This window comes from Enterobacter sp. R-25 (genome assembly GCF_049913205.1).
GTDB lineage: Bacteria > Pseudomonadota > Gammaproteobacteria > Enterobacterales > Enterobacteriaceae > Enterobacter > Enterobacter ludwigii.
This window is the reverse complement of the sequence record NZ_CP183982.1, coordinates 401,407-458,035: the sequence shown is the minus strand read 5'-3', so window position 1 is coordinate 458,035 and position 56,629 is coordinate 401,407. Positions and strand designations below refer to the sequence as shown.

Annotated in this window: 54 protein-coding genes (2 of these 54 running past the window's edge); 24 read left to right on the top strand and 30 right to left on the bottom strand. The window is 55.3% G+C overall.

Going from position 1 to position 56,629, the window contains the following annotated elements; genetic code table 11:
- Window positions 1-31, top strand: partial view of a helix-turn-helix domain-containing protein gene (locus ACN9MQ_RS02180; protein ID WP_025205788.1) — the final stretch only. 326 nt of this gene lie to the left of the window's left edge; only the last 31 of its 357 coding nucleotides appear in the window; the start codon falls outside the window, past its left edge; the stop codon is at window positions 29-31.
- Here the strand turns inward: ACN9MQ_RS02180 and ACN9MQ_RS02175 are convergent.
- From ACN9MQ_RS02175 to ytfQ, 5 genes are all read right to left on the bottom strand, one after another.
- A complete protein-coding gene (locus ACN9MQ_RS02175; RefSeq protein ID WP_426021251.1) occupies window positions 3-1,574 on the bottom strand; it encodes a methyl-accepting chemotaxis protein in 1,572 nt (523 codons plus the stop codon). The genes ACN9MQ_RS02180 and ACN9MQ_RS02175 overlap by 29 nt on opposite strands.
- Before the next feature lie 93 nt (window positions 1,575-1,667).
- Window positions 1,668-2,669 carry a galactofuranose ABC transporter, permease protein YjfF gene (yjfF, locus tag ACN9MQ_RS02170; RefSeq protein ID WP_426021252.1) on the bottom strand — a complete coding sequence of 334 codons (1,002 nt, stop codon included), beginning with the start codon at window positions 2,667-2,669 and terminating at the stop codon, window positions 1,668-1,670.
- A complete protein-coding gene (gene ytfT, locus ACN9MQ_RS02165; RefSeq protein WP_025205793.1) occupies window positions 2,656-3,681 on the bottom strand; it encodes a galactofuranose ABC transporter, ATP-binding protein YtfT in 1,026 nt (341 codons plus the stop codon). Before ytfT ends, yjfF begins: the two co-directional genes overlap by 14 nt.
- Before the next feature lie 10 nt (window positions 3,682-3,691).
- Window positions 3,692-5,194 (bottom strand): galactofuranose ABC transporter, ATP-binding protein YtfR, encoded by a 1,503-nt coding sequence (ytfR, locus tag ACN9MQ_RS02160; protein WP_020882911.1) that lies wholly within the window; start codon window positions 5,192-5,194, stop codon window positions 3,692-3,694.
- Between the two features lie 124 nt (window positions 5,195-5,318).
- Window positions 5,319-6,275: a galactofuranose ABC transporter substrate-binding protein YtfQ gene (gene ytfQ, locus ACN9MQ_RS02155; protein ID WP_020882912.1), complete on the bottom strand. Its 957-nt coding sequence runs from the start codon at window positions 6,273-6,275 to the stop codon at window positions 5,319-5,321.
- Between the two features lie 309 nt (window positions 6,276-6,584).
- On the opposite strand from ytfQ, the gene ppa reads away from it, so the two are divergent.
- Both ppa and ACN9MQ_RS02145 read left to right on the top strand, forming a co-directional pair.
- A complete protein-coding gene (ppa, locus tag ACN9MQ_RS02150; RefSeq protein WP_020882913.1) occupies window positions 6,585-7,115 on the top strand; it encodes an inorganic diphosphatase in 531 nt (176 codons plus the stop codon).
- A gap of 511 nt (window positions 7,116-7,626) precedes the next feature.
- Window positions 7,627-7,920, top strand: coding sequence for a hypothetical protein (locus ACN9MQ_RS02145; RefSeq protein ID WP_322416120.1), 294 nt, complete (start codon window positions 7,627-7,629; stop codon window positions 7,918-7,920).
- A gap of 42 nt (window positions 7,921-7,962) precedes the next feature.
- On the opposite strand, the gene ACN9MQ_RS02140 is transcribed toward ACN9MQ_RS02145, so the two are convergent.
- From ACN9MQ_RS02140 to tamA, 3 genes are read right to left on the bottom strand one after another with little or no spacing between them, the layout of a single operon-like run.
- The gene (locus ACN9MQ_RS02140) at window positions 7,963-8,307 is read right to left on the bottom strand and encodes a gamma-glutamylcyclotransferase family protein (protein ID WP_014168360.1); all 345 of its coding nucleotides are present in this window, start codon (window positions 8,305-8,307) and stop codon (window positions 7,963-7,965) included.
- A gap of 2 nt (window positions 8,308-8,309) precedes the next feature.
- Entirely contained in the window at window positions 8,310-12,086 is a 3,777-nt protein-coding gene (tamB, locus tag ACN9MQ_RS02135; protein WP_410379572.1) for an autotransporter assembly complex protein TamB, read from the bottom strand.
- The gene (tamA, locus tag ACN9MQ_RS02130; RefSeq protein ID WP_020882918.1) at window positions 12,083-13,816 is read right to left on the bottom strand and encodes an autotransporter assembly complex protein TamA; all 1,734 of its coding nucleotides are present in this window, start codon (window positions 13,814-13,816) and stop codon (window positions 12,083-12,085) included. The genes tamB and tamA overlap by 4 nt, the downstream gene beginning before the upstream one ends.
- A 225-nt stretch (window positions 13,817-14,041) precedes the next feature.
- Here tamA and msrA point away from each other — a divergent pair, with 225 nt between their 5' ends.
- Window positions 14,042-14,683, top strand: coding sequence for a peptide-methionine (S)-S-oxide reductase MsrA (gene msrA / locus ACN9MQ_RS02125; RefSeq protein ID WP_020882919.1), 642 nt, complete (start codon window positions 14,042-14,044; stop codon window positions 14,681-14,683).
- Here the strand turns inward: msrA and ACN9MQ_RS02120 are convergent, their stop codons facing one another.
- Entirely contained in the window at window positions 14,684-15,742 is a 1,059-nt protein-coding gene (locus tag ACN9MQ_RS02120; RefSeq protein ID WP_044859779.1) for a LacI family DNA-binding transcriptional regulator, read from the bottom strand.
- Window positions 15,743-15,935: 193 nt separating this feature from the next.
- Between ACN9MQ_RS02120 and ACN9MQ_RS02115 the strand changes: the two genes are divergently transcribed.
- The 6 genes from ACN9MQ_RS02115 to ACN9MQ_RS02090 all read left to right on the top strand — a co-directional run bounded on the left by ACN9MQ_RS02115 (window position 15,936) and on the right by ACN9MQ_RS02090 (window position 23,545).
- On the top strand, window positions 15,936-17,087 hold the full coding sequence (locus ACN9MQ_RS02115; RefSeq protein WP_079231477.1) for a Gfo/Idh/MocA family protein: 1,152 nt from the start codon (window positions 15,936-15,938) through the stop codon (window positions 17,085-17,087).
- A gap of 16 nt (window positions 17,088-17,103) precedes the next feature.
- Entirely contained in the window at window positions 17,104-18,282 is a 1,179-nt protein-coding gene (locus ACN9MQ_RS02110; protein WP_196356058.1) for a Gfo/Idh/MocA family protein, read from the top strand.
- A gap of 2 nt (window positions 18,283-18,284) precedes the next feature.
- Window positions 18,285-19,352 carry a Gfo/Idh/MocA family protein gene (locus ACN9MQ_RS02105; RefSeq protein ID WP_426021254.1) on the top strand — a complete coding sequence of 356 codons (1,068 nt, stop codon included), beginning with the start codon at window positions 18,285-18,287 and terminating at the stop codon, window positions 19,350-19,352.
- Window positions 19,353-19,364: 12 nt separating this feature from the next.
- Window positions 19,365-20,399, top strand: coding sequence for a Gfo/Idh/MocA family protein (locus ACN9MQ_RS02100; protein WP_244047609.1), 1,035 nt, complete (start codon window positions 19,365-19,367; stop codon window positions 20,397-20,399).
- Between the two features lie 67 nt (window positions 20,400-20,466).
- Window positions 20,467-22,014, top strand: coding sequence for an MFS transporter (locus ACN9MQ_RS02095; protein WP_014168350.1), 1,548 nt, complete (start codon window positions 20,467-20,469; stop codon window positions 22,012-22,014).
- Window positions 22,015-22,207: 193 nt separating this feature from the next.
- Window positions 22,208-23,545: a hemolysin family protein gene (locus ACN9MQ_RS02090; protein ID WP_014168349.1), complete on the top strand. Its 1,338-nt coding sequence runs from the start codon at window positions 22,208-22,210 to the stop codon at window positions 23,543-23,545.
- Between the two features lie 78 nt (window positions 23,546-23,623).
- Here ACN9MQ_RS02090 and ACN9MQ_RS02085 read toward each other — a convergent pair whose 3' ends face one another.
- A complete protein-coding gene (locus tag ACN9MQ_RS02085) occupies window positions 23,624-23,830 on the bottom strand; it encodes a DUF1107 domain-containing protein (protein ID WP_003856054.1) in 207 nt (68 codons plus the stop codon).
- 324 nt (window positions 23,831-24,154) lie between these two features.
- Here ACN9MQ_RS02085 and ACN9MQ_RS02080 point away from each other — a divergent pair, with 324 nt between their 5' ends.
- A complete protein-coding gene (locus ACN9MQ_RS02080) occupies window positions 24,155-24,712 on the top strand; it encodes a YtfJ family protein (protein WP_014168347.1) in 558 nt (185 codons plus the stop codon).
- On the opposite strand, the gene cysQ is transcribed toward ACN9MQ_RS02080, so the two are convergent.
- A complete protein-coding gene (gene cysQ / locus ACN9MQ_RS02075; protein ID WP_014168346.1) occupies window positions 24,706-25,446 on the bottom strand; it encodes a 3'(2'),5'-bisphosphate nucleotidase CysQ in 741 nt (246 codons plus the stop codon). The two genes, ACN9MQ_RS02080 and cysQ, sit on opposite strands and share 7 nt — an antisense overlap.
- A 190-nt stretch (window positions 25,447-25,636) precedes the next feature.
- Here cysQ and ACN9MQ_RS02070 point away from each other — a divergent pair, with 190 nt between their 5' ends.
- On the top strand, window positions 25,637-27,580 hold the full coding sequence (locus ACN9MQ_RS02070) for a bifunctional 2',3'-cyclic-nucleotide 2'-phosphodiesterase/3'-nucleotidase (protein ID WP_426021255.1): 1,944 nt from the start codon (window positions 25,637-25,639) through the stop codon (window positions 27,578-27,580).
- Window positions 27,581-27,624: 44 nt separating this feature from the next.
- Here the strand turns inward: ACN9MQ_RS02070 and ACN9MQ_RS02065 are convergent, their stop codons facing one another.
- Window positions 27,625-28,011, bottom strand: a complete 387-nt coding sequence (locus tag ACN9MQ_RS02065; RefSeq protein WP_014168344.1) for a winged helix-turn-helix transcriptional regulator — start codon at window positions 28,009-28,011, stop codon at window positions 27,625-27,627.
- Window positions 28,012-28,095: 84 nt separating this feature from the next.
- Between ACN9MQ_RS02065 and ACN9MQ_RS02060 the strand changes: the two genes are divergently transcribed.
- The 3 genes from ACN9MQ_RS02060 to ACN9MQ_RS02050 all read left to right on the top strand — a co-directional run bounded on the left by ACN9MQ_RS02060 (window position 28,096) and on the right by ACN9MQ_RS02050 (window position 30,891).
- Window positions 28,096-28,944, top strand: a complete 849-nt coding sequence (locus tag ACN9MQ_RS02060; RefSeq protein ID WP_426021256.1) for an SDR family oxidoreductase — start codon at window positions 28,096-28,098, stop codon at window positions 28,942-28,944.
- Window positions 28,945-29,025: 81 nt separating this feature from the next.
- Complete coding sequence (locus ACN9MQ_RS02055) at window positions 29,026-29,850, top strand: AraC family transcriptional regulator (protein ID WP_151712122.1); 825 nt, start codon at window positions 29,026-29,028, stop codon at window positions 29,848-29,850.
- 75 nt (window positions 29,851-29,925) lie between these two features.
- Window positions 29,926-30,891 carry a DMT family transporter gene (locus tag ACN9MQ_RS02050; protein WP_311382157.1) on the top strand — a complete coding sequence of 322 codons (966 nt, stop codon included), beginning with the start codon at window positions 29,926-29,928 and terminating at the stop codon, window positions 30,889-30,891.
- Here ACN9MQ_RS02050 and ACN9MQ_RS02045 read toward each other — a convergent pair.
- Window positions 30,888-32,537, bottom strand: coding sequence for a methyl-accepting chemotaxis protein (locus tag ACN9MQ_RS02045; protein ID WP_193163458.1), 1,650 nt, complete (start codon window positions 32,535-32,537; stop codon window positions 30,888-30,890). The genes ACN9MQ_RS02050 and ACN9MQ_RS02045 overlap by 4 nt on opposite strands.
- A gap of 245 nt (window positions 32,538-32,782) precedes the next feature.
- Between ACN9MQ_RS02045 and ytfE the strand changes: the two genes are divergently transcribed.
- Window positions 32,783-33,445 (top strand): iron-sulfur cluster repair protein YtfE, encoded by a 663-nt coding sequence (gene ytfE, locus ACN9MQ_RS02040; RefSeq protein WP_163304289.1) that lies wholly within the window; start codon window positions 32,783-32,785, stop codon window positions 33,443-33,445.
- Window positions 33,446-33,510: 65 nt separating this feature from the next.
- Here ytfE and cycA read toward each other — a convergent pair whose 3' ends face one another.
- Both cycA and fklB read right to left on the bottom strand, forming a co-directional pair.
- A complete protein-coding gene (cycA, locus tag ACN9MQ_RS02035) occupies window positions 33,511-34,920 on the bottom strand; it encodes a D-serine/D-alanine/glycine transporter (RefSeq protein ID WP_014168338.1) in 1,410 nt (469 codons plus the stop codon).
- A gap of 313 nt (window positions 34,921-35,233) precedes the next feature.
- Window positions 35,234-35,854, bottom strand: coding sequence for an FKBP-type peptidyl-prolyl cis-trans isomerase (gene fklB, locus ACN9MQ_RS02030; protein ID WP_025205816.1), 621 nt, complete (start codon window positions 35,852-35,854; stop codon window positions 35,234-35,236).
- A gap of 233 nt (window positions 35,855-36,087) precedes the next feature.
- Between fklB and ACN9MQ_RS02025 the strand changes: the two genes are divergently transcribed.
- On the top strand, window positions 36,088-36,732 hold the full coding sequence (locus ACN9MQ_RS02025; protein WP_032679427.1) for an OapA family protein: 645 nt from the start codon (window positions 36,088-36,090) through the stop codon (window positions 36,730-36,732).
- Between the two features lie 45 nt (window positions 36,733-36,777).
- Here ACN9MQ_RS02025 and ACN9MQ_RS02020 read toward each other — a convergent pair whose 3' ends face one another.
- From ACN9MQ_RS02020 to rpsF, 5 genes are all read right to left on the bottom strand, one after another.
- Complete coding sequence (locus tag ACN9MQ_RS02020) at window positions 36,778-37,707, bottom strand: DMT family transporter (RefSeq protein WP_025205818.1); 930 nt, start codon at window positions 37,705-37,707, stop codon at window positions 36,778-36,780.
- Window positions 37,708-37,857: 150 nt separating this feature from the next.
- Window positions 37,858-38,307: a 50S ribosomal protein L9 gene (rplI, locus tag ACN9MQ_RS02015; protein ID WP_014168334.1), complete on the bottom strand. Its 450-nt coding sequence runs from the start codon at window positions 38,305-38,307 to the stop codon at window positions 37,858-37,860.
- Window positions 38,308-38,348: 41 nt separating this feature from the next.
- On the bottom strand, window positions 38,349-38,576 hold the full coding sequence (rpsR, locus tag ACN9MQ_RS02010) for a 30S ribosomal protein S18 (RefSeq protein WP_000135199.1): 228 nt from the start codon (window positions 38,574-38,576) through the stop codon (window positions 38,349-38,351).
- Window positions 38,577-38,580: 4 nt separating this feature from the next.
- A complete protein-coding gene (gene priB / locus ACN9MQ_RS02005; RefSeq protein WP_014068638.1) occupies window positions 38,581-38,895 on the bottom strand; it encodes a primosomal replication protein N in 315 nt (104 codons plus the stop codon).
- Window positions 38,896-38,901: 6 nt separating this feature from the next.
- Window positions 38,902-39,297: a 30S ribosomal protein S6 gene (gene rpsF / locus ACN9MQ_RS02000; RefSeq protein WP_014068637.1), complete on the bottom strand. Its 396-nt coding sequence runs from the start codon at window positions 39,295-39,297 to the stop codon at window positions 38,902-38,904.
- Between the two features lie 341 nt (window positions 39,298-39,638).
- Here rpsF and yjfY point away from each other — a divergent pair, with 341 nt between their 5' ends.
- Window positions 39,639-39,914, top strand: coding sequence for a DUF1471 family protein YjfY (gene yjfY, locus ACN9MQ_RS01995; protein ID WP_025206244.1), 276 nt, complete (start codon window positions 39,639-39,641; stop codon window positions 39,912-39,914).
- Window positions 39,915-40,055: 141 nt separating this feature from the next.
- Here yjfY and ACN9MQ_RS01990 read toward each other — a convergent pair whose 3' ends face one another.
- The 6 genes from ACN9MQ_RS01990 to ulaA are packed head-to-tail and all read right to left on the bottom strand — an operon-like array spanning window position 40,056 to window position 44,464.
- Window positions 40,056-40,742, bottom strand: a complete 687-nt coding sequence (locus ACN9MQ_RS01990; RefSeq protein WP_032679424.1) for an L-ribulose-5-phosphate 4-epimerase — start codon at window positions 40,740-40,742, stop codon at window positions 40,056-40,058.
- Window positions 40,735-41,595 (bottom strand): L-ribulose-5-phosphate 3-epimerase, encoded by an 861-nt coding sequence (locus ACN9MQ_RS01985; protein ID WP_025206246.1) that lies wholly within the window; start codon window positions 41,593-41,595, stop codon window positions 40,735-40,737. The genes ACN9MQ_RS01990 and ACN9MQ_RS01985 overlap by 8 nt, the downstream gene beginning before the upstream one ends.
- A gap of 9 nt (window positions 41,596-41,604) precedes the next feature.
- Window positions 41,605-42,255 carry a 3-keto-L-gulonate-6-phosphate decarboxylase UlaD gene (gene ulaD, locus ACN9MQ_RS01980; RefSeq protein ID WP_008502901.1) on the bottom strand — a complete coding sequence of 217 codons (651 nt, stop codon included), beginning with the start codon at window positions 42,253-42,255 and terminating at the stop codon, window positions 41,605-41,607.
- A 13-nt stretch (window positions 42,256-42,268) separates the two neighbouring features.
- The gene (gene ulaC / locus ACN9MQ_RS01975) at window positions 42,269-42,736 is read right to left on the bottom strand and encodes a PTS ascorbate transporter subunit IIA (protein ID WP_113656973.1); all 468 of its coding nucleotides are present in this window, start codon (window positions 42,734-42,736) and stop codon (window positions 42,269-42,271) included.
- Between the two features lie 9 nt (window positions 42,737-42,745).
- Entirely contained in the window at window positions 42,746-43,051 is a 306-nt protein-coding gene (gene ulaB / locus ACN9MQ_RS01970) for a PTS ascorbate transporter subunit IIB (protein ID WP_014168329.1), read from the bottom strand.
- Window positions 43,052-43,063: 12 nt separating this feature from the next.
- Window positions 43,064-44,464 carry a PTS ascorbate transporter subunit IIC gene (gene ulaA, locus ACN9MQ_RS01965; RefSeq protein WP_020882935.1) on the bottom strand — a complete coding sequence of 467 codons (1,401 nt, stop codon included), beginning with the start codon at window positions 44,462-44,464 and terminating at the stop codon, window positions 43,064-43,066.
- A 358-nt stretch (window positions 44,465-44,822) separates the two neighbouring features.
- Between ulaA and ulaG the strand changes: the two genes are divergently transcribed.
- Together ulaG and ulaR are read left to right on the top strand one after the other, a co-directional pair.
- On the top strand, window positions 44,823-45,887 hold the full coding sequence (gene ulaG / locus ACN9MQ_RS01960; RefSeq protein WP_020882936.1) for an L-ascorbate 6-phosphate lactonase: 1,065 nt from the start codon (window positions 44,823-44,825) through the stop codon (window positions 45,885-45,887).
- 111 nt (window positions 45,888-45,998) lie between these two features.
- A complete protein-coding gene (ulaR, locus tag ACN9MQ_RS01955) occupies window positions 45,999-46,754 on the top strand; it encodes an HTH-type transcriptional regulator UlaR (RefSeq protein ID WP_014168326.1) in 756 nt (251 codons plus the stop codon).
- Here ulaR and yjfP read toward each other — a convergent pair.
- The gene (gene yjfP / locus ACN9MQ_RS01950; protein WP_025206248.1) at window positions 46,751-47,473 is read right to left on the bottom strand and encodes an esterase; all 723 of its coding nucleotides are present in this window, start codon (window positions 47,471-47,473) and stop codon (window positions 46,751-46,753) included. The genes ulaR and yjfP overlap by 4 nt on opposite strands.
- A 137-nt stretch (window positions 47,474-47,610) precedes the next feature.
- Here yjfP and bsmA point away from each other — a divergent pair, with 137 nt between their 5' ends.
- From bsmA to ACN9MQ_RS01935, 3 genes are all read left to right on the top strand, one after another.
- Window positions 47,611-47,940 (top strand): biofilm peroxide resistance protein BsmA, encoded by a 330-nt coding sequence (bsmA, locus tag ACN9MQ_RS01945; RefSeq protein WP_025206249.1) that lies wholly within the window; start codon window positions 47,611-47,613, stop codon window positions 47,938-47,940.
- Window positions 47,941-48,088: 148 nt separating this feature from the next.
- A complete protein-coding gene (gene yjfN, locus ACN9MQ_RS01940; protein WP_025206250.1) occupies window positions 48,089-48,364 on the top strand; it encodes a DUF1471 family protease activator YjfN in 276 nt (91 codons plus the stop codon).
- Between the two features lie 172 nt (window positions 48,365-48,536).
- The gene (locus tag ACN9MQ_RS01935; protein WP_047355591.1) at window positions 48,537-50,468 is read left to right on the top strand and encodes a methyl-accepting chemotaxis protein; all 1,932 of its coding nucleotides are present in this window, start codon (window positions 48,537-48,539) and stop codon (window positions 50,466-50,468) included.
- Here ACN9MQ_RS01935 and ACN9MQ_RS01930 read toward each other — a convergent pair.
- Window positions 50,465-52,087, bottom strand: a complete 1,623-nt coding sequence (locus tag ACN9MQ_RS01930; protein ID WP_047355590.1) for an isovaleryl-CoA dehydrogenase — start codon at window positions 52,085-52,087, stop codon at window positions 50,465-50,467. The two genes, ACN9MQ_RS01935 and ACN9MQ_RS01930, sit on opposite strands and share 4 nt — an antisense overlap.
- Window positions 52,088-52,281: 194 nt before the next feature.
- Here ACN9MQ_RS01930 and ACN9MQ_RS01925 point away from each other — a divergent pair, with 194 nt between their 5' ends.
- Window positions 52,282-53,556, top strand: a complete 1,275-nt coding sequence (locus tag ACN9MQ_RS01925; RefSeq protein ID WP_032681875.1) for an MFS transporter — start codon at window positions 52,282-52,284, stop codon at window positions 53,554-53,556.
- A 67-nt stretch (window positions 53,557-53,623) separates the two neighbouring features.
- On the opposite strand, the gene rlmB is transcribed toward ACN9MQ_RS01925, so the two are convergent.
- A complete protein-coding gene (gene rlmB, locus ACN9MQ_RS01920; RefSeq protein ID WP_014168319.1) occupies window positions 53,624-54,358 on the bottom strand; it encodes a 23S rRNA (guanosine(2251)-2'-O)-methyltransferase RlmB in 735 nt (244 codons plus the stop codon).
- A gap of 69 nt (window positions 54,359-54,427) precedes the next feature.
- Window positions 54,428-56,629, bottom strand: the 3' portion of a protein-coding gene (gene rnr, locus ACN9MQ_RS01915) for a ribonuclease R (protein ID WP_041162388.1). It continues 240 nt past the right edge of the window; only the last 2,202 of its 2,442 coding nucleotides appear in the window; its start codon lies off the right edge, out of view — the gene reads right to left on this strand; the stop codon is at window positions 54,428-54,430.

Here is a 56,629-nt window from a genome sequence, read left to right as displayed (position 1 = left end):
TATTATGCCGCTGTCTGAGCCGTCAGTTTAAATGATGCCATGGCGTCCATCAGCTGACGCGATTGCTCTTCCAGCGAGCGCGTCGCGGCAGAAGATTGCTGGACCAGCGCCGCATTCTGCTGCGCGGTTTCGTCCATCTGATTCACGGCAATATTCACCTGCTCAATGCCGCGACTCTGCTCCTGGGACGCGGTCGCAATCTCGCGCATCAGTTTGGTCATGCGCAGTACTTCTGTTGCGATCTCATCCATCGTTTCGCCAGCCTGCTGCGCCAGCTCGCTGCCTTCGTTTACGTGGGTCTGAGAATCACTGATAAGCGAACGGATCTCTTTTGCTGCGTCAGCGCTGCGGCTGGCGAGGTTTCGCACTTCACCGGCGACAACGGCAAACCCGCGCCCCTGCTCACCCGCGCGCGCCGCTTCCACCGAGGCGTTCAGCGCCAGAATATTGGTCTGGAAGGCAATGCCATCAATGACGCTCAGAATATCGGCGATGCGTGCCGAACTGCCGGCGATATCACGCATTTTTTCAATGACGTAGCAGACCATTTCGCTGCCGTGATCGGCGGTGTCAGACACGGATTTCGCCAACTGGTGCGCCTGCTCGGCGTTGTCTGCATTGAGTTTCACCGTGGCGGTGATCTCTTCCATGCTGGCGGCCGTCTGCTCAAGCGATGTCGCGGTGGATTCCGTGCGCTGGGCAAGATCCATGTTCCCCGCCGTCAGTTCGCGGCTGCCGGTATCAATTTGCGAGCTGGCATCACGTACCCGTAAAACCGAGTTCATCAGAAACTGCCGCATCCCCTCAATGGCCGCGTTCAGGCGGTTAAACTCCTGGCTCGCCGGGTCATTCAGCGTATGGGTTAAATCGCCCGCCGCCACGTTCTCCAGCTGAGCAATGGACGCCGAAAGCGGTTTGAGCAGCATGTGACGCAGTACCAGCCACGCCAGCACAATAATGCCAGCCGTCAGCAGCGCGGCCACCACGATCAGGATCAGTACCCGGTTTTTGCTCGACTGCACGGCCTTCACTTCCGCTTTCCCGCGCGCTTCGCTCCATTTCTGAAAGACCTGCATATCATTATCAAACTGCGCCGCCACCGGGATCAGCGTGTTCTCCAGCAGATCGTAATAGCTGTCTGCGCTCTGATCGTTCAGGGCTTTCAGCATCGGGTCGATCCCCTGCTGGTTATAGGTCGCCAGGCTCGCGGCCACCTTATCCAGCAGTTTTTGTCCCTGCTCATCCGCCACCCCGCCGTCGATCACGCCTTTCAGCGTTTTACGGGCCTGGGCAATCTCCTGATTGATGTTTTTCACCGATTTGGCCGCATCATCCAGCATGCCGATTTCCATCATCCGGACCGCCTGACCCGCTTCATTACGCGCGCGCAGGATCAGGGTATAGCCAGAATTAAGCTGCACCATCTGCTCACCCTGAAGGTGGTTGATGCGCTGGAGTGATGAAGAACTCTGTGTGAGGGCATAAATGCCAATGCCGCTGACAATCAGCAGCAGAAGGGTCATAACGGCCAGTAAAGAGAGCAAGCCGGTACGAATCGATAGCGTTTTAAGCATGATATTATTTCCGGTAGCGAGATATTTCTGGGCATAAAAAAAGAGTATCGGCCGCTACCGGAAAATGTTTAGACTTTAAGCAAATTCAGCGTGTTATGGCTCTGTTACTGAAATGTTTACACGGGTAACAGGCGAGCTTTGTCGGTTCTCCCAGAGCACCGTCAGGCCGCGCTGCAGGGCGATAAAAATAAACAACAGAATGCCAATGGCGATCTTGGTCCACCATGAACTGAGCGTGCCGTCAAAGTTGATATAGGTCTGGATCAGTCCCTGGATCGCCACGCCGAACAGCGTCCCCAGCACCGTGCCAACGCCGCCGCTGAGCAACGTGCCGCCAATCACCACCGAGGCGATGGCATCAAGTTCCACCCCGACGCCTGCCAGGGCATAACCCGCCTGGGTATAAATCGAGAAGACGATCCCCGCCAGCGTCGCCAGTCCGGTCGAGAGCATATAGATGCGGATTGTGGTGCTGCGGGTGGAGATCCCCATCAGGTTTGCCGAGGTGGCACTGCCGCCAATGGCATAGACCTGATTACCAAACCGGGTACGGTGGGCAAGGAAGATCCCCACCACCACCACGCCCAGCATCAGCAACCCCATCGCGCTCAGACGACCGCCGCCGGGGATTTTCCACGCCAGGCTGGAGAGCGTGTCGTAGACAGGATGGTTAATCGGAATCGATTCTTCCGAGACCAGGTAGCTTACGCCGCGCAGGAAGAACATGCCGGCGAGGGTGATAATAAAAGCCGGAATTTTCAGCGCGTCGATCAAAAGCCCCATAAATGCGCCAAACGCGCAGCCCATCACCAGCACCAGCGGGAAAGCCAGCAGCGGCGAGATCCCCCAGAAACCGATCGCTTTTGCGAGGAATACGCCCGTGAAAGCGATCACCGACCCAACCGAGAGATCGATCCCGCCGGAGAGGATCACAAAGGTCATGCCAACGGCGATAATGCCTAAAAAGGCGTTATCCGTCAGAATGTTGCAAATCACCCGGGTAGAGGCAAAGCCCGGGAATTGCGTCAGGCAGTAGAGATAACCCAGCACAAACACGCCCAGGGTGATCATTAACGGTAAATTACGTTTTATCATGGCCACGGATCCCTTTAATGATGCTGACAAAGCGCGGCGACTGGACGATCAGCACGCAGAGCACGACCACCGCTTTCACCACCTGGTTGAGTTCCGGCTGAAAACCGGAGAGCAGGATCCCGGTATTCATACCCTGAATAATCAGCGCGCCGATCACCGAGAGCAACAGATTAAACCGCCCGCCCATCAGCGATCCGCCACCGATAACCACCGCCAGGATCGCATCTAGCTCCAGCCATAACCCGGCGTTGTTGGCATCCGCACCACGGATGTCCGCCGCGACGATCACCCCGGCAATGGCGGCGCAAATGCCGCTCAGCACATAGGTCAGCATAACCATCAGCCGTGTATTAACCCCGGCGTTTCGCGCCGCACGGATGTTAATTCCGACCGCTTCAATGAACATGCCCAGCGCCGTTTTACGGGTAAAGAGCCAGAACACCACTAATGTGACCAGCGCAATAACGATCGGCGTCGGAAAGAAGAACAACTTACCGCTGCCAAGCCATGCCAGACCGGGGGAGTTGAAGGTCACAATCTGACCCGAGGTGATAAGCTGTGCCACACCGCGTCCAGCCACCATCAGGATGAGAGTGGCGACAAACGGCTGAATTTTCAGGACCGCCACCAGAATGCCGTTCCACAGTCCGGCCAGCACCCCGGTACCTAATGCAGCCAGCAGCACCACCGGCAGGCTGTGCCCGGCGACGGTCATGGACGCTGCCGTGGCGCCGGCGATGGCCATCACCGCACCGACGGAGAGGTCAATCCCGCCGGTGGCGATCACCAGCGTCATACCAATGGCCAGAAGCGCCACCGGGGCGGCGCGGTTTAAAATGTCTATCGGACTGCCAAACAGCCGGCCATCCTGCACGATAATCTGAAAGAAATGCGGGGCGACCAGGCTATCGATCAGCAGCACCAGCAGCAACGCGATAATTTGCGGCGTGCCGGTAGGCCAGGTGAAGCGGCGCCTGGTTGCACCGGTTTGCGGAAGCGAACGGGGCATCACGATTAACTCCTTACGCCGCGATGGCATTCATGATTGCCGGAACGGACAGTTTATCCAGCGGGATCTCTGCCACCTGCTTACGATCGCGCATGATGATGACGCGATCGGCATACCCCACCAGCTCTTCCAGCTCGGATGAAATAACCAGCAGCGCCAGACCGTCTGCACACAGCGTTTCGATAAGCCGGATAATTTCGGCGTGCGCCCCAACGTCGATACCGCGCGTCGGTTCATCGAGGATCAGGAACTGGGGTTTAGTCAGCAGCCAGCGTGACAGCAATACCTTCTGCTGGTTGCCACCGGAGAGAAATTCAATGGGCTGTTCAGCGCTCGGCGTACGTATACCGAGCTGACGGATAAATCGCTCGGCAATGGCGTTTTGCTCTTTCCGCGGGATGGGGCGTAGCCATCCGCGCTGCGCCTGCAGAGCCAGAATGATATTTTCCCGCACCGAGGCGGCGGCAATTATGCCATCGGTTTTCCTGTCTTCCGGGCAGAAGCCCACGCCCAGGCAGGAGGCCTGATGCGGCGATCGCAGGGTCTGCGGTTTACCTTTGATCAGCGCGCTGCCGCTGTCCGCAGGTTTGATCCCGAAGATCACCTCGGCGGTTTCGGTGCGCCCGGAACCCAGCAGGCCCGCCAGCCCGACAATTTCACCGGGCCGCACGTCCAGATTAAAGGGCGAGATCACCCCTTTTTTGCCAAAATCGCTGAAGGCCGCGACCGGTTTATCGCTGAGCAACGTGCGGCCTGCGCGCTGAAGCGCGTTGGTTTCCAGCTCGCGGCCCAGCATCATTTTGACCAGTTCTATCTGCGGCAGCTCGCGGGTTTCGCGGCAGCCGACAAAGCTGCCGTTGCGCAGCACCGTGATGCGATCGCTGACCTCATACACCTGATCGAGGAAGTGGGTGACGAAGATCAGGCTTACCCCCTGATCGCGCAGCTGGCGCATCAGGGTAAAGAGCATTTCGACTTCCTGGGTATCCAGGCTCGCGGTGGGCTCATCGAGGATCAGCACTTTCGCGGAGAGATCGATCGCCCGGCAAATCGCGACAATTTGCTGCATCGCGACGGAAAAACGGTTCAGCGGTTCGCGAACGTCCAGGGAGAAGCCATAGGATTCCATCAGCCTGGTGGCCCGCGCTTCCATCTCTTTGCGTCGCAGCAGGCCGAAGCGTCTTGGCTCACGGCCGATAAACAGGTTATCCGCCACCGACATATTCGGCAGCAGGTTCACTTCCTGGTAAACCGTCCCAATCCCCAGCTGTTGTGCATGGGCGGTGTTTTTTGGCGAAATGGCGTTGCCTTCTAGCCAGATTGTGCCGCGATCGGCATGGTAAACGCCGGTAAGTGCCTTAATCAGCGTCGATTTTCCCGCACCGTTCTCTCCCAGCAGCGCCATAATCTCACCGCGTCGCAGGCTAAAATCAACGTTATCCAGCGCTTTTACACCGGGGAAAAACTTGCTTAAGCCCTCTGTGCGGAGGATTTCCTGGTGTTGTGTGTCGGTCATGTTTCCCCCTCACCCTCGCCCTCTCCCGGTTGGGGAGAGGGAAATGTTCATGCCAGTCTACCCGCCCTTGTACACCCTCTCCCCTCTGGGGAGAGGAGGGGGGTAAGGGGCGAGGGAAAAGGCCTTAGTAGCCCATATTTTTCTTCTTCTCTAACTCTTCTTTCGCGGTGTCAGGCAGGTAGAGCGTTGATTTGGTGATCGTCACTTTTTCAGGCAGGGTGCCGTCTTTCTTGAATTTCTCCAGCGCATCGAATGCCGGGCCAGCCATGTTTGGCGTCAGCTCCACGCTGGCGTTCGCTTCGCCGTCCATCATCGCTTTATAGATATCCGGCACGCCATCGATAGAGCCAGTGAGGATATCTTTGCCCGGCTTCAGCCCCGCTTCTTTGATGGCCTGGATAGCCCCGATCACCATGTCATCGTTGTGGGCGTAAACCATGCAGATGTTCTTGCCGTTGTTTTCAGCCTTGATAAAGCTCTCCATAACCTCTTTACCTTTACTGCGGGTAAAGTCGCCGGACTGAGAGCGGATAATCTTAATGTTTGGCGCTTTGGCGATGGCCTCCGCGAAGCCTTTCTTACGATCGATGGCCACGCTCGCCCCGACGGTCCCCTGCAACTCAACGACGTTACACGGCTTGCCATCCACCTGTTTCACCAGCCAGTCACCAATTAATTGGCCCTCGAGAACGTTGTTGGCGGTGACGGTGGTCATATAGAGAGATTTGTCTTTTACATCAATGGAACGATCGAGCAAAACAACCGGGATCTCAGCGTCTTTCGCTTCCTTCAGGACCGGCTCCCATCCAGTGGCCACGACCGGCGCAATAAAGATGGCATCAACGCCCTGGGCGATAAATGACCGCACGGCTTTGATCTGGTTTTCCTGTTTTTGCTGCGCATCGGCGATTTTCAGGGTGATACCGCGTTTCTGGGCCTCGCTTTTCGCAACGTTGGTTTCTGCCGCTCGCCAGCCGGATTCAGAGCCGACCTGGGAAAAACCTACGGTTAAAGGGGCGGCCATCGCCATAGACGACATGGCTGCCGAAACTGCTGTGACAAGAAGTAAGCGCTTCCACATATGAACGTCCTCGTAGGGGTGTTTATTGTTGGTTAAAAGATGTTCTGCGAAATGACTATAGCCAATGAAATATGTAACGAATTGCGTTACATCACACTTCAGAAAAGTGAATAAAACGTTAATCACAAGTTTGTAATCGCTTTCATTTCACCATTAAAAAAGCGGCTGAGTTTATGGATTTTCCTGTCATGGAATCGGTCTGAAAAGTGGGGAGAACGTGGAGAGAAGACGAAAACAGGCGGAGACATTCAGCGCCAGTTGGCTATAATACCTGCCACTTGTTTACCATCCATTTTAAAGGACACAGACATGAGCTTACTCAACGTCCCTGCGGGTAAAGAACTGCCAGAAGACATCTACGTAGTTATCGAAATCCCGGCTAACGCAGATCCTATCAAATACGAAGTGGACAAAGAGAGCGGTGCACTGTTTGTAGACCGTTTCATGTCTACCGCCATGTTCTACCCATGCAACTACGGTTACATCAACCACACCCTGTCTCTGGACGGTGACCCGGTTGACGTACTGGTTCCAACGCCATACCCACTGCAGCCAGGCGCAGTCATTCGCTGCCGTCCTGTTGGCGTGCTGAAAATGACCGACGAATCTGGTGAAGATGCGAAACTGGTTGCTGTTCCGCACACCAAACTGAGCAAAGAGTACGATCACATCAAAGATGTGAACGACCTGCCAGAACTGCTGAAAGCACAGATCACTCACTTCTTCGAGCACTACAAAGACCTCGAAAAAGGCAAGTGGGTTAAAGTTGACGGCTGGGAAAACGCAGAAGCAGCGAAAGCGGAAATCATCTCCTCTTTCGAACGCGCTGCGAAGAAGTAATTCTTACCGCTGAATAATAAGGCCCCGCGAGTCGGGGCTTTTTTGTGCCTTGCGTCTGACGCGACACTGGCACGCTAAATACGGCATAGCGGCTACCATTTCAAGGAACCAGCAGAATATATGAGCTTGTGACCCCAGGTTTTGTCCCCGGCAGAGCCGACCTGTTTGAAGAGCTTGCAGGGTATTATGAGAGTGATGGCCTGATATTTACCGATAGAGGTCTTTGATATTATCTAACGCTATTAATAGCCTGCTTTTGCCCTACTCGCTGCGTTAAAACAATTACCGACGAATATGCCCGTTTCGTGTCTGCTTCAGGGCTTTATGAAGACAGGTGTGTCTACCCTTTTTGTTGCAATGCACAGCGGGTAGAGTAAACGGCATACCCTGAGCTCAGGTGCTACTAATATCACCCATAGCTATTTTTTAATCGAGTTGCTGGCCAGCACACTCCTGACCATCGCGATTGTGGGCGTTTTACATGCTACGTTTCTTTCTTCAAAGCATAAAGATGGGCTACATAAAGGCGTTTGACTGTTACGGCAAAGACAGCAAATGGCAGTATCTCTGCATCATGACATTCCAGCTCGCCTGGTTTTTGTTTTATTTATGGATCCCCTACCGTAGCGATTATGCCATTTTGCTGTTTTTACTGTTTTTTATTCCCGTCATTTCAAGCAATACGCGGTGCATCAACTACTACGGCTTTTCACGCGCCCTGTGTCTGATATGGCTGGTTGCTCCGTACATCATGCTTTTTGTTCCGCTGTTTTTGACCCGACGCCGAAGCACAGAAGACAGCTAAGCCCATAAAAAACAACGCCACCTGACGGTGGCGTTGTTTTTTTCAGTACTGGTCTCTGTCTAACCAGTTACCGCTTACAATCCGCTTTAACCCCTCGACCGGACGCTGGTAGACGTACATCCACGCACTTCCATACGGCGTCTGGATCAACTGGCGAGCGTATTCACCGCCCCTGGTGCGCAAGGCATCAAGTTCGGCAAGTGTAGCATTATCAATACGATAAACTTCACCCTGTACTGTTCCTTCCCCAGGAACCGCGCCTGGATAGTGGCCCAGGCTATACAACTGGTAGTTCTCGATATTGTAATTCCCCAGCAGCAGGGCATTGGTCATCCAGTGACTGTTGCCTTGCTTGGTTCGTAAACTGCCGTAGACAAATATTCGCATTGCTAAAACTCAAACTGATAGAGCAGATCAAGTGCCTGGTCTACGCCGGACACTGCTTCCAGATATAGCTTAGGCATAAGGCGATAGCGTAACGTGAGTGTTGCCAGTGAGTCAAAGATCCCCACGCCATATTTTACCTGCAGACCCGGCAGTACATAGCCACTGACCACCACTTGCGAGGAGTCACCCACGCCCTGGGTGTCCAGTGCCAGATTGCTTACGCCGAACGTCTCGCCGATTTTACCCACAACCTGCCCACTTTGTGCAACCCCCAGACCCACTAACATCGAGGTCATCGCTGCACTGTCGCTCTGGCCGCTCTCCAGTCCTTGCCCACGCAGCAGGTAAGACAAGGCTTCCTGTTGGGACATTGCCGGGTCGGAGAAGATCTCCGCCTTCGGCTCATCAGCAGAGCCGGTAACGCGAACACCCGCAATAACGTCGTTTTCGGTGGCTTCCGGGTTACGAATCGCTTCGATATTGAGCAGTGGCTGATCCGGTGGGCCGGAGAACAGCAGTTCACCTTTACGCACAATCAGATCCTGACCATAGGCATGGAAGCGCCCTTCAGGAATATTGATTTGGCCGTTCAGCCCCAGCCCCTGCTTGTCCTGCGCGACTTTCAGATCCCCTGTCAGTCTCGCCTTCAGCCCAAACGCATCCAGACGCACGTTATTGCCGACGTGAACGGTGAGGTTACTGTTGATCGGAATACCGGCGCTCTTCTGCTCAACGGGTTTGAGATTTTCATTGAGCATGACTTCGTCACTGGAGACGCCCACCGCGCTCTCAGGCACCTCGTGCACCACGATGCGTGCCCACGGTACGTCCACGTTGCCGTCCAGCGTGAAGAGGCTTGGGGTGGCTTCAAAGACAATATCCGGGGATACGTCCAGACGTACCATCGGCGGTACGGTGATCCGCACCTTGCTGCCTTTGGCCGCAACACGGGCCCGCCAGTTATCAAGCTGGCTCCAGTCGGCGTCGCCGCTGAGGTTGATTTGCCCCTGCTGGGTACGCACCACCCCGGCGAGGGTCGAGCTCATGCCGTTGAAGTTCATCGCAATCTGGCTTGGCTGCATATCAAACGGCATAAAGTTGCCGTCGATATCCACGCCGTTAAGCTGCATCTGGCCAAACAGCTGCGGGCTTTGCGCATTGCCCGCCAGGCGCAGGTTCGCGCTGAGCATCCCCTCCGCTTTTTCTCCACGTGAGAAAATCGGGTTGGCCATCGCCAGGTTAAAATTGCGGATATTAACGTTACCGGCGAGATTACGGCGTCCTTGCGGATCGGTAATCTGCACCTGCCCGTCAAACTGACCATTATTGGTCAGACGGATAAGCCACCCAAGCTCCGCGCGGTTGTTATGCAGATCGGCACTCAGGTTGAGGGTATCAAACGCCACCGGCAGCGGTGCGTCGTTCACTTCCTGTATCACCTTCACGTTACGACCAGAGAGCGTCACGCTACCCTGCGGCAGCCCCTCTTTGGTCGTGTCCCATGCGACATCGGCTTTCCCGCTAAAGACGCCGCTGGCCTGAGTCGTCTCCGGCATAAACGGTTTTAGCATCGCCAGGTCGAAGCGATTAAGGTTGATCTGCGCACGCCCTTCAGCCCCCGCATCAATGGTCTGCGGTACGCACAGTTCCGCATTCGGGTTGGTCCAGCAGTGCGGCCCGATACTGATCTTTTGTTCGGCGTTGCGGTAGTCCAGCGCGATAGCGCGGGACAGTGCCAGCGGCCCTACCGGGGTGTTGAAGCGGGTATTGTCCAGCGTCCCTTTCCAGCGTGCCTGTTTGCGATCAAAGCTTCCGGTCAGATGAAGCTGACCGGATACCGGCTCGCCCTGCACCTTAAGCTGGAGATCGTGCTGTTTTTCGTTACCTTTGGCATCCAGAGTGACCAGATTAATGTTCACGTCGGGCTGAGAAATGCGCTCCACGCGCAGGTTCAGGTTACCGCCAATTTGATCGGTGGATTTCACATCCCCTTCGACGCGAACCCGCGCAACGGTCAGCGCCTGCCAGCGCAGGTTGCTGGCGGTGATATCGGCCAGCAGCTGCGGAGCCTCTACCGTGCCGCGCACCTTCACTAACCCTTTCGCCGTACCGCCCAACCCTGGCAGGGCGTTATCCAGATTTGGCGCATCAATGGTGGCATCGAGATTAAGATCTTTCACCCCCAGCTCGCCTTTGATATCCGCCGTGTTACGGCCCAGCGCCACGTGCAGACCCGGGATCACCCACTGCAGATAGCTGTTGCCCTTCAGCGAGCCTTCAACGTTGACCTTATTCTGCTTCACGTTACCGGTAAGCTTGATTTCCGGCACGTCCATCTGCCACGTACCGCCATACAGGCTGCCGCGGGTTTTGATCAGGCCGTCCAGTTTTGATGGCCAGTCCGGCACCTCTTTGGCCGTGTTGATCCCCGTCAGCTTCAGCTCGCCGCGCCAGCTGATCGCCTGCTGCCAGTCGAGCAGCGCGGTGAGTTCCGTTTTGCCTTCCAGCGCCGCGACGGTCAGTTTGTCGAGATTCACCTGCTGCTCGTTCCCTTTAGCATCCAGCGTAATCGTCGCAGGCGGAACACCTTGCCCCTTCACCGCCGTGCGGAACGACAGGGTGTAATCGGTCATTTTGCCGCTCAGCTTGAGCTTCAGGTCATCGGCCTGGAACTGTTTTTCGCCGGTGAACGGCCAGTAGAGTTGCTTACTGACAACCTCAAGGTTGAGCGGCAGCCCCGCTTCCGCCAGCTGCGTTTGCGCGCGCAGATCCATATCCACCGGGCCGGAGAGGTTAACGCCGACATCCAGTTTATCGCGCAGCGCCCCGCCCACTTTGACTTTCACTTTTTCGCCTTTCAGCGGGTCGATGTTGAGCGAACTGTTCAGGGTGATATCCACCGGCCAGTTGTCGCGCAGCAGGGCATTCCCTGACGCGTTAACCGAGCCCTGGTTGGTGTCGATATCCAGCGCGTCGAGCTTCATGTTGCCGTCGATGCTGCTGACTTTAAGCAGCATGTTGAAGACCGTCAGATCGGTATCGCCGGTGAGACGCAGCTGCTCGCCTTTAAACTCTTCGATATTCAGGTTCAGCGGCAGATGAACGTCCGTCATCTCCGGCAGCACAGGTTTAGAGAAGAGATCTTTCAGCGTTTCGCCCAGCGGTTTCTCTTCCGGCTGCGGGTTCTGGATCTTCGGCTCGACAATTTCTTCCTGCGCCACGTCCGCCACTTTCGGCAGCGCAATCAGCAGCCCCTGAAGGGAGGTTGGCGTCAGAGTGAGGTTTTTCTCCTGCCAGCGCAGGCCGGAGGTGAAATCCATGACAGAGACGGTGGTGTCGTCGATTTTAACATTGACGTTATCCAGCGCTACCCGATAGAGGGCAATCGGATACGGTGTGGAGAGATTCAGCGGGCCGCTATCCTCTTCCTCAACGGGTGCCGATTTCGGCATTTTCTTCGAATCTATCGCCACGTTCACGTCTTTCAGCGACAGATCGTTAACGCACAGCTTGCTGTCCCGCAGGCAGCCAAGCTTCACCGCGAGGTGAAATTCCCCCGCGTTTACCGCCACGCCAGGCTGCTCGTAGCGGATGTTTTTCAGACGCAGATCGCGCCAGCCGCCTGTCACCTGGCCAATTTCCAGCCCGGGAACCCAGCGGTTAGCCGCGTTAAACAGCAGATGCAGGCCAGACGTCGTTCCGACCAGAAACGCCACCGTACCGAGCAGCAGTACGATAAAAATCAGCACCCCGAGGCTTATCTTCTTCCATAAACTCATAATTCAGGCCCCAGACCGATGTAAAACTGTAAACCGTGTTCTTCTTTATCACCCACCGGCACGGCGAAATCGAGCTTGATTGGCCCGACGGGAGACTGCCAGCGTACGCCCACGCCCGCGCCGGTTTTAAAGTCGCTGCGGCGGATATCGCTTACCGCTTCGCCGCCGTCGACAAACATCGCGCCCCACCATTTTCCGCTGACGTTGTACTGGTACTCCAGCGAGCCGGTAGCCAGCTTGGAGGCACCAATCAGCTTGCCGTCATCATCTTTCGGCGCGATGGATTTGTATTTGTAACCGCGAATACTGCGGTCGCCACCGGCGAAGAAGCGCAGATCCGGCGGAACTTTGTCGAAGTCGCCGGTTTCAATCCAGCCGAGGTTGCCGCGCATCACGAAACGGTGTTTGTCATACAGCGTGCGGATCCAGACGTTTTGCGCCTGAATCACCGAGAAATCCACATCGGAACCCCACATGGTGTTGGAGTAATCGATGGAGTAACGCTGGGAATCGCCCCAGGTTGGCATCAGGCCGCCGCGCGAGCGGGTACGGCTGATCATCACCCCCGGGTAGAGCAGCATGGTGGTGTTGGTGACGTTGGCCTGGGTAAAGTGGTCCAGACTCCAGCGCAGGTTAATGGCGCGCTGCCAGCCGCTGGAGAGGTCCCAGTATCGCGATACCGCAAGCGTGGTGGAATCTGCCTCGGTATCGTTCAGGTCGGTACGCTTAAAACCGCCCTGAACAAGGTAATACTGTTCAAGCGGGTTTTTCAGCAGCGGCATTTTGTAGCTGAAATCGAGCTGCTGTTCCGGCGCTGAGATACTGGCGCTGGTGGTCAGGCTGTGACCGTATGAGTTCATCCACGGCTTTTTCCACGTGGCTTTCACGCGCGGACCGACGTCGGTCGAATAACCAACACCGGTCTCAATGGTGTTCTCGGTGCGCGGCGAAACAACGCCATGCAGCGGCAACACCTTGGTTTTGCGCGATTTATCAAACTCCGGCGCGACAACCACCGAGTTAAACCACCCGGTGGCGGAGAGGCGGCGGTTCAGCTCCGCCAGATCACGCGACTGGTAGTAATCGCCCTTTTTGAAAGGCACGAGGTTTTGCAGATACTCTTCACGAATTTGTGAGCCTTCGAAGGTCACATCGCCGAAACGATAACGTTCGCCACTGTCATAATCGATATCCCAGAAGGCCTGGTGCCTGTCGAGCGCAATGCCCAGCTGGCTTTTGTCGAACTGGCTGTCAAAGTACCCCTTACGCAGGGAGACGCTCGTCAGCTCTTTTTTGAAATGATCATAGTCACCGTGGTTCAGCACGGTACCGTTTTTCGGCCGCGTGCTGAGCAGATCCAGGTAATCCCGGTCCGTACGCGCGCCGCCGCGCAGAATGACGTTAGTGCCGCCGATCAACACCGGCTCACCCGGTGAAACGCGGGCAATAAGCACCTGCCGCCCCTTCTTTGGCGGCGGACGGAGATCGAAATCAATGGTGGGTTCGTAATAACCCAGCGCTTTCAGCCCTTCGCGGATCGCATCATCCACGCGCGCGCGAAAACGCCGGTCCGGCGTCACTTCGTCGCTCTCGATGGTCGACAGCTGCGCACGCACGTTTTTTTCCAGCGCCCCGGATAACCCCTCAACCTGCAAACGGACATTCGCCGCGCTGGCAACCCCGCTTGTCAGCAATAAACTGACCAAACATAACTGGCGGATTTTTGTCACGTTTTCTCCTGAATATCCCTTTTTCCACCCTGGAAGCAAATGAAGTGCCGCTCCGCGGCAAAATACGGCCTGTTAGCCAAAAACCCACATCACGGGTTGAAAACGGGTGTAACACCCAAATATTTCTTATGATTAAATCTAGACTCATTCAGCGCATTTATTGTGTTCAATTAAACGCTTCGTGACAACCTTAACCGAAACATCGCAGCCCGGGAGGCCCCCATCGTGAGTTTATTCGACAAAAAGCATCTTGTTTCACAAGCTGATGCATTACCGGGACGCAACACCCCTATGCCTGTGGCGACCTTACACGCCGTGAATGGCCATTCAATGACAAACGTTCCTGATGGAATGGAAATCGCCCTGTTCGCCATGGGCTGCTTCTGGGGCGTAGAACGCCTCTTCTGGCAACTCCCCGGCGTTTACAGCACCGCGGCGGGCTACACGGGGGGGTATACGCCAAACCCAACCTACCGCGAAGTGTGCTCTGGCGAGACCGGTCATGCCGAAGCCGTACGCGTGGTGTATGACCCTGCCGTCATTAGCTATGAGCAACTTCTGCAGGTGTTCTGGGAAAACCACGACCCGGCCCAGGGCATGCGTCAGGGTAACGACCACGGCACCCAGTACCGTTCGGCTATCTACCCTCTCACTCCTGAGCAGGAGACGGCCGCCCGCGCAAGCCTTGAGCGCTTCCAGAAAGCGATGCACGATGCCGGTGACAATCGCGAGGTCACCACGGAAATCGCCTCCGCCAAACCGTTCTACTATGCGGAAGACGACCACCAGCAGTACCTGCATAAAAATCCGTACGGCTACTGCGGTATCGGGGGTATCGGCGTCTGCCTGCCACCACAGCTGGCCTGATTACTGGTCTAGCGCCACGCGAGCCGCGTGGCGCGTGGCATTACTGACCGACCCATAATTCATGACTTTTCCCTGCAACAGCAGGTTAAAAACCGGTGCCTGCGGCCTGTTAAGGCGGGTCTGCAGCAGGTGCACGGCCTCAATCCCCAGTTCGCGGCAGGGCACCGTGACCCCCGTGACCGGTTTTTCCAGCCGGTGCGCTAAATTCCAGGCAAAATCGGTGGTAATCAGAGAAATGTCTTCCGGAACGCGCAGCCCGTGGCGGGTTAATGCCCTCACCACACCTTCGGTCATGCTGGTGCTGTTCGGGAAAATCACCTCTGGCCACTGCGCTCTGTCATGACTCAGCAACCACTCATCCAGCGCCCGCTCGGCTTCGTCTGCGGTAAACCACTCCGTCACGAGTAAATCACGCTGCGGCTCAAAGGCGACGTGAAAATGGCGATACGCCTCTTTAATGCCATCCAGACGAGCATAAAGCGTATCTCGCCGAAGGCAGGTCAGCGTCAGGATCCGCCGGTGCCCCTGTTCAAAGAGATACTGCATGGCGGTGAAGCCGATCGCCCGGTGATCGGGTGATACCGAATCCAGTACCCGCTCCCGGTCCACGGAATTAATTAAGACGCAGGGTTTATTGAGCGTGCTGGCCAGTTTAAATATGGTGGCATCATCAGTACCAATAATAATTATCGCGTTGATGTTCTTCTGGCTGGCCTTTTCCATAAATAATTTTACATCGGCGTGCTGTTCTTCTAATCCGCAACAGCTGACCCACACATTGTGTGGCGAGCAGGCCTCAGCAATCCCTTTGGTCACCTCAAGATAAAAAATATCGCCGCGCCCCTGAAAGGTTCTTTCCGGAGCAAAAACGGCAATACCGTTAATCAACAGCCGTCCACTGGCCATGGACTCCAGCACGCCCAGCTCTCGGGCGGTGCGAACGATCGCATCCCGGGCTTTATCGCTGGTATATGACTTGCCGCTTAATACCCTCGACACCGTGCTAACGGAATATCCCGTGAGGGCCGCGATCTCCTCCATTTTTAACCTGCCCGGCATAGTGTGACCTCGCTCTCAATCAGTTTTTGCAAATATTTGCAGAAACAGCCTTTTGATTTTAAAACCAAATTTCAGAAAGCCTGGAGATTACTTATTCACCTTGCGAGTATTCTCACAAAAACACATTGTCGCTACGCCTCGCCTTTCCTATTTTCCGGTCATCACTTCTTTTCAACTGAAATTAAGGTGTGACATGGAGAAGGTACGTTTTGGCATTATTGGTATAGGTAATATCGGTACGGTCCACGCACGTTATTTACTCGCGGGTACGGTCAATGACGCCTGCCTGACGGCAGTTTGTGACAATGCACCGGAAAAACACCCGGCCATTCGCCAGCTGGTGGGGGCCATTCCCCTGTTCAGTGATGCCCAGGAGATGATCCAGAGCGGGCTTATCGACGCGGTGATTGTCGCCACGCCCCATTACGAACATCCGCGCCTGTCGATGCTGGCAATGCGTAACGGCATTCATACCCTGTGTGAAAAACCGGCAGGCGTTTATACGGCGCAGGTGCAGGAGATGAACGCCTGCGCGCGCGAGTGCGACGTGGTGTTTGGCATCATGTACAACCAGCGACCAAACCCGCTCTACCGGAAGGTTAAGGATCTTATCGACAGCGGTGAGCTGGGCGAGATCCGCCGTTCTAACTGGATAATCACCAACTGGTACCGCTCGCAGAGCTACTACAACTCCGGCGGCTGGCGCGCGACCTGGAAAGGAGAAGGCGGCGGCGTGTTGCTCAACCAGGATCCGCATCAGCTCGATCTCTGGCAGTGGCTGGTGGGCATGCCGGTCCGCCTGCGCGCGTTTTGCCAGTTCGGCAAACATCGTGACATTGAAGTGGAAGACGAGGTCACCGCCTATGCCGAGTATGCCAATGGGGCTACCGGTGTATTTATCACTACCGTGGCAGAAACGCCGGGGACAAATCGCCTGGAGATCGTCGGGGATCGCGGCAAAGTGGTCGTCGAAGAGGGGCGGCTTCGCTACTGGCGGCTACGTGAGTCCGAAACCGACTTTAACGCCCGCTGGCAAAACGGTTTTGGGGAGCCTGAATGCTGGGAGGTCGACATTGCTGTCGCCGCCGAATGCAGCGAACATCATGTCATTACCGCAAACTTCTGCGCCGCCATCCTGCGCGGTGAACCGCTGATTGCGCCGGGCCTGGACGGGATCCACGGCCTGACGCTCTCCAATGCCATGCATCTTTCCACCTGGACTGACGACTGGGTCGAACTGCCGATCAACGAGAAACACTACTTGCGCCTGCTCCAGCAACGCATCAGCACCTCAGTTGCTAAAGAGGCCATAAACGTGACGCTTGATGCCTCAGGCACCTGGTAACTCCGGAGACGACACGATGCTAAATATCGCCATTGTAGGTACAGGCAATATCTCACATAACCATATTCAGGGTTATTTGCAGTTTGGTCAGCGCTGCCGGATTGTCGCGCTGGTGGATATCTACCCGGAAAAAGCGCACGAGAAAAAAACGCGCTACGGCCTGACGCAGGCCCGCGTGTATGAGAGCCATCAGCAGATGCTGGCATCCGAGCCAGATGTCGATATCGTCGATGTCTGCACCCCACCGTATGTCCACGCACAGATCAGCATTGATGCACTGGAGGCCGGGTGCCATGTGCTGTGTGAAAAGCCGATGGCCGCCTCGCTTGAGGAGTGTGACGCGATGATTGCGGCTCAGCAGGCCAGCGGCAAAACGCTCTCCATCATTGCGCAAAATCGCTTTACCGATGCCTTCTGGCGCTTAAAAGCAGCGCTGGATTCCGGCCTCGCGGGCAAAATCTGCCATGCGCAGGTGGATTCGTTCTGGTGGCGCGGCCACTGCTATTACGATCTATGGTGGCGTGGCACCTGGGAAAAAGAGGGGGGCGGCTGCACGCTCAATCACGCGGTTCACCATATCGACGCTATTCAGTGGATGCTCGGGTTTCCATCCGAGGTGGTGGCGATGATGACCAACGTGGCGCATGACAATGCCGAAGTGGAAGACCTCAGCGCCGCAATATTCAAATATCCCAGCGGCGCACTCACGCAGCTTACCGCCTCGGTGGTGCATCACGGCGAAGATCAGACGATCGTCATCCAGGGCGATCGTGCGCGCATCTCTGCCCCCTGGCAAGCCTGTGCCAGCGTGAGTGCCGATAACGGTTTTCCTCAGGAAACTCACGACCAGCAGCGGGAAGCACAGCTCAACGCTGTTTTTGCGCAGACACCGGCACTCGCGTGGACGTTGCATACCGGGCAGATTAACGACCTGCTACTGAGTATTGAACGCGGCACGGCTCCGCTGGTGGATGGATTACAGGGAAAACGCTCGCTGGAGTTGATTACCGCAATTTATAAATCTGCCATCACCCGCACCGTGGTCTCGCTCCCCATTCCACGTGACGATCCGTTTTACCGTACCGGCGGGATTAACACCCTCGCCCCCCGTTTTCATGAGAAATCCGCAAGCGTGGCCAACTTCAGCGAAGTGGGCGCTATCCCCCTGGGTAAAGATCTGGATCGAGGAATCTGAAGATGAATAAACATGACGGAATGAACTACGCGCCAGTCGGCAAACCTCAGCCCGTTGTCCGGGAAGGTGAATTTGTCTTTGCCGCTGCCGCGCTCGACCACGGGCATATTTATGGAATGTGTAACGGGCTGATTGAAGCCGGCGCCACGCTGAAATGGGTTTACGATCCCGATCCGTCCAGAGTGGATAAATTTATCCAGCAGTATCCGCAGGCCAGAGTGGCGGATTCGCTGGAGGCGATCCTCGCCGATAACGAGGTGCGTCTGGTGGCAGGCGCCGCCATCCCCTCTGAGCGCTGTGCGCTGGGGCTGAAATCGATGGCAGCGGGGAAGGATTACTTTACCGACAAAGCGCCGCTCACCACCCTTGAACAGCTGGCAGATGCCAAAGCGATGGTTGAAAAAACCGGTAAGAAATACGCGGTTTACTACAGCGAACGTCTGCATGTTGAGAGTGCTGTCTTTGCCGGTGAACTGGTAAAGCAAGGTGCCATCGGCGACGTGGTACAAACGCTGGGGACAGGCCCACACCGTGAAGGCGAAGGAAGGCCGGACTGGTTTTACGATCGGCGATACTTCGGCGGCATCCTGTGTGACATCGGCAGCCATCAGATTGAGCAGTTCCTTTTTTACACCGGCAACCGCGATGCCACCGTGATAGCAAGCCAGGTCCGGAACGTTAAACACCCGCAGTACCCCGCCTTTGAAGATTTTGGCGATGCAATGCTCAAAGGCGAAAACGGCGCCAGCGGCTACTTCCGCTGCGACTGGTTTACCCCGGACGGGCTGTCCACATGGGGTGACGGGCGACTGACGCTGCTCGGCACTGAGGGCTACATCGAAATCCGCAAATACGTCGATTTAACCCGCGGCGAGCAGGATGTGGTTTATCTCGTCAATAAAGAGGGGGAGTTCCGTTATCCGGTAGCAGGCCAGGTCGGATTCCCGTTCTTTGGCGAACTGATCCTCGACTGTCTCCATCGGACTGAAAATGCCATGACGCAGGCGCACGCTTTCAAGGCTGCGGAGCTCTGCGTGAAGGCTCAAATGCTCGCTAACGCGGCGGGTTAAGGGGAGCCGGAGATGACTATCCTGAATACCGCTATCATCGGCGGCGGGGCGATTCATGGCTGCCATGTCAATGCCCTGCGCCAGATACCCAACGTCGCACTGCGTGCGCTGGTCGACATCGACAGCGTTAAAGGACTGGCGCTGGCGAAAGACTATCAATGCCGTTTTTATCAGGATTACCGGGAAATGCTGCTGGATGATGCCATCGACGTGGTACACATCTGTACGCCCCATTTCGAGCATAAAGAGATGATTCTGGCGGCACTCGCCGCCGGGAAGCATGTTTTTTGCGAAAAACCGGTGGGCATGAACACCCGCGAACTCATTGATATCACCCGTGCCGCCGATCGGGCTCAGAGCCTGCTCGGCGTGTGCTATCAGAACCGGCTCAACCCCACCAGCCAGCGTATTCGGCAGGAGTTAGGCCATGGACAGCTGGGGAAAATGCTCAGCATCAGGGCAGTACTCACATGGTCACGCGCGGGCGCTTACTACACGCAAAGCCCCTGGCGCGGTCGGCTGGCAACAGAAGGCGGGAGTCTGCTGATCAACCAGGCAATCCATACGCTCGACCTGATGCAGTGGTTCGGCGAAGGCGTGACGCGAGTGAAAGGCGTGGTGGATAACGGTGAGCTGGCAGAGGTGACCGAAGGCGAAGACAGCGCAATGGCCACGCTACACTTCGCCAACGGCGCCCGCGGCCTGTTTTATGCCAGCAATTGCCACACCACGGACGCCCCTCTCCTGCTGGAGATCCACTGTGAACACGGCTCGCTGCTGCTGAATGACAACACTCTCTGGCGCGTCACGCCGGGTGAGCGGTTAAAACTGGCAAGCGATGATTCCCCCGACGGCACGGTAAAAAGCTACTGGGGGCTGGGACATCAGCAGGCGATCCACCGGTTTTATACTGCCGTTCAGCATCCGGAAAACAGAGACTATATCGATATCCGTACCGCAGGAAAATCACTCACCCTTGTGGAGGCTATTTATCGCTCATCTCAAACAAGACAATGGATAAATATCAACAACCAGAACGTAATTTGAATTCCAGACGTTAATAAAAATACGCCCCGTAAAACGGGTTAATCATTACCCTACACTGGATATTATTATGGTCAAACCAACTGAACGTAGAGTTGGTTATGGCGTGGCGCTTGGCTACGGCATAACCGATCTGTTTGGCGGAGGCGCTTTCGCCATTATCGGCACCTGGCTGTTATTTTTTTACACGACCTATTGCGGGCTGTCTGTTATTGAAGCGGGCTCTATATTTGCTATCGCCCGCGTCATTGATGCACTGTTAAGCCCGATCATGGGTTATATCACTGATAATTTTGCGGGTACCTGGCTCGGCCGTAAATTTGGCCGTCGCCGTTTCTTTTTATTACTGAGTTCCCCGTTAATGTTTTTGTATGCCCTGCTGTGGCTGACGGATATGGGGTACTGGTATTACCTGGGAACCTATCTCTCGATTGAACTGCTGTCGGCGATGGTGCTGGTGCCATGGGAGACGCTGGCCGCAGAAATGACGAACCGCTATGAAGAGCGCAGCCGACTTTCAGGGGTGCGCATGATCTGCTCTCAGCTTGGGGGGTTCCTTGCCGTTTCCGTCCCCGGCGTCATTATGCAGTTCACCGGGAAAGACAATCCGTTTACCTATACGCTCACCGGACTGATATTTTCCTGCGTTTTTTGCCTTGCGGTGTTTATTACGTGGTACACCACGTGGGAAGCGAAAGATGTGCATCAGGAGTCCGATTTTAAGATAGATAACCAGCGCAGCAGCGGGGTAGCCAATCATCTGAAATATCTGGTACTGGACCTCTTTTCGTCCTTTCGCATCCGCGCATTCCGCCTGCATATCATTATTTATATCTTCTCGTTTACTGCGATGGACGTCTTCGGCTCGGTCTTTACCTATTATGTCGTTTATTGTCTGAGCCAGGATGCGGCGGCCGTGTCGGGCTGGCTGAGCATTGCCGCCTTTGCCTCAGTACCAGGCACGTACGGATTTATGCTACTTTTGAACCGGCTGAATATCACGCCGTCCGCCGCGCTACGCCTCTCCTATGGCTGTATCTTCGCCGTGCTGGTATTCCTGTTTACGGTCTACCTCACCAAAACGCAGGTGCCAACGCTGCTGTTCTCGGGAGTCTTTATCCTGCTCGGTGCCGCCCGCTCTGGTCTTTATTACATCCCGTGGAATATCTACAGTTTCATCCCTGATATCGATGAGATTGTAACGCAGCAGCGCCGCGAAGGGATTTTTGCCGGGGTGATGGTATTGACCCGCAAAAGCACCGTGGCGATTGCCATTATGATCATCGGTCTGGTGCTGCAGGAGTCAGGGTTTGTGAAGGGCAGCGGCGCACAGCCTGAAAGCGCGCTGGGGGCCATTATCGGCCTGCTGATTTTCGCGACGGCGGCCCTTCTGGCCGTGAGCTTCTTCACGACCTATAAATTTAAACTGACCCGCGAGACGCACAAGCTGCTGCTGAAGGAGATTGCGCGCCGCAAGCTGGGCGGAGATTATCGCGACTGCGACGCCAACACCCGCGTGGTGATCAAACAGCTCACCGGCTATGAGTATGACCAGGTGTGGGGAGGGGATGCCACGCGCCGGGCGGCAGGAAACGCCAGTTTATCCGCAGTAAAATAGCCGTACGTACCGGACAGCGCTTCGCTGTCCGGCCGGTTTTATGCCAAAATGTGACCTCTGGCAGATTTACACGCCTTTACGCTATACTACCCGCTGAAATAATCAGCTCAACGCTACGAGCTGACGTTCTATGTGTCTTCACACAAATGTAATTAACTTCCCTTCCGAGGATCTGGCTGAAGCCGGATAAACTATGTTAAACAGTATTTTAGTGATACTTTGTCTCATTGCCGTCAGTGCATTTTTCTCGATATCCGAGATCTCGCTGGCCGCCTCCCGTAAAATCAAACTGAAACTGCTTGCTGACGAAGGCAACGTTAACGCATCACGCATACTCAAAATGCAGGAAAACCCGGGAATGTTTTTCACCGTGGTGCAGATTGGCCTGAACGCGGTCGCCATCCTGGGCGGTATCGTGGGGGATGCGGCATTTTCACCAGTGTTTCATGGCCTCTTCGCACGCTACTTTTCACCTGAACTCTCCGAGCAACTGAGTTTTATTCTCTCCTTCTCGCTGGTGACTGGCCTGTTCATCCTCTTCGCTGATCTGACCCCGAAACGCATCGGTATGATTGCGCCAGAAGCTGTGGCTTTGCGCATCATCAACCCGATGCGCTTCTGCCTGTTCCTGTTCCGTCCGCTGGTGTGGTTCTTCAACGGCCTGGCCAACAGCATTTTCCGCCTGTTTAAAATTCCGATGGTGCGAAAAGACGATATCACCTCTGATGATATCTATGCGGTCTTCGAAGCGGGTGCCCTGGCGGGCGTGCTGCGCAAGCAGGAGCACGAGTTGATTGAGAACGTGTTTGAGCTGGAATCCCGTACCGTACCGTCTTCCATGACCGGACGTGAAAACGTGATTTGGTTCGACCTGCACGAAGACGAGCAGAGCCTGAAGCAAAAGGTGGCCGAGCACCCGCACTCCAAGTTCCTCGTCTGTAATGAAGATATCGACCACATCATCGGTTATGTGGACTCGAAAGACCTGCTGAACCGCGTGCTGGCCAACCAGAGCCTGGCGCTCAACAGCGGCGTTCAGATCCGCAATACCCTGATTGTTCCGGATACCCTCACCCTCTCTGAAGCGCTGGAAAGTTTCAAAACGGCCGGTGAAGATTTTGCCGTTATCATGAACGAATACGCGCTGGTGGTGGGCATCATCACCCTCAACGATGTGATGACCACGCTGATGGGCGACCTGGTTGGCCAGGGGCTGGAAGAGCAGATTGTGCAGCGTGACGAGAACTCATGGCTTATCGACGGCGGTACGCCGATTGACGATGTCATGCGCGTGCTGGATATCGACGAGTTCCCGCAGTCAGGTAATTACGAGACCATTGGCGGCTTTATGATGTTTATGCTGCGAAAAATCCCGAAACGTACCGACTCGGTGAAGTTCTCTGGCTACAAGTTTGAAGTGGTGGATATTGATAACTACCGCATCGACCAGCTGCTGGTGACGCGTATCGATAATAAACCGACCGTGCTGGTGCCGCGGATGCCTGACGCAGAAGAGAAAGTGTCGGCGTAAGGCCCATAAACATCAACGGCTCCCATCGGGAGCCGTTTTTTTATCAACTGCGTTTTTAACTACTGCATAGCACGTTGGTTAAGCCATCTCAGTTTGCAGACGCATAACCTGACGGTTGACTTCAGACATCACAGACAGGTGCTGCTTGTCCTTCACTTTTGGGATAAGGATCTTGCCCTTATCAAACTCAAAAGCGCCAACATCCTTGATATACAACCGTCCACGGAACAGGATCTTCACGTACTTCGCCACCTGAAGCGGGTTGTAGCGTTGGAAAATTTTCATTCTTGTATCTCCTGCGAATCATACGCTCTTGCGGTGCCACAATCGGCCCGACTGTCCTGAGCGCAAATTTTGTTGCCCAAAGACTATAGACCAGAACTACGGTGTTACCCAGTATGCATAAGTTTATTTACCGTTTGATTACAATTATTCAGAATAATCTTTGCAAAGCTTCACTCAGGGCAGTATAAGCCGTCGTTTTTTCATGGATATGTGCGTTCACCCGCAAACTGGCATCGGGATTGCGGGAAAACCACATTGATCGCACTTATGATTAAAAGCGTATGACCAAGTGGTCGGATCACCTGCAAACAATAAGGAAACACCATGACCCTACGTACTATCCTTGCAGCAGCCTGTCTGCTTCTGCCTCTGTGGGCTAGCGCTCACGCGATTGAAAAAGGACAACGAGTACCACCAGTCGGCATTGCTGACCGGGGAGAATTGATTCTCGACAATGATAAGTTTAGCTACAAAGCGTGGAATAGCGCGCAGCTCGCAGGCAAAGTGAGAGTTGTACAACATATTGCCGGTCGTACATCCGCAAAAGAGAAAAATGCCAACCTGGTGGAAGCGATCAAGGCCGCAAAATTCCCACACGACCGCTACCAGACCACCACGATTGTTAATACTGACGATGCCATTCCTGGCTCCGGCATGTTTGTGCGTTCAAGCCTTGAGAGCAATAAAAAACTCTATCCGTGGTCGCAGTTTATTGTCGACAGCAACGGCGTGACGCGTAAGGCGTGGCAGCTGGAGGAAGAGAGCTCCGCAATCATCGTGCTGGATAAAGACGGCCGCGTGCAGTGGGTGAAAGACGGGGCATTAACCCAGGAAGAGGTGCAGCAGGTTGTCGCCCTGCTGCACAAACTGCTGGCTCAATAAATAGAGACGCGGAAGCCGGGGTTAAGGAAGGATTCGCGCGGGGTGTAGTCCAGCGGCTTCCCCTGCCAGTCATGAACATGTGCCCCGGCGGCCGTGGCGACCGCATGCCCTGCCGCGGTATCCCAGACGTTCGTTGGCCCAAAGCGAGGGTAGAGCTGAGCATGACCTTCCGCCACCAGACAGAATTTCAGTGATGAACCAATCGAGGTCGTCTGGTGTTCACCCAGCTGTTGCAGATATTCCTGCAGTTCGCTGTCGCTGTGCGACCGGCTGATCACCACCAGCGGTGGACGCGCATCGCGCACCTGAATCTGCTTACGCACGCCGCACTCTTCCTTCCACGCCTTACCGTCTGCAGCGCTGTACATGACTTTCATCACCGGCGCGTATACCACCCCAAGCACCGCTTTGCCTTTTTCAATCAGCGCGATGTTGACGGTGAACTCACCGTTACGCTTGATAAACTCTTTGGTGCCGTCGAGGGGGTCCACCAGCCAGTAACGCTGCCAGTGCTGACGCTCGTCCCAGCTCTGCGGCGCTTCTTCTGACAGGACCGGGATATCCGGCGTTAAGGCCTGCAGTCCTTGCAGGATCACCTTGTGAGCCGCGATATCTGCCGCGGTGACCGGAGAGTCATCTGCCTTGCTGACGACCTCCATCGGTTTTGCACCGTCATACACCTGCATGATGGCATCTCCCGCATCCCGTGCGAGCTGACAAATCTTATCTAACATTCTCCACCTCTTTGTTAACGCAGTGGGGTTAACTCTTTGTTTTAGTTATATCGTAATGGGAACAATTCCGCTATCTGTGAAGCAATTCTGGTTTCATGGCGCTTTTTTCTGTCAGGATTCACATTTCTGTAAGCAACACGCTATAGATACATACTCTTTTGTGGCCTGGATCGAAAAAAGGACTCCTCTGATGATTAAGTTTAGCGCAACGCTCCTGGCGACGCTGATTGCAGTGAGCGTACAGGCGGCGACGGTAGACCTGCGAATTCTGGAAACTACCGACCTGCACAGCAACATGATGGACTTCGATTACTACAAAGATACCCCGACGGAAAAATTCGGACTGGTACGCACGGCAAGTTTGATCGCTGCCGCCCGCAATGAAGTTAAAAACAGCGTGCTGGTCGACAACGGCGATCTCATTCAGGGTAGCCCGCTCGGGGACTATATGGCGGCGAAGGGGCTGAAGAAAGGCGAGATCCACCCGGTGTATAAAGCGATGAACACCCTGGACTATACCGTCGGCAACCTGGGCAACCACGAATTTAACTACGGCCTGAAGTACCTGCACGATGCGCTGGCTGGCGCGAAATTCCCGTACGTTAACGCCAATATCATCGACGTTAAGACGCAGAAGTCGCTCTTTACCCCCTATCTGATTAAAGAGACCGAGGTTGTCGATCAGGACGGTAAAAAACAGACGCTTAAAATCGGCTATATCGGCTTTGTGCCGCCGCAAATCATGACCTGGGATAAAGCCAACCTCGACGGTAAAGTGACCGTTAACGATATTACCGAAACTGCGCGCAAATACGTGCCGGAAATGCGCGAAAAAGGCGCAGATCTGGTTGTGGTGGTTGCGCACTCGGGACTCTCCGCCGATCCGTATCAGGCCATGGCGGAAAACTCCGTTTATTATCTGAGTGAAGTCCCGGGCGTCGATGCGATCCTGTTCGGCCACGCCCACGCGGTCTTCCCGGGTAAGGACTTTGCCAACATTAAGGGTGCAGACATCGAGAAAGGGACGCTCAATGGCGTGCCGTCGGTGATGCCGGGCATGTGGGGCGACCACCTTGGTGTGGTGGATCTGGTCCTCAATAACGACGGCGGCGACTGGAAGGTCACTCAGTCAAAAGCAGAGGCGCGCCCGATTTACGACGCTGCGGCTAAAAAATCACTCGCCGCCGAAGATAAAAAACTGGTCGACGTGCTGAAGCACGATCACGACGCCACCCGCGACTTCGTCAGCAAGCCGATCGGTAAATCGGCGGATAACATGTACAGCTACCTGGCGCTGGTGCAGGATGACCCGACTGTCCAGGTGGTTAACATGGCGCAAAAAGCCTATGTCGAACACGTTATTCAGGGCGACCCGGACCTGGCAAAACTGCCGGTGCTGTCGGCCGCGGCACCGTTCAAGGTGGGCGGGCGTAAGAATGACCCGGCAAGCTACGTTGAAGTCGAAAAGGGCCAGCTGACCTTCCGTAACGCCGCCGATCTCTACCTCTATCCGAACACCCTGGTGGTGGTCAAAGCGACGGGCAAAGAGGTGAAAGCGTGGCTGGAGTGCTCCGCCGGGCAGTTTAACCAGATTGATCCGCACAGCAGCAAGCCGCAGTCGCTGATTAACTGGGACGGGTTCCGGACCTATAACTTTGACGTGATTGACGGCGTGGAGTATCAGATTGATGTTACCCAGCCTGCAAAATATGACGGCGAATGCCAGGTCATTAACCCGCAGGCCGAGCGCATCAAAAACCTGACCTTTAAGGGCAAAGCCATCGACCCGAATGCCACCTTCCTGGTGGTAACCAATAACTACCGCGCCTACGGCGGCAAGTTTGCCGGCACGGGAGATGGCCATATTGCCTTTGCCTCACCGGACGAGAACCGCTCGGTGCTGGCGGCGTGGATCAGCGCGGAGTCCAAAAAAGCGGGGGGCATTCATCCGGCAGTGGACAACAACTGGCGCCTGGCCCCCATTCACAGCGACACGCCGCTGGACATCCGTTTTGAAACTTCACCGTCCGATAAAGCGGCGGCGTTTATTAACGATAAAGCCCACTATCCGATGAAGAAAGTTGCAACGGATGATATTGGCTTCGCCATTTATCAGGTGGATTTAAGCAAGTAACGCGGTGTGTGCCGGGTAGCGGCTTCGCCTTACCCGGCCTGCCTTTACGCCGCGCGTTCTTCCCGGTTCGCCATCACCTGCGGCGTATGCACTTCTATCCAGTCCGCCAGCGCGGCCACTTTCTCACTCACCTCTGTCCCTAACGGCGTCAGGCTATACTCAACGTGCGGTGGTACAACCGGATACGAGACGCGATTAACAAACCCGTCCTGTTCCAGCGCCTGTAGCGACTGGGCCAGCATCTTTTCGCTGACGCCCCCCATTTTTCGGCGCAGGTCGCTGAAACGGTGGGTTCCCTGCCGCAGGGCCACCAGAATCAGCACGCCCCAGCGGCTGGTGACATGTTTGAGAACCTCTCTGGAAGGACACTGTTCCGCGAAGAGGTTGCCATCGCGCATTTGTTCGCTAAGTGTCGGTATCGTTGTTTTCATACTTACCTTTATGTACGTACTTACTAAAAGTTAGCTATGGTGCTAGTGTGCCACAACACCAGACAAACACGAAGAGGATTCATCATGATCGCAATTACCGGCGCAACCGGCCAGCTTGGCCAGCTCGTTATCGAACAGCTGTTAAACACCGTACCGGCAAACCAGATTGTGGCGATTGTCCGCAATCCGGCAAAAGCTGAAGCCCTGCGCCAGCAGGGAATTACCGTTCGTCAGGGGGATTACGCTGACGAAAGCACAATGACCTCCGCGCTTAATGGCGTAGAAAAGCTGCTGCTGATCTCCTCCAGCGAAGTGGGTCAGCGCGCCACCCAACATCAGAACGTCATTAATGCTGCCAAAGCCGCTGGCGTGAAATTCATCGCCTATACCAGCCTGCTGCATGCAGATAAATCGCCGCTGGGCCTGCACGTTGAACACGTCGCGACGGAGAAGGCGCTGGCGGAGTCCGGCATCCCTTACGCCCTGCTGCGTAACGGCTGGTACACCGAAAACTATCTGGCGAGCGCACCGCCCGCGCTGGAGCATGGCGTATTTATTGGCGCGGCCGGTGAAGGCAAAATCGCCTCTGCCACCCGTGCGGATTACGCGGCTGCCGCGGCAAAAGTCATCTCCGGGGACGGCCATGCAGGCAACGTATACGAGCTGGCCGGCGACCACGCCTGGACGCTGAGCGAACTGGCGGCCGAACTCAGCAAACAGAGCGGCAAAAACGTGACGTATCAGAACATGAGCGAGGCGGATTTTACCGCGGCGCTGAAGGGCGTTGGCCTGCCTGCCGGGCTGGCGGATATGCTGGCGGACTCCGATGTGGGCGCGTCTAAAGGCGGTCTGTTTGACGACAGCCATACGCTGAGCAAACTGATCGGGCGTCCAACCACACTGCTTTCAGAGAGCATTAAAGCCATTCTGTAAATGTTGCAAAATGGTTATTTTTTGTAGCATCCCCTCGGGTCATCTCTGATAATGGAGAGATGACTCATGAGGAGGTTCACCGTGCAGGGCGTACCGGAACAGTTCATTGATGAGAGAGACAGCGCGCGCTTTCGCCATCTGGCGCATTTGCCGGGCCTGGAGCTTTATCACGCGCATATTTCTGACTACGCCTTTGAGCCTCATACGCATGAAGCCTTCGGCATCGGCACCATTGAAACCGGTGCCGAACGCTTTCGCTATCGCGGTACCCAGCATCTCGCGGCGGAAAAATCCGTCGTGACCATGAACCCGGACGAGATCCACACCGGGGAGTCGGCGACGGATGGCGGCTGGCGCTACCGGATGGTTTACATTGAACCCGACCTGCTGGAAGAGGTGACCGGCCTTCGCCACTGGTGGTTTAGCGACGTAACCCGCCATGACCCGCTGCGCTCACAGCAAATCGGCAGGCTTATCTATGGCCTGTGGCATACGGACGACCCGCTGGCGCAAAAAGGCTTGCTGCTGGATCTGATCGAGACCTTCCAGCCGTTAGCCCGCCACGCACCGATTACCCGGGAAGGTGCCCACCGGTTCGAACGGGTTCGTGAGTATATGCACGACAACTACATGCACGCCCTGACGCTGGACGAGCTGGCCAACGTGGTCTCACTCAGCCCCTACCATTTTCAGCGCCAGTTCAAGGCGCATTTCCATGTCACTCCGCATCAGATGCTGATGGCTATCCGCCTGTGGCGCGCCAAAGCGTTTCTCACGCGCGGCATGCCCGCCGCCGAAGTCGCCGCCGCGACCGGGCTGACCGATCAGTCCCATTTGACTCGCGCCTTTACCCACCGCTATGGCATTACCCCCGTGCGCTACCAGAAGCAGGTCGTTAAGCGCTGATGCGCAACCTCATACAATACGTGCGCCCTTCCCCCTCCTACACTGAACGCAGAATAAACCGATGTGGATGGAAAAATGATTAGTGGTGTGTTGTATGCCCTGCTTGCGGGTCTGATGTGGGGACTGATCTTTGTCGGCCCGCTGATCGTGCCGGAGTACCCGGCAATACTGCAGTCGACCGGACGTTATCTGGCACTGGGGCTGATTGCTCTCCCGCTGGCGTGGCTCGGTCGTGCACGTTTGCGTCAACTCGGCCGACAGGACTGGTTCACCGCGCTGGCGCTGACCATGATGGGCAACCTTATCTATTATGTTTGCCTGGCGAGCGCCATTCAGCGAACCGGTGCACCGGTATCTACCATGATTATCGGCACGCTGCCCGTGGTGATCCCGGTCTTCGCTAACCTGCTTTACAGCCACCGCGACGGGAAACTGGCGTGGTCAAAAATGGTACCAGCGTTGGTGTGTACCGCCGTGGGGCTGGTCTGCGTCAACATTGCCGAGCTGCAGCATGGGCTGGAGGACTTCTCGCTGTTGCGTTACGGTTCTGGCATCCTGCTGGCATTCGTTTCCGTGGTGTGCTGGGCGTGGTATGCCCTGCGCAATGCGCGCTGGCTGCGGGAAAACCCGGATAAACACCCGATGATGTGGGCGACGGCTCAGGCGTTGGTCACGCTCCCGGTTTCGCTTATGGGCTATATGGGGGCCTGTCTCTGGTTAGGCCACCAGCAACCGGATTTCGCTCAACCGTTCGGGCCGAGACCGTGGGTCTTTGTCGGGCTGATGCTGGCGATTGCGGTGCTCTGCTCGTGGGTGGGCGCGCTGTGCTGGAATATCGCCAGCCAGAAGCTGCCGACGGTAATTTTAGGGCCGTTGATTGTATTCGAAACGCTGGCCGGGCTGCTTTACACCTTCCTGATGCGCCAGAGCGTACCGCCGCTGTTAACCGCCTGCGGGATTATATTGCTGGTCGTTGGGGTCGTGATGGCGGTGAGAGCAAAGCCGGAAAAACCGATGGTCGTTCCGGCTTCAGAGAGTTAAAACGTTTCCCAGTTCGCTTCAGACATCGCCGCGACAGGTTTAGCCGCTGGAGTGTAGCTTTTCACCGGCGCGGCGTTGACCACCGGGTTGCGGGTAATTTTAAACACCGCCACCGCTTCGTTCAGGCGTGCCGCCTGATCTTCCAGCGCCGCCGCCGCTGCCGCAGACTCCTCCACCAGCGAGGCGTTCTGCTGGGTCACGCGATCCATCTCGGCCACCGCCTGACCTACCTGATCGATACCGCGGCTCTGCTCGTCAGAGGCAGAGGCAATCTCGCCCATGATGTCGGTCACGCGGGTGACCGCATTCACGATCTCCGCCATCGTCGCCCCGGCTTCGTTTACCAGCTGTGAGCCGGCATTCACGCGCTCGCCGGAATCGTCGATCAGCGCTTTAATCTCTTTTGCAGCCTGAGCGCTACGCTGGGCAAGGGTACGCACCTCACCTGCGACCACCGCAAAGCCACGGCCCTGCTCGCCTGCACGCGCGGCTTCCACCGCCGCGTTCAGCGCCAGGATGTTGGTCTGGAAGGCAATGCCGTCGATTACGTTGGTAATCTGCGCAATTTTGCTGGAACTGGTCGCAATGTCGTCCATGGTGCGCACCACACCCTCCACCACGTTACCGCCCTTCTTCGCGGTTGAGGAGGCATCGAGTGCCAGACGGGAAGCCTGACGTGCGTTATCGGCGTTTTGTTTTACCGTGGCGGTCAGTTGTTCCATGCTGGCAGCCGTCTCTTCCAGAGAGGCAGCCTGCTGCTCGGTACGGGAAGAGAGGTCGTTGCTGCCCGCAGAGATTTCCCCTGCACCGGTGTAAATGGTGTCTGCGCCTTCACGCACCACGCCCACCGTGTTTGCCAGCGAGGTTTGCATCTCCTGAACGTTGCGCGCCAGGATTGCCATTTCATTCTTACCCTCTGCCTGAATCGGCTGGGTCAAATCCCCTGCGGCAATGGCGCGGATATGGCCGATCACATCCTGGAGCGGCAGCAGCAGAACGCGGCGCATTGCAATCCAGCTGGAAACGATCACGGCAATCACCAGCAGCATGACCGCAGAGAGGATCCACAGGATACGTTTATAATCGTTTTCGTTATCTTTAATCCCTCTGTCCGTGAGGACGGCCTGCGCTTCACGCCATTCACGGTACACGTTCTGCATCGCGGTCTGTTTCTGCTCCGCATTCTGCTTGAACATATCTTCCAGATTGCCCTGGCCCAGCAGGACGTTCATTTGCGTCAGCGTGGCGGAGTAAATACGGTACTGCTCTTCCAGACGGTTAGCCAGATTCTCGTCCAGACCCGGAGTATTAGGCAAAGCGTAGTATTTATCGTAATGGGACTGTGCATCCGCCAGCAGGTTCTTCGCCGTGTTCACCAGTTCATTCAACTGGCCGCCGTTAATCTGAGACGCCATGCTGCTTTGCAGACGCAGCATGCCGCGGTTCAGGGTTACGCGGGCCTGGTTGAGGCTGATCCATGCATCGGTAAACTCGGCGACATTCTGGCTTGAGAGCTGCGAGACGGTGAAGTTATCTTTGTCGTTATTCAGCGCGTTGATAAAAATGCCGGCGGAAATGACTTGCATGATGCCGAGCACAAGCAGCACCGAAATAAGAAGGGTAATGACTTTTATACGTTTAAACATGCGTTGCCTTTTTTATATGCAGGTTTGTCTGACGTGGATATATCGGCAGGCACGGCGAGTTGTTTACTGTTTCCCCACGTTAAAAAACTTTCTAAAGTAATTTCCTGCATTCATTCAGCAAGTTAAAAGTCATTATTTTTTTGTGATCTGGTTCTCACTTTTCCCCTTCCCTCTAAAGGGTTATAGCGCCGCCTTAAAGATGCATTTAAAATGCACTTTATATTATTGATGATGAGGTAACTGCTATGGCCTTCCGCGACCAACCCCTTGGCGAGCTGGCGCTCTCCATCCCGCGCGCGTCCGCGCTGTTTCGTAAATACGATATGGATTACTGCTGTGGCGGTAAGCAAACCCTGGCACGTGCCGCCTCGCGTAAAGAGCTGGATGTGGGGCTCATTGAAGCGGAGCTGGCGCAACTGGCTGAGCAGCCCATTGAGAAAGACTGGCGCACTGCAGCCCTCGCCGACATCATCGACCATATCATCGTGCGTTTTCACGACCGTCACCGTGAACAGCTGCCTGAACTGATCCTGCAGGCGACAAAAGTGGAGCGCGTTCACGCCGACAAACCTTCCGTACCACGCGGTCTGGCGAAATACCTGACCCTGCTTCACGAAGAGCTTTCCAGCCACATGATGAAAGAGGAGCAAATCCTCTTCCCGATGATCAAACAGGGTATGGGCAGCCAGGCGATGGGGCCCATCAGCGTCATGGAAAGCGAACATGATGATGCAGGCGAGCTGCTGGAAGTGATTAAACACACTACCCATAACGTTACACCGCCACCAGAGGCGTGCACCACGTGGAAAGCGATGTACAACGGCATTAACGAGATGATCGACGATCTGATGGAACACATCAGTATTGAGAACAACGTCCTGTTCCCGCGTGCCCTCGCAGGTGAATAAAAAAAGGCGCCCGAGAGCGCCTTCCTGAGGTTATCATTCGGCCACAGCATCTGTGGCCTTTTTTATTAACGCATGCCTGCCATACGTTTCTTACCGATAAATAACCATCCCAGCCCCAGCGCGATGAACCACAGCGGCGTGACGATTAACGCCTGACGGGTATCGTCTTCAAGCGTCAGCAGAACCAGCACGAAGACGAAGAACGCCATGCACACCCAGCACATCAGCTTGCCCAGCGGCATTTTGTAGATCGATTTTTCATGCAGGTGTGGACGCTGTTTGCGGTACACCAGGTAAGAACACAGGATGATGGTCCAGACGAACATGAACAGGATCGCAGAGACCGTGGTGATCATGGTAAACGCACCGATCACACTCGGGTTCACGTAGAGCATCACCACACCGCCCAGCAGGCAGATACAGGAGAAGGTCAGCCCTTTCGCCGGCACCGCACGCTTAGACAGTTTGGCAAACGCGCGTGGCGCAACCCCTTCCTGTGCCAGACCAAACAGCATACGGCTGGTAGAGAACACCCCACTGTTGGCTGAAGAGGCCGCGGAGGTCAGCACCACGAAGTTAATCAGGCTTGCGGCCGCAGGCAGTCCAACCAGCACAAACAGCTCAACGAACGGGCTCTTGGTCGGTACAACGGAGCTCCACGGCGTCACGGACATGATGATAATCAGCGCGAACACGTAGAACATAATGATACGAATCGGGATGGAGTTAATCGCGCGCGGCAGGGATTTCTCCGGATCTTTAGTTTCCGCCGCCGTGGTACCGACCAGCTCAATCCCCACAAAGGCAAACACCGCAATCTGGAAACCGGCAAAGAAGCCGCTGATGCCTTTCGGGAACCAGCCGCCGTCATTCCACAGATGCGCGAACGAAGCCTGAACGCCGGTTGGAGACTGGAAGTGCGTCAGTACCATCACCAGGCCGACAACAATCAGGGCGATAATCGCCACGATTTTGATCATCGCAAACCAGAACTCCATCTCACCGAACATTTTAACGGTGGCGAGGTTAAGGCTCAGCAGCAGAACAATCACCGCCAGCGAGGCCACCCAGTCCGATAATCCCGGGAACCAGAACTGCGCGTAGGCCGTGATGGCGACCACATCCGCCATGCCGGTCACCACCCAGCAGAACCAGTAGGTCCAGCCGGTGAAGTAGCCCGCCCAGGGGCCAAGCAGGTCGGAAGCGAAATCGCTAAAGGACTTGTATTCGAGGTTCGAGAGCAGCAATTCACCCATTGCACGCATCACGAAGAAGAGCATAAAACCGATGATCATATAAACGAAAATGATCGACGGCCCGGCAAGACTGATGGTTTTACCTGACCCCATAAACAGCCCGGTACCGATGGCACCCCCGATGGCAATGAGCTGAATATGACGGTTTGTGAGATTGCGCCGTAGCGACTGTTCAGACGACGCCTCTTCGTCGGCGACGACTTTAACCTGATCTACCATGTGATATTTTCCTGTTTATGCCTGTCTGTGTTGTTAAGGCTCTTCTGGCCTTTAAATACGTCAAAAAAATAACGGTCCCCATGAAAGGACTCATCGATATTAGGTAAGAATCGGCGGGATGAATACTATGATTTGGATATTATGTTAATAATATGTTTAAAGTGAGTGTCATATCACTCATACAACGCGAAACAGCTCACAAAAATACACGCAACAGTTTCGTTTGCAAGATAAAATGTTGATTCCGTCGTAACTATAGGTTTTATCACTATATTCCTCTCCCCCGAAGGAGAGAGGAAATAAGAAAAGCTGATTACAGAATTTCCAGCAGCTCGACTTCAAACACCAGGGTGCTGAATGGCGGGATGGACGCACCAGCGCCACGCTCGCCGTACGCCAGGTTGTGCGGGATAGTCAGTTCCCATTTGGAACCCACTGGCATCAGGGTCAGCGCTTCGATCCAGCCCGCGATAACGCCGTTAACCGGGAATTCAGCCGGTTCGCCACGTGCTACAGAGCTGTCGAACACCGTACCGTCGATCAGTTTACCGGTGTAGTGCACGCGAACGTGGTCAGTACGCGCCGGGATTGCGCCGTCGCCCTGATTGATCACGCGGAACTGCAGGCCAGACTCGGTGCTGTTCACGCCTTCACGCTCACGGTTCTCTTCCAGATATTTCACGCCTTCTGCAGCCATCTCTTCGAAACGCGCGCGACGCACGGCGTCAGCACGTTCGTGGATTTCACGCAGCGCACGGTGCACAACATCAACCGGAACTGCCGGGTTGTTGCCTTCCAGCGCATCAGCGATACCCGCCACCAGCGCTTCGGGTAACAGACCTTCCAGGCCGGATTCGCTCAGCTGCTGTCCTACCTGCAAGCCGATACCGTAACTTGCCTGCGCTTCGATAGTGTCAAAAGTCGGGGTGGTCATGGGTTTTCCTTCCATCACATTTAAAGTAGCGGGCAGCATATCAGCCATGCCCTTATGGGTAAAACTTTGTCTGAAGTTAAGGTGACAAACCGCGACGAAACAGAAACAATAGAGAGAACCAGGATTAATCCCGAACGAATGTCACGGATGTCGGGTTTGCTACGCCGTTCAGGCAGTTAGCAAACTATACTTCGGAGCACAGGATAAAAAAGACGCGGAGCAGGAGGAGAGCCATGCCCGGGCGATTTGAACTGAAACCTACCCTGGCGAAAATCTGGCAGGCGCCGGACAATTTTCGCATCATGGACCCGCTGCCGCCTCTGCATCGCAGAGGGATCATCATTGGCGCGCTGATGGTGATCGTGGGCTTCCTGCTTCCTTCCGGTGGCGATGACGCCGACACCGCGACGGTGACCCGCAATGCCCAGCTGGATATTCAGTCGCAAACGCGACCGCAGCCGGACACACAGCCTGTGCAGACGCAACTGGTCACCCCGACGAACGATCCGGGACAGGTTGCGCCTGTTGAACCGGAACCCATTCAGGATGAACAGCCACAGGAACAGGCCGCGGCCCCGGCAGAGCCACAGGCTCAGCAGCCAACCGGCATTGAGCAGCAGTGGCGTTCCTATCGCGTAGAGCCGGGTAAAACCCTTGCGCAGCTGTTCCGCGACCACAATCTGCCACCAACCGATGTGTATGCCATGGCGCAGGTGGAAGGCGCAGGTAAGCCGCTCAGTAATTTGCAGAACGGCCAGCTGGTGCAGATACGTCAGAATGCCAGCGGCGTCGTCACCGGGCTCACGATTGATACGGGAAATGGCCAGCAGGTGCTGTTTACCCGCCAGCCTGACGGCAGTTTTATCAGAGCACGTTAATGTTCAGGCCGGGTAAGGCGAGCCAGCCCCCCGGCAATGCCCTTCTTAGTGACTCCGCTTATTGACCCACCAAATCCCCGAGCAGACCAGCACCAGCGCAATCGCATATTTGATGTCCAGAATGTTTTCACCGAGGAAAATGGCGGACAGCACCGTCCCGGCAACGGGGATCACAAAGTTGAACGGGGCAATCATACTTACGCGGTTCACTTTCAGCAGCGCGCTCCAGAGGGCGAACGCTACCGAAGAGAGTAACGTCAGATACCCCAGCACCGCGACGGCCGTCATGCTATGCACTTCCAGCGTCCCTCCCGTGAGATAGCCACCCGCCACCAGCGCCGCGCCGCCGATAGCGAGCTGCCAGCCGGTCATCACCGTCGGGTCGACGGTCTGGGAGATGCGTTTTCCGTAAAGCGTGGCGGCAGAAAGGATAAAGGCTGCCAGCACCACAAACCCGTCTCCCTTCCAGACGAAGCTGAATTCGCTTAACCCGCCGTGGAAGTTAACCAGCATCACTCCGGCAAAGCCCAAAATACAGCCAAGCGTTTTGTTATAGCTGAGCTTGTCGTTGTGGTAGATGAAGTGCGCCAGCAGCACGCTGAAGAAAGTGCCGGTGGCGTTCATGATCGAGCCGTTCACGCCTGTCGTGTAGGCCAGTCCGATATAAAAGAAGGTGTACTGAATGCTCGTCTGCGTCAGCCCCAGGACGGTCAATTGCCCAAACTGCCCGGGCGTGAACCTGCCGATGGGCTTGCGCTGTGCTAACGCAAAGAGAAGCAGCAGCACACCCGCAAACAGAAAACGGTAACCAGCGAACACGACCTTTGAGGGAATATCATCAGTGGCAATCTGGAAGAGTTCATAGCCGCTTTTTATGGCCGGGTAAGAGCTACCCCAAAGCAGACAGCAGAGCGTGGCGCAGGCATAGGCCACCTTTCGACGGGCAAATACGGGCGTGGGCAGAGCGGTTTCCATGTCGAATCTCATAAATAAAATTGCGTTTCATTTTATTATCAGCGAATGCGCCAGGAATAGCGACCCTACAAGCACTAAAGCGCGAGTCTGGTCCCTTAAAAAAGCAAAACGCCGGCACAAGGCCGGCGCTTCGACGTGAGCAGAGTAAAATTACTCAGCTACAACGTTAACAACCAGTTTAGCGAACACTTCGCTGTGAACCTGGAAGTCCACTTCGTGCTCACCAGTGGTACGCAGAACACCGTTCGGCAGACGAACTTCGCTCTTAGCCACTTTAACGCCAGCTGCAGTTACTGCATCAGCGATATCGCGGGTACCGATGGAACCGAACAGTTTACCTTCGTCGCCAGCTTTGGAAACGATGGTAACAGTGCCCAGTGCGTTGATTGACTCAGCGCGAGCATTAGCAGCCGCCAGAACGTCAGCCAGTTTGGCTTCCAGTTCAGCGCGACGTGCTTCGAAAAACTCTACGTTTTTCTTGGTAGCTGGAACAGCTTTACCCTGTGGAACCAGGAAGTTACGAGCGTAGCCCGCTTTAACGTTTACCTGATCACCCAGGCTGCCCAGGTTTGCTACTTTATCAAGCAGAATAACTTGCATTACCTTATCCTCTTAAAGTCGTATTAATGGACCGTGCCCGATTACTGATGACGATCAGTGTACGGCAGCAGGGACAGGTAGCGAGCGCGTTTGATAGCGCGAGCCAGCTGACGCTGGTATTTTGCACGAGTACCGGTGATACGGCTTGGGACAATCTTACCGCTTTCGGTGATGTAGTTTTTCAGCGTTGCGATATCTTTATAGTCGATCTCTTGAACGCCTTCCGCGGTGAAACGGCAGAACTTGCGACGACGGAAATAACGTGCCATATGGCTAGTCTCCAGAATCTATCAAATCAATCTGCTCGGCATGCAGAACCATTTTGCTCAGGCCGTTCTTTGCCTTGTGGCAAGAAATGAACCCCTGAACGATTACTGCGCTACCGACCGTTATACTGTGAGTAATGGCCTGGTTTTCGTGTCCGCTAATAATAACGGGCATTTGGCACCACGCCTGCCGGTGAAAGCCGGCTTCCTCTTGCACAGAACGATGCTCAAGCACGAACTGGCAATGCGGAATTCCTGATGGACTGACCTTACGAAGGGGGGTCCTGCACACGGTACCGGACAACACCAGACGGTTGGTCATCAGAAATTACTCTTCAGAATCCCCAGCATCAGAATCATCTGCGGTTTCGTTTGCGAAATCATCGCGACGCTCACGGCGCTCGTCTTTCGCTTTAACCATCGGAGATGCTTCGGTCACTGCGTTTTTGGTACGCATAACCATGCTGCGGATAACGGCATCGTTGAAGCGGAAGGTAGTTTCCAGCTCATCGATCACTTCCTGCGGCGCTTCAACGTTCATCAGAACGTAGTGTGCTTTGTGCAGTTTGTTGATCGGGTAAGCCAGCTGACGGCGGCCCCAGTCTTCCAGACGGTGGATCGTACCTTCTGCACCAGTGATGGCAGCAGAGTAGCGCTCGATCATGCCCGGAACCTGTTCGCTCTGGTCAGGATGGACCATAAAAACGATTTCGTAATGACGCATCGAATTGCTCCTTACGGATTATTCAGCCTCCTGTCTGGGTCAGCCGAGGCCCGGGGAGGCAAGGAACGTGTTAAAGGTCGGCTGAAAAATTGACGCGTCATAATACTTGCGCGCCCCTGGAAACTCAAGCTGATTGCACAAATAATTCGCACAAAGCGTAAAGCTGGTCTAAGTGGGTGATTTAAAATTAATCACATCAGGAAGCGTTGTTTTTTTGAACAACAGCATCAGAAATGGTCACGCATCCCCGCCGGATAAGTGATTACACTTTAATCAGAGACCTTATTTATAAAAGGAGAGCAACACCCCCTTTCACAGCACGCAGTCGTGGAGCGCATATCATGAAAAAAATCGCATTTGCCGTAATGGCTGCACTTTTGCTCAGTGCAAACGCGATGGCAGCCATCAAGATAGACGGCCGGCAGGCCCAAAACATGGATGATGTGCAGAGCTTAGGCGTAATCTACATCAATCATAATTTCGCCACTGAAAGTGAAGCAGATCAGGCACTCAATCAAGAGACCGATGCTCAGGGTGCACAATATTATCACGTCATACTGATGCGTGAGCCCGGCAGCAACGGCAATATGCACGCCAGTGCAGATATCTACCGATAACGCTTTAACGCTAGCACCAGGAAAGCCAACAAAGAGAACATAGCCATAGTTTAACTTGCCCCCTGCCCGGGGGCTTTTTTTTGCTAATGGCTCTGAAATACCACCGGTTACAACTGTTTTTCGGTATTCCAGAGCACTTATTCACTTCTGCCCGTAATAGGCGTTGGGCCCATGTTTACGCATGAAATGTTTATTCATAAGGTAATCATCAATGCCCTGAAGCTGCGGATTGATGCCGCGGGCGATCCACGCCATTCGCGCCACTTCCTCCATCACCACCGCGTTATGCACGGCATCGTGAGCGTCTTTTCCCCACGAGAATGGACCGTGCTGATACACCACAATACCCGGCGTATGCAGCGGCTCACGCTCAGCCAGCGTGTCGATAATGACGCGACCGGTGTTGAGTTCATACTCCCCTTCCACTTCGGCCTGCGTTAATGCCCGCGTGCAGGGAATATCGCCAAAGAAGTAGTCTGCATGCGTGGTGCCAAGAGCCGGAATGGGCAGCCCTGCCTGCGCCCAGGCCGTGGCATGGGTCGAGTGTGTATGTACAACGCCGCCCAGGGAGGGATAACGCTGATACAGTGCCAGATGGGTGGCGGTATCAGAAGAAGGACGCCACTTTCCGTCAACCACGTTGCCATGGAGATCCACAACCACCATGTCGTCGGCGGTCATGGATTCATAGGGCACACCGCTGGGCTTAATCACGACCCGCCCCTGCTCACGGTCGATGGCGCTGACGTTACCCCAGGTAAACGTCACCAGACCGTAGCGAGGTAGATCCATATTGGCCTCAAAGACCTGCTGCTTAAGCTTATGCATGCTCAGCCTCCAGCAACCCAGCCCGCGCCATACGTTCACGGACCCAGTCCCGCGCCTTCGCCACTTCGGCTGCCGGGTCGTCCGACGTTTCACTCCACATCTCAATCAGGTAAGGCCCGCAATACCCAGTCTGTTTGAGCGTCTGGAAGCACCGTTCGAAATCCACCACCCCGGTGCCGAACGGAACATTTTTGAATACACCAGGCCGGGTATCTTTGACATGAACCGCCACGATATGGCCAATACCCGCCTGCAGTTCCATCTGCACGTCGTTATCCCAGGCTGACAGATTGCCGATATCAGGGTAGAGCTGGAACCACGGATTATTCAGGTAGTGCGCGTAACCCAGCGCCTTGCTGATGGAGTTCATTAACGGATAATCCATGATCTCCATCGCCAGCGTCACCTGAGCACGGCTGGCCATGTCGACGCTCTCTTTCAGGCCGTCACGAAAACGACGGCGCGTTTCATTGTTGGCGTCCTGATAGTAAACGTCATACCCCGCCAGCTGGATCACACGGATGCCGACATCCTGGGCAAAGCGAATGGCTTTACGCATGATCTCCAGCCCCTGAGCACGCACAGCATCATCTTCACTGCCAAGCGGAAAACGACGATGGGCGCTGAGGCACAGGGAAGGCACACGTACCCCCGTTTCAGCGATGGCGCTTACCAGTGCCAGACGCTGTTCGCGGCTCCAGTCAAGGCGAGACAGGCGTTCATCCGTCTCATCCACTGACATTTCGACAAAATCGAAGCCCAGTTGTTTCGCCAGTTGCAGCCGCTCCAGCCAGCACTCCCCTGCAGGGAGTGCCTTTTCATAGATGCCGAGCGGGACTTGTTTAGACAACATACCCGCTCCTTAGCCCCAAAGCTGAGCGATTGAGCGTTTGAACTGACGCGCGGCTTCTACCGGAGAGGCGGCATCACGGATGCTACGGCCTGCGATAAAGACATGAATTGGGATACCTTTGAACAGCGGCAGATCTTCCAGCGCCAGGCCTCCGGTCACGGTCACTTTGAAGCCCATATCGGCCAGACGCTTAATCGCGCTGATATCCGCTTCCCCCCACGCTACCCCAGCGGCCTGCGCATCACGGCTGCGGTGATAAACCACCTGTTGAATGCCCGCGTCACGCCACTCCTGCGCCTGCTCCCAGGTCCAGAACCCGGTCAGCTCAATCTGCACATCACCGTTGAACTCTTTTGCCACATCCAGCGCACCTTTAGCCGTGTTGATATCCGCACAGCAAATAACGGTGACCCAGTCGGCATTGGCTTCAAAACACATACGGGAAAGAATTTTGCCCGCATCGGCAATCTTGGCATCCGCCAGCACGATTTTATGCGGATACAGCGCCTTCAGGTCGCGGACGGCGCGAACGCCTTCGCCCACGCACAGAATGGTACCGACTTCGATGATGTCCACTTCTTCCGCAATCAGGCGGGTGGTTTCGTAAGCGTGAGACAGAGTCTGGTTATCCAGCGCGACCTGCAACATTGGTAATGACATTTTCAATTCCCTCTTAAACTGCCGCCGCAGTGGCGTTATCAATTAAATCCAGCACGTCCTGCTCGGTGCGGCAGGCGCGTAAACGGTCGAAGTTGGCCTCATCATCAAACAGATTCACGATCTGCATAATGCCCACCTCCTGGTGGGTGTTGGCATCAACAGCCGCCATGGTGATGAGGATGTCGACCGGGTCGTTATCTTCGTGGTTGAAAGCCAGTGGTGTTTTCAGCGTAACCAGCGCAAAGCCGGTTTTTTTAACACCCTCTTCCGGGCGGCCATGCGGCATCGCCAGCCCTGGTGCAATCACGAAGTAAGGGCCGTGCTCTGCAACGCCATCCAGAATGGCCTGGTAATAACGCGGCTCGACAACATCGGCTTTTACCAGCAGATCTACGCTAAGTTTCACCGCCTCCTGCCAGGTGCTGGCGTCGGCCTGTAAAAGGATGGAGTTGTTCTCTGCCAGCGAATCACGTAGTTTCATGTTGCGTCCTTACTTCACATCTTGTGGGAAATGCGCGTTGATCACTTCCAGCAGCTTTGGCCCAAAGTCGGCTGGCGACAGCATGTTGCGCACGCCTACCACATATTTGTTGCCTGTCACGGTGATCTCACCGGCGATGTGGGTAGAGGCGATGATGATGTCCGCGCCGTTCAGTTCACTTTTGTATTCGCCCACTGCGCAGCTGTTCACCGTGTGGTCGATGTTTGACTGGGTTAAAAACTGGTCCACTTTCATCTTCATGATCATGGAACTCCCTTGCCCATTGCCACACACAGCCAGGATACGTACGGTCATAATCGAAACTCCTTAATGAGCAGAAACTTCTGCTGTTTGTTTTTCTGCATCTTCTTCAGCCCGCAGAGTGCGACCAGCGAAGAACATATAAGCCAGAGCAATGAGGATGATGACAGCCATAAAGATCAGGCCAACGGAGGCGAAGCCCTGCATCATCGGTGGTGCCAGAATTGACCAGTCGGCCATGCCCATCCAGGCGCTCATACCGGTGAGCTTGACCGCCCACACACACCCGAAGATTTCCACCATCCCCATCACCAGGCAGATCTTGAGCGCCGCGCGCCAGCCACCAAAGTGGTTCGCAAAGACGCCGATGGTGGCGTTGGAGAAGAACATCGGGATAAAGCCAGGAATGATCAGAATGGAAGAGCCGCAGCCCACCAGGATACCCACCGCAATCAGCTGGCCGATGGTGCCCCACATGAAGCCCCAGACCACCGCGTTTGGCGCGAAGCTGTAGATAGCCGCGCAGTCAATCGCCAGTACCGCACCGGGAATCAGACGCTGAGAGATACCGTTGAAGGCTTCGGACAGCTCGGCAACGAACATACGCACGCCCTGGGTGATAATGAAAATCGCCACCGCGAAAGAGAAACCTGTTTGCAGGATATAGACAGTCCAGTGGGTTTTACCCGCCATCGCCTGTACGACGTCAATGCCAAAGGAGAGCAGAATGGCACCGAAGAAGAGGGTCATCACAATCGCCGTAGAAACGATATTGTCGTGGAAAATATTCAGCCAGCCCGGCAGTTTAAGATCTTCGACGCTCTCTTCCTTTTTGCCCAGATACGGCGCGACTTTATAGGCAATCCAGGAGGCAAACTGCTGCTGGTGGCCGATGGAGAAGCCGCAACCGTCGGTGACGTCCTGCGTGGGCTTGTACATCATGTTGGAGGTGATACCCCAGTAGAGCGAGACCAGCACCGCGGTGCAGATAATGGTCGTCCACATTGGGTAGCCAAAGATAAAGAAGGAAACCGCAATCAGCCCTGCCTGCTGGAACATGATATGGCCAGTCAGCATGATGGTGCGAATACCGGTAATGCGGCGCAACAGAACGTAAATGATGTTCAGCGCCAGCGCGAGCAGGACCGCATACCCTACCCAGCTGTAGGCATCGCCCATGCGATCGATGGTGGCCATCATCGAGGCGTAGGTGTCAGAGATAGCGCCGTTGATGCCATAGACTTCCGACATTTTGGCCACCACCGGCTTGAAGGTGCCGGTCAAAATGCCTGAACCCGCCTGCAACAGCATGAAACCGATGATGGTTTTAATGGTGCCTTTAATAATAACGCTGACGCTTTTACGCAGCAGGATATAGCCAAGGCACGTCACGATGCCCAACAACAGCGGGGCATTAGTCATTACCTGATTAAAGAACACGGTAAAGACGTTGTAGAGGATCTCCATAACTCTCTCCAGAAATGAGAACACGAGGGGCAATCCCTGTGCGGTTGGTGACAACACTCTATTAATCACAAATAATCATCACAAGATTAAATCTGATTATTTGTGACGCATCACGCAAATTATTTCCCTGGTGTTAGTAATGATTTTCACTTCGGCATGCCACATAGAATTATTTCCATATAATTCATGCAATTAATGATTAATACGGTAAAAGATAACAAGAAGCGAGAAGAGCATCCGTGACGTCAGGCAGATAAAATTACACATTTTGATCGTTGCAATGCGCGTGAAATGGTGCCAGCATTAATCACAACAAATCACCAGTTGATTACTTTTGATTAAACCAGGAGTCAAAACGATGAGTAAAGTGAACACCATTACCCGTGAATCATGGATTCTGAGCACTTTCCCGGAATGGGGTAGCTGGCTGAATGAAGAGATTGAGCAGGAACAGGTTGCTCCTGGTACCTTTGCAATGTGGTGGCTGGGGTGCACGGGGATCTGGCTGAAATCAGAAGGTGGCGCGAATATTTGTGTCGATTTCTGGTGCGGCACCGGCAAACAGAGTCACGGTAACCCGCTGATGAAAAAAGGCCATCAGATGCAACGCATGGCGGGCGTGGAAAAACTTCAGCCAAACCTGCGTACCACACCGTTTGTTCTTGATCCGTTCGCCATTCGCCAGATCGATGCCGTTCTCTCTACGCACGATCATAACGATCATATTGATGTCAACGTGGCGGCAGCGGTCATGCAAAACTGTGCCGATGACGTACCGTTCATCGGGCCGCAAACCTGCGTGGATTTATGGATCGGCTGGGGCGTACCGAAAGAGCGCTGCATCGTCATGAAACCGGGCGATGTGGTCAAAATTAAAGACGTTGAGATCCACGCGCTGGATGCCTTTGACCGCACTGCACTGATTACCCTTCCGGCCGATCAGAAAGCCGCAGGCGTACTGCCAGACGGTATGGACGAACGTGCGGTGAACTACCTGTTTAAAACGCCCGGCGGTTCCCTGTACCACAGCGGTGACTCTCACTACTCAAACTACTATGCAAAGCACGGCAATGAGCATCAGATTGATGTGGCGCTCGGCTCATACGGGGAGAACCCACGCGGCATTACAGATAAAATGACCAGCGCCGATATGCTGCGCATGGCGGAAGCGCTGAACACCAAAGTAGTGATCCCTTTCCACCACGATATCTGGTCAAACTTCCAGGCCGACCCGCAGGAGATACGCGTACTGTGGGAAATGAAAAAAGATCGCCTGAAGTATGGCTTTAAGCCGTTCATCTGGCAGGTAGGAGGCAAGTTCACCTGGCCGCTGGACAAAGACAATCTCGAGTATCACTACCCACGTGGCTTTGATGATTGCTTTACTCTTGAGCCAGACCTGCCGTTCAAGTCATTCCTCTGATTATTAAGGCCCATCGCCAGACCCGTGTGTCTGGCGGTTTCATATTTCTTTTAGTAATTTCACGCTATTTCAAATATCATCTTTTAAAATCAATTCTTATCGGAATAGCTCATGACGGAAGCGCAACGGCATCAAATATTACTGGAACTCCTGGCGCAAACAGGGTTTGTCACCGTTGAGAAAGTGATCGAACGTTTAGGGATTTCCCCGGCAACAGCGCGGCGGGATATTAATAAGCTGGATGAAAGCGGTAAGCTGAAAAAAGTCCGCAACGGTGCGGAAGCGATTAGCCAGCAGCGTCCACGCTGGACGCCGATGAACATTCATCAGGCGCAAAATCATGATGAAAAAGTCCGTATTGCCAGAGCGGCATCCCAGCTGGTGAACCCCGGCGAGAGCGTGGTGATCAACTGCGGCTCGACGGCGTTTCTGTTAGGTCGGGAGATGTGCGGAAAGCCGGTACAAATCATCACGAACTATTTGCCGCTCGCCAACTATCTTATCGATCAGGAGCATGAGAGCGTGGTGATCATGGGCGGCCAGTACAACAAGAGCCAGTCCATTACGCTCAGCCCGCAGGACAGCGAAAACAGTCTTTATGCCGGACACTGGATGTTTACCAGTGGCAAAGGCCTGACCGCGGATGGCCTCTACAAAACCGATATGTTGACCGCCATGGCAGAACAAAACATGCTTAACGTAGTGGGCAAGCTCGTTGTGCTGGTCGACAGCAGTAAAGTGGGCGAACGCGCAGGAATGCTGTTCAGCCGTGCTGAACAGATAGACATGGTGATCACCGGCAAAGGTGCCAACCCTGAGATCCTCCAGAAACTGAAAGATCAGGGTGTCAACGTCCTGTGCGTTTAAAGGTGCTGGCGGAAGAAGTCCACCGTGGCGTCCAGCGCCGTTGGCGTAATGCGGTGGCGAACGCCCGCTTCCCACAGGCAGGTCAGGTTGCCATCCAGCCCCTCGTGCTGCAGCGCCTGCTGAAGCCGGAACGTTTCTCCGGGTGGGACCACATCGTCCGCATCACCATGCCACAACAGCAAAGGACGATCGGCCAGACGCGGTAACGCCCGGGTAACCTCCCACTCTGCAAGCGCCGCCTCAACCTCTGTGAGTGCCTGAGGTGGAAAAAGCGTCTTCGCCAGTGAGGTAAAGTAGCCCGAGCCCATCAGACAAGCCACTGACTTCACTTCTGGATGGTGCGTCATGATCCCCAGCGCCGCCATCCCGCCCATCGATGCCCCAGCCACGGCCAGCCGATTATCAGCCACCAGCCCTGCCTGGTAAAGCGCATCGCGCAGCCCGGCAAACTCGGTCAGACTACCATGCAAAATGTGCCAGAACTGCCCAAGTCGCGCCTGTTCGTTGCCGGTAAAACGTGCGCCGTGATCGGGTGCATCCGGCATGACCACACGAAAACCGGCCTGCGCGAGTGCCACCGCAAAATAGCTGTAGACCAGCTTCGATGAGGTAAATCCATGATAAAACACTATAACAGGCAGTGGTTCCTCACGTTTTCCGGCGGGTGTTGCGTGTAATATTTCACGATCACCCAGATGGCGTATTTCAATTTCAATCATTGTCGACCCTGTAATGATGAATGATTCATAATGTTGAGAACTGGGTTACGATTTCACGCTATTTTCATTCGAAAATTACGCCCCAGCTAACACTTCGGGAACATTCCCCCAAAACTAAATTCACAGACAACTACACTATGGCTATCAGGAAACGAGATATGGTTATGCGCAGGTTTGCTGCTTTATTGCTGATGTTACTGCTCAGTGGCTGTAGCGCGCTGCAGGGAACGCCACAACCCGCTCCCCCGGTGGCCGATCACCCGCAGGAAATCCGTCGTAATCAGACGGAAGGATTACAGCGTATGGGTACCGTCTCTGCGCTGGTTCGCGGCTCCCCGGATGACGCGGAAGAAGCAATAAAGGCACAAGCCGTCGCCGCCAAAGCAGATTATTACGTCATCATTATGATCGACGAAACCATCATTACGGGACAGTGGTACTCACAGGCCATTCTGTATCGTCAATGATCGTCTTCATTTGAACGACATTTACACTGCTTTGCGTCCATAGACACTTTCCTGTCCACAATAAACTCCATGCCCGCAACAATGGAAGTGAGTTTATTCGCGAAGGATTGCCCGGCGGATACCGGAGACATGTGAAATGGAGCTGACGATGAAACGAACTCTTGCTTTGACCACACTGTTGCTCTCAGCAGGTCTTGTGAGCACAACCGCGCAGTCAGCTGAATTTGCCAGTGCTGATTGTGTGACTGGCCTGAATGAAATTGGCCAGATCTCCGTGAATAATATCTCGGGGAGCCCGCAGGACGTTGAACGTGTCGTTGCATTAAAGGCCGATGAGCAGGGTGCTTCATGGTATCGCATTATCCAGATGCAGGAAGATCAGTACATCGATCACTGGCGGGTACAGGCCATTCTCTACGCGTAATCCCCCCTCCGATAAAAGCCACTTACTTTTAGTGGCTTTTCGTTTTTGCAAATTTTTTATCTTTTAGCAAACCAATTAAAAACAATTAAATAACATTTTGTTACACTAAACCAGTAAACGTTATCTCTGCTCTGCCGTTGAAAAGCCATACCTTTTCAATGATGAGCAATTTATGATCAACTTTTTCCGTCGTGCAGGTCTGGGTGCAAAGCTGTCGCTGCTTACCGGTGCCAGTGTCGCCATCCTGTTTCTGTTTTTCACTTTTCTGCTCAGCCAAAAAGCCAGCCAGCAGCTTGAAGCCCTCGCGATAGAAGACCTGCATAATCAGTCCACCGGCATGGTCGATATGGTGCAGATGTTTAACACCAGCCTGAGTGAAGAGGTCGAGAGTTATACCCGGCTTTTTACCACCTTTTTGCCCCAGCCACTGAGCGTTGATAACACTCAAACCCAGACGATTAACGGGATTAACGTTCCGCTCCTGAAAGGAGGGGAAACCGGGCTACATGAAAACAATACCCTTTCAGACGATTTTCTGAGCCGGACAGGGGCAATCTCGACCCTGTTTGTGCGTAGCGGTAATGACTTTGTGCGCGTCGCCACATCGCTGCGCAAAGAGAACGGCGAGCGGGCAATGGGCACCGTTCTGGATACCACCAGCCCGGCCTTTGCCGCCGTCACCCGGGGCGAGGTTTATCGCGGTCTGGCGCTGCTGTTCGGCAAGCGCTATATCACCCAATACCAGCCGGTTAAAAACGCGGACGGCCAGGTCATTGCAATCATCTTTGTTGGTGTGGACATCACTCACTCCTGGAACGTCATGCGCGAGAAAATCCTCAACCGTCGACTGGGCGAGAGCGGTCACTTCTTTGTTCTGGACCGCAGCCACGGCAAAACGCGCGGGCAGTATCTGTTCCACACCAGCGCGGAGGGAAAAGTACCGGAGTGGGATAGCGCTATCCAGCAACAGCTGTTGAGTGATAAATCCGGCACGCTGGAGCGCGTCAGTGCCGATGGTCGCACGCTGACCATGGCGTATACGCCGCTGCCAGGCTGGAACTGGGCCATTGTCGGCGAAGTGGATAAATCGGTACTGCTCTCAAGCGTGACCGCCATGCGCGACCGCTTCCTGCTGGCAGGGGTGGTGCTGTCAGTGCTCTTCGCAGGTCTGTTTGTGGTCATTATACGACGCATACTGACACGCCCATTGCGCAATGTGATCCACCTGGCCCGACAGTATGCCGCAGGCGATCTGCGCTCCAGCCTGCCCGTGACCCGCCAGGATGAGGTCGGTCAGCTCATCGATGCCATTAACGGTATCGGAGGGGGACTGCAGAAAATTGTTCTTCAGGTGCGCGAGGCCGCAGCGGAGATCCATATGGGCACCAACGCGCTGGCATCCGATAGCGAAGAAATCTCCGGGCAGATTAACAAGCAGGCCAGCAGTGTAGAAGAGACGTCTGCCAGCATGGAGCAACTGGCCGCGACCGTGCAGCAAAATGCCGCCAACATGGAACAAACGCAGCAGCTGGTAGGCGAAACGTCGCGCGCGGTACACCAGGGCGGTGAGACGGTCACCCACGCTGTCGCTACCATGGATGATATTCGCGAAGCATCAAAGCGAATCGAAGACATCACGCGCGTGATTGAATCCATCGCTTTTCAGACCAACATTCTGGCGCTTAACGCAGCGGTTGAAGCAGCCCGCGCAGGCGAGCACGGAAAAGGTTTTGCGGTGGTGGCGCAGGAAGTACGCGCGCTGGCAGGACGCAGTGCCAACGCGGTGAAGGAAATTGAACAGCTCATCGGTGATACGCTCAGAAAAGTCAGCGAAGGCCATGCGCTGTCTGAACAAACGCGTCTGGCGATGGATTCCATCATCGTGCACATCGATAACATCAACAAGCTGGTCACGGAGATTAACCATGCGTCCCGCGAGCAATCCGCGGGAATAGGCCAGGTTAATCTGGCCATGACCCACATTGGCGAAGCGTCGCACATCAACGCCGACCGCGTCCTACGCAGCGAACAAACCGCACACACGCTGCGTGAGAAAGGCTCACACCTCACCCAACTGGTGAGCCTGTTCCAGCTAAAGAGTTAGCCAACCCTGCCCGTGGCACGCAACAGCAGGTCATTTTGCACCTGCTCGCTCATCAGCGTACCGCCGCGGGTATCAAGCATCATGCGGCACCACGCCTGCGCCACGGGTGGCGATGCGTGCCGCAGCATCTGACTTCCGGCCCCCAGCAGGAAAAGCTGTTGCGTGATCTCCCGTCCCTGCGCCTCCTGCGGTTTTCGCAGTTTTTGCTGAAGCTGACGCCAGCTGCGATCGAAGTGCCTGTCCTGCCCTTTTACCTGGGCAAAATCATCCACAAGCAGGTCGAGGATGCCGGATTGCTTCGTCAGAACACGCAGAACGTCCAGGCACATAATATTGCCGGACCCTTCCCAGATGCTGTTCACGGGCATCTCACGGTACAAACGGGGAAGCTCACTCTCCTCGCAGTAGCCTGTGCCGCCGAGCACTTCCATGGCTTCCGCCACAAACGGGATACCCGCTTTGCAGACGCTGTATTTCGCCGCGGGGGTGAAAAGGCGCGCCCAGGCGGCCTCCTGAGGATCGGCACGCCTGTCCCACGCCCGGGCCAGACGAAACAACAGTGCCGTCTGGCCCTCCAGCATCAGCGCCATGCGGCTCAGCACATCGCGCATGAGCGGCTGGTCGATAAGGTTTTTACCAAACGTCTGGCGTTGATGCGCATGGTAAAGCGCCACGGATAAAGCCCGACGCATCAGCCCATGGCTGCCCAGCGCACAGTCAAACCGCGTCAGCCCGCCCATTCGGAGGATCTGGCGTACCCCTTCTCCTTCCTCCCCCAGCAGCCAGCCGGACGCATCCAGGAACTCCGCTTCGCTGCTGGCGTTAGAGCGGTTGCCGAGCTTCTCTTTTAGCCGCTCCAGACGTACGGCATTGCGTTGCCCGTCAGGCAAAAAGCGTGGAACAAAAAAGCAGGACAGCCCCCCTTTCGCCTGGGCCAGCACCAGATGCGCATCGCTTTGCGGCACAGAGAAAAACCATTTATGCCCGATAAGCCGGTAGCTGCCGTCACTGCACTTTTCCGCTTTGGTGGTATTGCTGAGTACGTCCGAGCCGCCCTGTTTTTCTGTCATCCCCATGCCAATCAGCAGGCCACGCTTTTGCGCCCCCGGCGCAAGATGAGGATCGTAACGATCGCTCATTAACGGCGTGATCCAGTCACGGAACGGCTCGGGCAGCGCCTGTTGCAGCAGCGGTGTAGCAGCAAAGGTCATGGTGACAGGGCAAAGCGTGCCCGCTTCTACCTGAGCGTGCAGGACAAAACGTGCAGCTCTGGCGACAAACGCGCCTTTGCGCGCCTCCTCTTCCCACGCCAGGTTATGGACACGGTTGGCGCAAAGTCCCTGCATTAAGAGGTGCCATGCGGGATGAAAGCGAACGTCATCCAGTCGCTCCCCGGTGGCGTCATAGCGTAATAACTCCGGCGGATTAACGTTCGCCAGCCTGCCCAGTTCCAGCGATTCCGCGGTTCCTAACTGCTGGCCGATGCTGGCAAGAAGCTCGATATCCCACTCGGCGCCTTCGCGAACAACCGCGTCACGCAGAGCGCAATCAGAGAGGAAAAGGTTGCTGTTTGAGAGCGGTGCAGGTTGATTAAAAACGGTATGGGTCTGCCAGTGCATGCTGTCTCCCTCCTTCAGTGGCAATGAAGATAAGTATGGACAGGCCACGTGCACGCTGCATGGGAGTGAGGTCACACGATGACGATCCCGCTGATATCATTCGTGAAATAGCTCACAGAACATAAGAATAAACTATTTCGCGCATTCACTTTTGTTGAATAATTTATTCTTACCCCCTTTCAGTGAGGAACGTTATGCAACCGGACGCGCACAAGCGTGCATTAATTGCAGGCTCCATTGGTAACTTTATCGAGTGGTATGAGTTTGCGGTCTATGGTTTTCTGGCGACCGTAATTGCGAAGAACTTCTTCCAGCTTGAGGGGGACGCGGGGCTGACCAGCCTGATCCTTACCTATGCTTCCTTTGCCATCGCCTTCTTCTTCCGCCCGCTGGGCGCGGTGGTGTTTGGCAGAATAGGTGACCGGATAGGCCGAAAACCGACGCTGATTATTGTACTGGTGCTGATGACGCTGGCTACAGCCGCAATCGGTATTGTGCCGGTCTATGCCAGCATCGGTATTGCCGCCCCGCTGATTATCACGCTGCTGCGCATCCTGCAGGGATTGTTCGCCGGTGGTGAGTATGGTGGCGCTGTCTCGCTGATGACCGAGTTTGCCCCACGCGGCAAGCGGGGCCTCTACGGTGCATGGCAGTCATTTACCGTCGCGCTGGGCCTGTTAGCAGGCGCTGGCATTGTCGCACTGCTCTCCGCCCTTCTGACACCGGAAGCCCTGCATGACTGGGGCTGGCGCATCCCGTTCTTCCTGGCATTACCGATGGGCGTGGTGGCGCTGTGGCTGCGGGTGAGTATGGAAGAGACGCCAAGCTTTGTGCAACAGCAGGAAAAGCCGGTTGCCACTCAGGCTGATACCGTTGCCACGCTCAACGCCATTGCGATGGGCATTGGCCGGGTGATGGTCTGGTCAGCGGCGGGTTATACCTATCTGGTGATTATGCCCACCTATCTGCAGTCGGCGCTGCATACCGGGTTTAATCAGGCGCTGTTGATTGCGGTGATTTCGAATATCGGTTTTGCGCTGACGATTATTCCGTCCGGGATCCTGAGCGACAAAATCGGACGCCGCACGGTGATGATCGTCGCCACCACGTTGCTGCTGCTCCTTGCCCTGCCGCTGCTGAAGGTTTTACAGGCGGAGTCCAGCACGCTGGCCATCAAAGCGCTGGTGGTGCTGATTGCGGGTGGTCTGGTGGGGATGCTGGCAGGTCCCGGGCCGGCGATGCTCTCAGAGATGTTCCCGACGCGCGTACGGTATACCGGGCTTGGGCTGGCTTATTCCCTGTCGAACGCCCTTTTCTCGGGCTGTGCGGGGCTGATTATTACCGGGCTGATTAAAGAGACGGGCAACCTGGATATTCCGGCTTATTACGTCATGGCGACGGCGGTAGTGAGTATCTTCGCGCTAATGACGCTCAGGAAGGATGACCATTTGCGGTCACTGGAGGAGTGAGTTTTTCACCGTCTGGTGACTCTCCCACAGAAAATACGAAAGGCCGTCCTCAGGACGGCCTTGCTGTTTATTCCCCGCGCTGACGTACCGCTTCAAACAGGCAGATACCTGTTGCCACGGAGACGTTCAGAGACGACACGCTGCCCGCCATTGGAATGCTGATCAGCTCATCGCAATGCTCACGGGTCAGACGGCGCATACCTTCGCCCTCAGCACCCATCACCAGGGCCAGACGGCCGGTCATCTTGCTCTGATACAGAGTATGATCCGCTTCACCCGCGGTACCGACGATCCAGATATTCTCTTCCTGCAGCATACGCATGGTGCGCGCCAGGTTGGTGACGCGGATCAGCGGTACGTTTTCCGCTGCGCCACAGGCCACTTTCTTCGCCGTCGCGTTAAGCTGTGCAGAGCGATCCCTCGGCACGATAACCGCATGAACACCTGCCGCATCTGCGCTTCGCAGACATGCGCCAAGGTTGTGCGGGTCGGTCACGCCGTCAAGGATCAGGAAGAATGGATTTTCCAGCCCGGCGATAAGATCCGGCAGATCGTTTTCCTGATACTGACGACCTGGCTTAACGCGGGCAATAATGCCCTGGTGAACGGCACCTTCACTTTTCTCATCCAGGAACTGGCGGTTCGCCAGCTGGATCACGACACCTTGTGCTTCCAGGGCGTGGATCAGCGGCATCAGACGTTTGTCTTCACGCCCTTTCAGAATAAACACTTCCTGAAAACGCTCCGGTGCGCGCTCCAGCAGGGCCTGCACCGCGTGGATGCCGTAAATCATTTCACTCATTGATGGTTCTCGTTCTGTCTTTTCTTTTCCCTCTCTCCGCAGGAGAGAGGGTCAGGTTGAGGGGGAGAATTACTCCGCCTGCTGTTTCTTCGCTGCGCGCTTTGCCCTGGTGGCAGCCGCAATTTTCTGCGTTTTGGTGGACGGCTTTTTCGCCTTCCGGGCCTCTTTCTTTGCGGCCTTCGGCTTCTGTTTCTTCTCACCGCGGAACGCGCTGTCTGGCTCGAAGTTTACCTTCTTACCCGCCTGACGACGTTTGCCACCGCTGTTGCCGTTGCCCCCTTTTTTCGTCTTTTCACGCGCCGTTTTACCCACATTACGCGGGGCACGCTCGCTGGAGATCAGGCTAAAGTCGATTTTACGGTCGTCCATATTAACGGCTTCGACCTTCACTTCCACGCGATCGCCAAGACGATAGGTCTGGCCGCCAGATTCACCAATCAGGCGCTGCCCGACCTGGTCGAAACGGTAATAGTCGTTATCCAGGCTGGAGACATGCACCAGACCGTCGATAAACAGTTCATCCAGACGGACGAAGAAACCAAAGCCGGTGACGCTGGCAATCACGCCTTTAAAGACGTTACCCACCTGGTCCAGCATAAAGTCACACTTCAGCCAGTCTGCCACGTCGCGCGTCGCTTCATCTGCACGACGTTCGGCCATGGAACAGTGCTGACCGAGTTGCAGCATCTCTTCCATTGAATAATGGTAGCCACCGGTTTCGGTCGTATTACCTTTATGACCCTGCTCCTGCGCCAGCAGATACTTGATCGCGCGGTGCAGGGAAAGGTCCGGATAACGACGGATCGGCGAGGTAAAGTGGGCGTAAGACTGCAGCGCCAGACCGAAGTGACCGCGGTTTTCCGGATCGTAAATCGCCTGCTTCATGGAACGCAGCAGCATGGTCTGCAGCATTTCTGCATCCGGGCGATCGCCAATCGACTCCAGCAATTCAGCGTAATCACGCGGCTCTGGCTTGTTACCGCCAGGCAGTTCCAGACCCAGTTCAGCCAGCACGGAGCGGAACGCAGTGATGGCTTCGGTCGACGGTTTATCGTGAATACGGAACAGCGCAGGTTCTTTGGCTTTCTCAACGAAACGTGCCGCCGAGATGTTTGCCAGAATCATACACTCTTCAATCAGCTTATGGGCATCGTTACGCTGGGTCTGCTCAATACGTTCAATGCGGCGTTCAGCGTTAAAGATGAACTTCGCCTCTTCGCTCTCAAACGAGATCCCGCCGCGCTCTTCACGCGCCTGATCCAGCGTTTTGTAGAGGTTATGCAGCTCTTCGATGTGTTTCACCAGCGGCGCATACTGCTCACGCAGATCCTGATCGCCCTGCAGCATATGCCAGACCTTGGTGTAGGTCAGGCGCGCATGGGAGCTCATTACCGCTTCGTAGAATTTGTAACCCGTTAAGCGCCCTTTGGTGGAGATGGTCATCTCGCAGACCATGCACAGGCGGTCAACCTGCGGGTTCAGGGAGCACAGGCCGTTAGACAAGACTTCCGGCAGCATCGGGATTACCTGCGATGGGAAGTAGACCGACGTTCCACGGCTGCGCGCTTCGTTATCCAGCGGAGTATGCGGGCGCACGTAATAGCTTACGTCAGCGATGGCAACCCACAGACGCCAGCCGCCGCCGCGTTTTTTCTCGCAATAAACGGCATCATCGAAGTCGCGGGCATCTTCACCATCAATAGTCACCAGCGGCAGATCGCGCAGATCCACGCGGCCCACTTTGGACTCTTCCGGCACGTCTTCTTTCAGGCCGACAACCTGCTCTTCAACCGCTTTCGGCCAGACGTAAGGAATTTCATGAGTACGCAGCGCCATATCAACGGCCATGCCGGTGCCCATGTTATCGCCTAACACTTCGACGATTTTCCCGACCGCCTTGGTGCGGCGGGTAGGACGCTGGGTGAGTTCAACCACCACCACAAAGCCCATACGGGCGCCCATCACCTCTTCAGGCGGGATCAGGATATCGAAGCTCAGGCGGCTGTCGTCCGGCACCACAAAGCCCACGCCAGCGTCGGTAAAGTAGCGGCCAACAATCTGGCTTGTTTTAGGGACCAGGACACGCACCACGCGCGCTTCGCGTCGACCTTTACGGTCCGCGCCCAGCGGCTGCGCCAGGATCTGGTCACCGTGAATGCACATCTTCATCTGCTCAGAGGAAAGATAAAGATCGTCTTTACGGCCTTCTACGCGCAGGAAGCCATAGCCATCACGGTGGCCGATGACGGTGCCTTTCAGCAGGTCAAGACG

Bases quoted from the DNA above. Each gene is read 5' to 3' on its own strand.
- ACN9MQ_RS02175 (WP_426021251.1), bottom strand. From the start codon at position 1,574: ATGCTTAAAACGCTATCGATTCGTACCGGCTTGCTCTCTTTACTGGCC.
- yjfF (WP_426021252.1), bottom strand. From the start codon at position 2,669: ATGATAAAACGTAATTTACCGTTAATGATCACCCTGGGCGTGTTTGTG.
- ytfR (WP_020882911.1), bottom strand. From the start codon at position 5,194: ATGACCGACACACAACACCAGGAAATCCTCCGCACAGAGGGCTTAAGC.
- ytfQ (WP_020882912.1), bottom strand. From the start codon at position 6,275: ATGTGGAAGCGCTTACTTCTTGTCACAGCAGTTTCGGCAGCCATGTCG.
- ppa (WP_020882913.1), top strand. From the start codon at position 6,585: ATGAGCTTACTCAACGTCCCTGCGGGTAAAGAACTGCCAGAAGACATC.
- ACN9MQ_RS02145 (WP_322416120.1), top strand. From the start codon at position 7,627: ATGGGCTACATAAAGGCGTTTGACTGTTACGGCAAAGACAGCAAATGG.
- ACN9MQ_RS02140 (WP_014168360.1), bottom strand. From the start codon at position 8,307: ATGCGAATATTTGTCTACGGCAGTTTACGAACCAAGCAAGGCAACAGT.
- tamB (WP_410379572.1), bottom strand. From the start codon at position 12,086: ATGAGTTTATGGAAGAAGATAAGCCTCGGGGTGCTGATTTTTATCGTA.
- ACN9MQ_RS02120 (WP_044859779.1), bottom strand. From the start codon at position 15,742: ATGCCGGGCAGGTTAAAAATGGAGGAGATCGCGGCCCTCACGGGATAT.
- ACN9MQ_RS02115 (WP_079231477.1), top strand. From the start codon at position 15,936: ATGGAGAAGGTACGTTTTGGCATTATTGGTATAGGTAATATCGGTACG.
- ACN9MQ_RS02110 (WP_196356058.1), top strand. From the start codon at position 17,104: ATGCTAAATATCGCCATTGTAGGTACAGGCAATATCTCACATAACCAT.
- ACN9MQ_RS02105 (WP_426021254.1), top strand. From the start codon at position 18,285: ATGAATAAACATGACGGAATGAACTACGCGCCAGTCGGCAAACCTCAG.
- ACN9MQ_RS02100 (WP_244047609.1), top strand. From the start codon at position 19,365: ATGACTATCCTGAATACCGCTATCATCGGCGGCGGGGCGATTCATGGC.
- ACN9MQ_RS02095 (WP_014168350.1), top strand. From the start codon at position 20,467: ATGGTCAAACCAACTGAACGTAGAGTTGGTTATGGCGTGGCGCTTGGC.
- ACN9MQ_RS02090 (WP_014168349.1), top strand. From the start codon at position 22,208: ATGTTAAACAGTATTTTAGTGATACTTTGTCTCATTGCCGTCAGTGCA.
- ACN9MQ_RS02085 (WP_003856054.1), bottom strand. From the start codon at position 23,830: ATGAAAATTTTCCAACGCTACAACCCGCTTCAGGTGGCGAAGTACGTG.
- ACN9MQ_RS02080 (WP_014168347.1), top strand. From the start codon at position 24,155: ATGACCCTACGTACTATCCTTGCAGCAGCCTGTCTGCTTCTGCCTCTG.
- cysQ (WP_014168346.1), bottom strand. From the start codon at position 25,446: ATGTTAGATAAGATTTGTCAGCTCGCACGGGATGCGGGAGATGCCATC.
- ACN9MQ_RS02070 (WP_426021255.1), top strand. From the start codon at position 25,637: ATGATTAAGTTTAGCGCAACGCTCCTGGCGACGCTGATTGCAGTGAGC.
- ACN9MQ_RS02065 (WP_014168344.1), bottom strand. From the start codon at position 28,011: ATGAAAACAACGATACCGACACTTAGCGAACAAATGCGCGATGGCAAC.
- ACN9MQ_RS02060 (WP_426021256.1), top strand. From the start codon at position 28,096: ATGATCGCAATTACCGGCGCAACCGGCCAGCTTGGCCAGCTCGTTATC.
- ACN9MQ_RS02050 (WP_311382157.1), top strand. From the start codon at position 29,926: ATGATTAGTGGTGTGTTGTATGCCCTGCTTGCGGGTCTGATGTGGGGA.
- ACN9MQ_RS02045 (WP_193163458.1), bottom strand. From the start codon at position 32,537: ATGTTTAAACGTATAAAAGTCATTACCCTTCTTATTTCGGTGCTGCTT.
- ytfE (WP_163304289.1), top strand. From the start codon at position 32,783: ATGGCCTTCCGCGACCAACCCCTTGGCGAGCTGGCGCTCTCCATCCCG.
- cycA (WP_014168338.1), bottom strand. From the start codon at position 34,920: ATGGTAGATCAGGTTAAAGTCGTCGCCGACGAAGAGGCGTCGTCTGAA.
- fklB (WP_025205816.1), bottom strand. From the start codon at position 35,854: ATGACCACCCCGACTTTTGACACTATCGAAGCGCAGGCAAGTTACGGT.
- ACN9MQ_RS02025 (WP_032679427.1), top strand. From the start codon at position 36,088: ATGCCCGGGCGATTTGAACTGAAACCTACCCTGGCGAAAATCTGGCAG.
- ACN9MQ_RS02020 (WP_025205818.1), bottom strand. From the start codon at position 37,707: ATGGAAACCGCTCTGCCCACGCCCGTATTTGCCCGTCGAAAGGTGGCC.
- rplI (WP_014168334.1), bottom strand. From the start codon at position 38,307: ATGCAAGTTATTCTGCTTGATAAAGTAGCAAACCTGGGCAGCCTGGGT.
- rpsR (WP_000135199.1), bottom strand. From the start codon at position 38,576: ATGGCACGTTATTTCCGTCGTCGCAAGTTCTGCCGTTTCACCGCGGAA.
- priB (WP_014068638.1), bottom strand. From the start codon at position 38,895: ATGACCAACCGTCTGGTGTTGTCCGGTACCGTGTGCAGGACCCCCCTT.
- rpsF (WP_014068637.1), bottom strand. From the start codon at position 39,297: ATGCGTCATTACGAAATCGTTTTTATGGTCCATCCTGACCAGAGCGAA.
- yjfY (WP_025206244.1), top strand. From the start codon at position 39,639: ATGAAAAAAATCGCATTTGCCGTAATGGCTGCACTTTTGCTCAGTGCA.
- ACN9MQ_RS01990 (WP_032679424.1), bottom strand. From the start codon at position 40,742: ATGCATAAGCTTAAGCAGCAGGTCTTTGAGGCCAATATGGATCTACCT.
- ACN9MQ_RS01985 (WP_025206246.1), bottom strand. From the start codon at position 41,595: ATGTTGTCTAAACAAGTCCCGCTCGGCATCTATGAAAAGGCACTCCCT.
- ulaD (WP_008502901.1), bottom strand. From the start codon at position 42,255: ATGTCATTACCAATGTTGCAGGTCGCGCTGGATAACCAGACTCTGTCT.
- ulaC (WP_113656973.1), bottom strand. From the start codon at position 42,736: ATGAAACTACGTGATTCGCTGGCAGAGAACAACTCCATCCTTTTACAG.
- ulaB (WP_014168329.1), bottom strand. From the start codon at position 43,051: ATGACCGTACGTATCCTGGCTGTGTGTGGCAATGGGCAAGGGAGTTCC.
- ulaA (WP_020882935.1), bottom strand. From the start codon at position 44,464: ATGGAGATCCTCTACAACGTCTTTACCGTGTTCTTTAATCAGGTAATG.
- ulaG (WP_020882936.1), top strand. From the start codon at position 44,823: ATGAGTAAAGTGAACACCATTACCCGTGAATCATGGATTCTGAGCACT.
- ulaR (WP_014168326.1), top strand. From the start codon at position 45,999: ATGACGGAAGCGCAACGGCATCAAATATTACTGGAACTCCTGGCGCAA.
- yjfP (WP_025206248.1), bottom strand. From the start codon at position 47,473: ATGATTGAAATTGAAATACGCCATCTGGGTGATCGTGAAATATTACAC.
- bsmA (WP_025206249.1), top strand. From the start codon at position 47,611: ATGGCTATCAGGAAACGAGATATGGTTATGCGCAGGTTTGCTGCTTTA.
- yjfN (WP_025206250.1), top strand. From the start codon at position 48,089: ATGAAACGAACTCTTGCTTTGACCACACTGTTGCTCTCAGCAGGTCTT.
- ACN9MQ_RS01935 (WP_047355591.1), top strand. From the start codon at position 48,537: ATGATCAACTTTTTCCGTCGTGCAGGTCTGGGTGCAAAGCTGTCGCTG.
- ACN9MQ_RS01930 (WP_047355590.1), bottom strand. From the start codon at position 52,087: ATGCACTGGCAGACCCATACCGTTTTTAATCAACCTGCACCGCTCTCA.
- ACN9MQ_RS01925 (WP_032681875.1), top strand. From the start codon at position 52,282: ATGCAACCGGACGCGCACAAGCGTGCATTAATTGCAGGCTCCATTGGT.
- rlmB (WP_014168319.1), bottom strand. From the start codon at position 54,358: ATGAGTGAAATGATTTACGGCATCCACGCGGTGCAGGCCCTGCTGGAG.